Annotated in this window: 48 protein-coding genes and 2 pseudogenes (2 of these 50 cut by a window edge); 7 read left to right on the forward strand and 43 right to left on the reverse strand. The window is 45.4% G+C overall.

Annotation, left to right across the window (positions count from 1 at the left end; genetic code table 11):
• The 15 genes from FCN78_RS08480 to rfbB (FCN78_RS08550) all read right to left on the reverse strand — a co-directional run.
• A protein-coding gene (locus FCN78_RS08480) for a glycosyltransferase (RefSeq protein ID WP_077659462.1) crosses the window boundary here: on the reverse strand, positions 1 to 2,656 show its 5' portion. It extends 2,417 nt beyond the left edge of the window; 2,656 of the gene's 5,073 nt are visible here — the first part of the coding sequence; it begins with the start codon at positions 2,654 to 2,656; its stop codon lies off the left edge, out of view.
• 68 nt (positions 2,657 to 2,724) lie between these two features.
• Positions 2,725 to 4,059, reverse strand: a complete 1,335-nt coding sequence (gene wecC / locus FCN78_RS08485; protein WP_077659461.1) for a UDP-N-acetyl-D-mannosamine dehydrogenase — start codon at positions 4,057 to 4,059, stop codon at positions 2,725 to 2,727.
• Between the two features lie 15 nt (positions 4,060 to 4,074).
• Positions 4,075 to 5,157: a non-hydrolyzing UDP-N-acetylglucosamine 2-epimerase gene (wecB, locus tag FCN78_RS08490; protein ID WP_235607584.1), complete on the reverse strand. Its 1,083-nt coding sequence runs from the start codon at positions 5,155 to 5,157 to the stop codon at positions 4,075 to 4,077.
• 120 nt (positions 5,158 to 5,277) lie between these two features.
• A complete protein-coding gene (locus FCN78_RS08495; protein ID WP_077659459.1) occupies positions 5,278 to 6,933 on the reverse strand; it encodes a coiled-coil domain-containing protein in 1,656 nt (551 codons plus the stop codon).
• Positions 6,934 to 6,975: 42 nt separating this feature from the next.
• Positions 6,976 to 8,205, reverse strand: coding sequence for a glycosyltransferase family 4 protein (locus tag FCN78_RS08500; protein WP_077659458.1), 1,230 nt, complete (start codon positions 8,203 to 8,205; stop codon positions 6,976 to 6,978).
• On the reverse strand, positions 8,202 to 10,004 hold the full coding sequence (locus FCN78_RS08505) for a capsular polysaccharide export protein, LipB/KpsS family (protein ID WP_077659457.1): 1,803 nt from the start codon (positions 10,002 to 10,004) through the stop codon (positions 8,202 to 8,204). The genes FCN78_RS08500 and FCN78_RS08505 overlap by 4 nt, the downstream gene beginning before the upstream one ends.
• Positions 10,005 to 10,013: 9 nt before the next feature.
• Positions 10,014 to 11,099, reverse strand: a complete 1,086-nt coding sequence (locus FCN78_RS08510) for a KpsE/RkpR family capsule polysaccharide export protein (RefSeq protein ID WP_077659456.1) — start codon at positions 11,097 to 11,099, stop codon at positions 10,014 to 10,016.
• Positions 11,096 to 11,758, reverse strand: coding sequence for an ABC transporter ATP-binding protein (locus FCN78_RS08515; protein ID WP_077659455.1), 663 nt, complete (start codon positions 11,756 to 11,758; stop codon positions 11,096 to 11,098). The genes FCN78_RS08510 and FCN78_RS08515 overlap by 4 nt, the downstream gene beginning before the upstream one ends.
• Positions 11,755 to 12,546: an ABC transporter permease gene (locus FCN78_RS08520; protein ID WP_077659454.1), complete on the reverse strand. Its 792-nt coding sequence runs from the start codon at positions 12,544 to 12,546 to the stop codon at positions 11,755 to 11,757. Before FCN78_RS08520 ends, FCN78_RS08515 begins: the two co-directional genes overlap by 4 nt.
• The gene (locus FCN78_RS08525) at positions 12,546 to 14,159 is read right to left on the reverse strand and encodes a polysaccharide biosynthesis/export family protein (protein ID WP_205912063.1); all 1,614 of its coding nucleotides are present in this window, start codon (positions 14,157 to 14,159) and stop codon (positions 12,546 to 12,548) included. The genes FCN78_RS08520 and FCN78_RS08525 overlap by 1 nt, the downstream gene beginning before the upstream one ends.
• Before the next feature lie 155 nt (positions 14,160 to 14,314).
• A complete protein-coding gene (locus FCN78_RS08530; RefSeq protein WP_131825569.1) occupies positions 14,315 to 14,680 on the reverse strand; it encodes a hypothetical protein in 366 nt (121 codons plus the stop codon).
• A gap of 881 nt (positions 14,681 to 15,561) precedes the next feature.
• The gene (gene rfbC, locus FCN78_RS08535; RefSeq protein WP_077659452.1) at positions 15,562 to 16,119 is read right to left on the reverse strand and encodes a dTDP-4-dehydrorhamnose 3,5-epimerase; all 558 of its coding nucleotides are present in this window, start codon (positions 16,117 to 16,119) and stop codon (positions 15,562 to 15,564) included.
• A gap of 4 nt (positions 16,120 to 16,123) precedes the next feature.
• Positions 16,124 to 17,005 carry a dTDP-4-dehydrorhamnose reductase gene (gene rfbD, locus FCN78_RS08540; RefSeq protein WP_077659451.1) on the reverse strand — a complete coding sequence of 294 codons (882 nt, stop codon included), beginning with the start codon at positions 17,003 to 17,005 and terminating at the stop codon, positions 16,124 to 16,126.
• Complete coding sequence (rfbA, locus tag FCN78_RS08545; RefSeq protein WP_077659450.1) at positions 16,983 to 17,891, reverse strand: glucose-1-phosphate thymidylyltransferase RfbA; 909 nt, start codon at positions 17,889 to 17,891, stop codon at positions 16,983 to 16,985. Before rfbA (FCN78_RS08545) ends, rfbD (FCN78_RS08540) begins: the two co-directional genes overlap by 23 nt.
• A gap of 77 nt (positions 17,892 to 17,968) precedes the next feature.
• On the reverse strand, positions 17,969 to 19,039 hold the full coding sequence (gene rfbB, locus FCN78_RS08550) for a dTDP-glucose 4,6-dehydratase (RefSeq protein WP_077659449.1): 1,071 nt from the start codon (positions 19,037 to 19,039) through the stop codon (positions 17,969 to 17,971).
• A 406-nt stretch (positions 19,040 to 19,445) separates the two neighbouring features.
• On the opposite strand from rfbB (FCN78_RS08550), the gene galE reads away from it, so the two are divergent.
• From galE to wecA, 6 genes are all read left to right on the forward strand, one after another.
• Positions 19,446 to 20,459, forward strand: a complete 1,014-nt coding sequence (galE, locus tag FCN78_RS08555) for a UDP-glucose 4-epimerase GalE (protein WP_077659448.1) — start codon at positions 19,446 to 19,448, stop codon at positions 20,457 to 20,459.
• Between the two features lie 386 nt (positions 20,460 to 20,845).
• Positions 20,846 to 21,160 (forward strand): hypothetical protein, encoded by a 315-nt coding sequence (locus FCN78_RS15865; RefSeq protein WP_077659447.1) that lies wholly within the window; start codon positions 20,846 to 20,848, stop codon positions 21,158 to 21,160.
• Positions 21,161 to 21,237: 77 nt separating this feature from the next.
• Positions 21,238 to 21,927: a YjbF family lipoprotein gene (locus FCN78_RS08565; RefSeq protein WP_077659446.1), complete on the forward strand. Its 690-nt coding sequence runs from the start codon at positions 21,238 to 21,240 to the stop codon at positions 21,925 to 21,927.
• On the forward strand, positions 21,920 to 22,663 hold the full coding sequence (locus FCN78_RS08570; protein ID WP_077659445.1) for a capsule biosynthesis GfcC family protein: 744 nt from the start codon (positions 21,920 to 21,922) through the stop codon (positions 22,661 to 22,663). Before FCN78_RS08565 ends, FCN78_RS08570 begins: the two co-directional genes overlap by 8 nt.
• Positions 22,663 to 24,846 (forward strand): YjbH domain-containing protein, encoded by a 2,184-nt coding sequence (locus FCN78_RS08575; RefSeq protein WP_077659444.1) that lies wholly within the window; start codon positions 22,663 to 22,665, stop codon positions 24,844 to 24,846. Before FCN78_RS08570 ends, FCN78_RS08575 begins: the two co-directional genes overlap by 1 nt.
• A 56-nt stretch (positions 24,847 to 24,902) precedes the next feature.
• Positions 24,903 to 25,997: a UDP-N-acetylglucosamine--undecaprenyl-phosphate N-acetylglucosaminephosphotransferase gene (gene wecA, locus FCN78_RS08580; protein WP_077659443.1), complete on the forward strand. Its 1,095-nt coding sequence runs from the start codon at positions 24,903 to 24,905 to the stop codon at positions 25,995 to 25,997.
• 194 nt (positions 25,998 to 26,191) lie between these two features.
• Here the strand turns inward: wecA and FCN78_RS08585 are convergent, their stop codons facing one another.
• Positions 26,192 to 27,319 carry an ISAs1 family transposase gene (locus FCN78_RS08585; RefSeq protein WP_077659442.1) on the reverse strand — a complete coding sequence of 376 codons (1,128 nt, stop codon included), beginning with the start codon at positions 27,317 to 27,319 and terminating at the stop codon, positions 26,192 to 26,194.
• Positions 27,320 to 27,503: 184 nt separating this feature from the next.
• Here FCN78_RS08585 and FCN78_RS08590 point away from each other — a divergent pair.
• A pseudogene (locus FCN78_RS08590) lies at positions 27,504 to 27,764 on the forward strand (transposase domain-containing protein); the annotation flags it as partial.
• A gap of 74 nt (positions 27,765 to 27,838) precedes the next feature.
• Here FCN78_RS08590 and FCN78_RS08595 read toward each other — a convergent pair.
• From FCN78_RS08595 to FCN78_RS08725, 27 genes and pseudogenes are all read right to left on the reverse strand, one after another.
• Positions 27,839 to 28,843, reverse strand: a complete 1,005-nt coding sequence (locus tag FCN78_RS08595; RefSeq protein WP_077659441.1) for an NAD-dependent epimerase — start codon at positions 28,841 to 28,843, stop codon at positions 27,839 to 27,841.
• 79 nt (positions 28,844 to 28,922) lie between these two features.
• Positions 28,923 to 29,666, reverse strand: a complete 744-nt coding sequence (locus FCN78_RS08600; protein WP_077659440.1) for a glycosyltransferase family 2 protein — start codon at positions 29,664 to 29,666, stop codon at positions 28,923 to 28,925.
• 32 nt (positions 29,667 to 29,698) lie between these two features.
• Positions 29,699 to 30,982 carry a hypothetical protein gene (locus FCN78_RS08605; RefSeq protein WP_077659439.1) on the reverse strand — a complete coding sequence of 428 codons (1,284 nt, stop codon included), beginning with the start codon at positions 30,980 to 30,982 and terminating at the stop codon, positions 29,699 to 29,701.
• A 49-nt stretch (positions 30,983 to 31,031) separates the two neighbouring features.
• Complete coding sequence (locus FCN78_RS08610; RefSeq protein ID WP_412458344.1) at positions 31,032 to 31,856, reverse strand: glycosyltransferase; 825 nt, start codon at positions 31,854 to 31,856, stop codon at positions 31,032 to 31,034.
• Positions 31,857 to 32,296: 440 nt separating this feature from the next.
• The gene (locus FCN78_RS08615) at positions 32,297 to 33,178 is read right to left on the reverse strand and encodes a glycosyltransferase family 2 protein (RefSeq protein WP_077659437.1); all 882 of its coding nucleotides are present in this window, start codon (positions 33,176 to 33,178) and stop codon (positions 32,297 to 32,299) included.
• Between the two features lie 94 nt (positions 33,179 to 33,272).
• A pseudogene (locus FCN78_RS08620) lies at positions 33,273 to 33,494 on the reverse strand (transposase); the annotation flags it as partial.
• Positions 33,495 to 33,518: 24 nt separating this feature from the next.
• Positions 33,519 to 34,472 carry a glycosyltransferase gene (locus FCN78_RS08625; protein ID WP_077659478.1) on the reverse strand — a complete coding sequence of 318 codons (954 nt, stop codon included), beginning with the start codon at positions 34,470 to 34,472 and terminating at the stop codon, positions 33,519 to 33,521.
• A 26-nt stretch (positions 34,473 to 34,498) separates the two neighbouring features.
• Positions 34,499 to 35,641: a glycosyltransferase family 4 protein gene (locus FCN78_RS08630; protein WP_077659436.1), complete on the reverse strand. Its 1,143-nt coding sequence runs from the start codon at positions 35,639 to 35,641 to the stop codon at positions 34,499 to 34,501.
• A 418-nt stretch (positions 35,642 to 36,059) separates the two neighbouring features.
• Entirely contained in the window at positions 36,060 to 36,626 is a 567-nt protein-coding gene (gene rfbC, locus FCN78_RS08635; RefSeq protein ID WP_077659434.1) for a dTDP-4-dehydrorhamnose 3,5-epimerase, read from the reverse strand.
• 4 nt (positions 36,627 to 36,630) lie between these two features.
• Positions 36,631 to 37,512, reverse strand: coding sequence for a dTDP-4-dehydrorhamnose reductase (rfbD, locus tag FCN78_RS08640; RefSeq protein ID WP_077659433.1), 882 nt, complete (start codon positions 37,510 to 37,512; stop codon positions 36,631 to 36,633).
• Positions 37,490 to 38,401 (reverse strand): glucose-1-phosphate thymidylyltransferase RfbA, encoded by a 912-nt coding sequence (gene rfbA / locus FCN78_RS08645; RefSeq protein WP_077659432.1) that lies wholly within the window; start codon positions 38,399 to 38,401, stop codon positions 37,490 to 37,492. The genes rfbD (FCN78_RS08640) and rfbA (FCN78_RS08645) overlap by 23 nt, the downstream gene beginning before the upstream one ends.
• Before the next feature lie 77 nt (positions 38,402 to 38,478).
• Complete coding sequence (rfbB, locus tag FCN78_RS08650) at positions 38,479 to 39,549, reverse strand: dTDP-glucose 4,6-dehydratase (RefSeq protein WP_077659431.1); 1,071 nt, start codon at positions 39,547 to 39,549, stop codon at positions 38,479 to 38,481.
• 231 nt (positions 39,550 to 39,780) lie between these two features.
• A complete protein-coding gene (locus tag FCN78_RS08655; protein ID WP_077659430.1) occupies positions 39,781 to 40,497 on the reverse strand; it encodes a glycosyltransferase domain-containing protein in 717 nt (238 codons plus the stop codon).
• The gene (locus FCN78_RS08660) at positions 40,494 to 41,366 is read right to left on the reverse strand and encodes a hypothetical protein (protein WP_077659429.1); all 873 of its coding nucleotides are present in this window, start codon (positions 41,364 to 41,366) and stop codon (positions 40,494 to 40,496) included. Before FCN78_RS08660 ends, FCN78_RS08655 begins: the two co-directional genes overlap by 4 nt.
• A 232-nt stretch (positions 41,367 to 41,598) precedes the next feature.
• Positions 41,599 to 42,390 (reverse strand): polysaccharide deacetylase family protein, encoded by a 792-nt coding sequence (locus FCN78_RS08665; protein ID WP_077659428.1) that lies wholly within the window; start codon positions 42,388 to 42,390, stop codon positions 41,599 to 41,601.
• A gap of 89 nt (positions 42,391 to 42,479) precedes the next feature.
• Positions 42,480 to 43,295 (reverse strand): sulfotransferase family protein, encoded by an 816-nt coding sequence (locus FCN78_RS08670; protein ID WP_077659427.1) that lies wholly within the window; start codon positions 43,293 to 43,295, stop codon positions 42,480 to 42,482.
• Positions 43,296 to 43,303: 8 nt separating this feature from the next.
• The gene (locus FCN78_RS08675) at positions 43,304 to 44,623 is read right to left on the reverse strand and encodes a lipopolysaccharide biosynthesis protein (protein WP_162274073.1); all 1,320 of its coding nucleotides are present in this window, start codon (positions 44,621 to 44,623) and stop codon (positions 43,304 to 43,306) included.
• Between the two features lie 71 nt (positions 44,624 to 44,694).
• The gene (cysN, locus tag FCN78_RS08680) at positions 44,695 to 46,107 is read right to left on the reverse strand and encodes a sulfate adenylyltransferase subunit CysN (protein ID WP_077659425.1); all 1,413 of its coding nucleotides are present in this window, start codon (positions 46,105 to 46,107) and stop codon (positions 44,695 to 44,697) included.
• 3 nt (positions 46,108 to 46,110) lie between these two features.
• Positions 46,111 to 47,079, reverse strand: a complete 969-nt coding sequence (locus FCN78_RS08685; RefSeq protein WP_077659424.1) for an acetyltransferase — start codon at positions 47,077 to 47,079, stop codon at positions 46,111 to 46,113.
• Between the two features lie 3 nt (positions 47,080 to 47,082).
• On the reverse strand, positions 47,083 to 47,715 hold the full coding sequence (gene cysC, locus FCN78_RS08690; protein ID WP_077659423.1) for an adenylyl-sulfate kinase: 633 nt from the start codon (positions 47,713 to 47,715) through the stop codon (positions 47,083 to 47,085).
• A gap of 5 nt (positions 47,716 to 47,720) precedes the next feature.
• A complete protein-coding gene (locus tag FCN78_RS08695) occupies positions 47,721 to 49,442 on the reverse strand; it encodes an SLC13 family permease (protein WP_077659422.1) in 1,722 nt (573 codons plus the stop codon).
• A gap of 12 nt (positions 49,443 to 49,454) precedes the next feature.
• Positions 49,455 to 50,369, reverse strand: a complete 915-nt coding sequence (gene cysD, locus FCN78_RS08700; protein WP_077659421.1) for a sulfate adenylyltransferase subunit CysD — start codon at positions 50,367 to 50,369, stop codon at positions 49,455 to 49,457.
• Positions 50,370 to 50,419: 50 nt separating this feature from the next.
• A complete protein-coding gene (locus FCN78_RS08705; RefSeq protein ID WP_077659420.1) occupies positions 50,420 to 51,400 on the reverse strand; it encodes a Wzz/FepE/Etk N-terminal domain-containing protein in 981 nt (326 codons plus the stop codon).
• A gap of 128 nt (positions 51,401 to 51,528) precedes the next feature.
• The gene (locus FCN78_RS08710; RefSeq protein ID WP_077659419.1) at positions 51,529 to 51,927 is read right to left on the reverse strand and encodes a four helix bundle protein; all 399 of its coding nucleotides are present in this window, start codon (positions 51,925 to 51,927) and stop codon (positions 51,529 to 51,531) included.
• Between the two features lie 72 nt (positions 51,928 to 51,999).
• Positions 52,000 to 54,774, reverse strand: coding sequence for an SLBB domain-containing protein (locus FCN78_RS08715; protein WP_235607581.1), 2,775 nt, complete (start codon positions 54,772 to 54,774; stop codon positions 52,000 to 52,002).
• A 40-nt stretch (positions 54,775 to 54,814) separates the two neighbouring features.
• Positions 54,815 to 56,155, reverse strand: a complete 1,341-nt coding sequence (locus FCN78_RS08720) for a capsule assembly Wzi family protein (RefSeq protein WP_158014703.1) — start codon at positions 56,153 to 56,155, stop codon at positions 54,815 to 54,817.
• Positions 56,156 to 56,848: 693 nt separating this feature from the next.
• Positions 56,849 to 57,671 carry the 3' portion of an MBL fold metallo-hydrolase RNA specificity domain-containing protein gene (locus FCN78_RS08725; RefSeq protein ID WP_077659417.1) on the reverse strand. The gene runs 515 nt beyond the window's last position, so only the last 823 of its 1,338 coding nucleotides appear in the window; its start codon lies beyond the right edge, outside the window; the stop codon is at positions 56,849 to 56,851.

The following is a 57,671-nucleotide window of genomic DNA, read 5'->3' on the forward strand; positions in this document are numbered from 1 at the left end:
AACTTTCTTTATCACCTGATTTGAAAGTCAAACATCGCTCATCACCTCCTGAAAGTCGTTTTAAAGCCTTACAATCAGAAAGCAGCAAAGGGACTTTTTTGGCAAAGCAATCAAAAGGTTTTAAAGGTTCAACACTATGGCAGACTTCATAAGGCAGCCTAGGCACAACAAAAAGATTTATCTTCTCATAGTAAGGAAGTATATCTTTCTTAAACTCTTCGTGCTGCACAAAGTCATAATTATCTAAATTGAGAACATGCTTGTGTCTTATTGAATTTTTTCCGATAAGCAAAACTTTGACATTGACCCCCTCCTTGATCAATTCAGCGACTGAATCAAGCATAAACTTAATACCTTCATAATATGTGATAGAACCAAAGTATCCTATTATGAAAGGCTCTCCAGACTTTTTATTATAGGGTTTTACGTTAACTACGTCACTCGTTAGGTCGTTGACTTTGTAACCATTCCCAACAATTTCACTATTTATTTCTTTATTCGTAACTCTTTCTTCCACATACTCCTTCATTTCTTTGCAGATAAATAACACTTTATCTGCCCTTTGAATAATATCTAGCTCCCCATTTAACCCTTTTTTATAGTTCTTATCTTTTTTTATCGCATACGTTTTGTCAACCTCCATCATTTTTGCCGCATACGTCTCATGCCAGAGCCCCCTCATTTCATAGACAAACTCGTATCCAACACTATCTCTAAGATCAAGGATAGGCTTAGCGTTTTCATGATTAGAAGCTGCTATGACAGTTCTGGGACTTAGCCATGCAAGTATACGCTCTAAGATTTTCATGTCTTTTGGTATAAAAGCAACCTTGTCCTTGTATTTAAAAGTACTAGAATGATAAGAGATTAGAGGGAGTTTTACACCAATCTCATCAAAAGCTTCTTTTAAATGTAAAGAACGGCGATGATAGCCAGCTTCTGTATTACTACCCGTTGTAAAAACGAAATACAATATATTCGACGTTGAGCACTCACGAAAAAGGTGGGAAATAGATTCACAGAACCCCCTGAAATTTTTCCAGTTCAGTTCATGGACAGACTTAACGGGCAGAGATTTGGGAGCAACAATATTGACATCATAACTTGTGCGCTTAGCTCTTTTTTTGCTAGTCTCGAATAAAACTGTTTCAAATAGAAAACTGTCGTTCAAAAAGGTCTCGTCAAAATTTTCCCCATACACGACAAGCTTAACACGACTCAAATCTCTGATGTTTTTTAAGTAGATTCCAATTAGTGCTCTCAATTCTTCTTGCGAGACAGAGGTAGAGTCAAAGAACAATTTTAGTATTGGGGATTCTCTGTTTATTCCTTCATTAAAAGCTTTATGCCTATGCACTGAATTTTCCAAGTCCATAACAATCGCTTCTGGCACCATCTCCTTATGGTCCATTATACGCGCCTCGTCCTTCAGCGCGCGCACCATCGGTTGGATGTGCGTGGAGAAAAGCAGATCGACACTCGACTGAGGAGTAGGCAGCTTCAATGACGCCTGCAGGCTGGATACCAAGCTTTCGATATTACCTGCTTTAAAGCTGATTACACTTTCATACTTGTCTGCGTATTCGGCGAGTGGCGCGACATCTGATACAACCAGCCGCTTACCGTAGGCTAAGGCTTCGGTCGCTTTCATAGGTGGTACTAGCTGGCTTACAGGTAGGGGCTTACGTGGGATCACCACCGCATCCAATAATGCGTAATAGTCTGGAACCGTATCATGCGGCACGCGGCCCATTTGAATCAGCCAAGACTTCTCATTATGTGATTTGTCAGCCGTTGTACTCGGCGTTACGGCTTGCTCATCCCCGACCAAAAGCAGCTTAATGTTTTCGCCTTGATCGACAAGTTGCTGACATGCGCCAATTAATGTCTCTAATCCCTCATAAGCCCCCATACTGCCGATATAACCAATAACTCTATCATGCGTTTTAATCCCCAAGGCTGCTTTAAGGGCAGCACTTGGTTCGCGAAGAGTTGGAAGTGTATTAACCCCATTGGGCACAATCGAGAGGTTTTCCGCTGTAACACCACGAGCAATTAGCTCATCGACCATAGGTTGATTAAGGGTGAACACTTTGGCGGCTTGCTTCGCAACAAACGTATTTCGTTCACCCTCTTTTTTGCCTTGTTCACTGCTGGCATAACCGGGCTCGCGCGCATCTTTTGACAGTTCCCAAAAGCCACGAACTTCATTGTAAAACGGTAAGCCGAGTTGCATGGCGGCTACCCATGCGGGCAAGCCAATGCGGTAGTCACTAGCGGCCAATACTGATGCGGGACGATAAATTTGAAAAAGCTCGACAAAACGCTCCACACTCGCTTTAAGGTGTGCTTGCTCATTGTCAGGAGCTGTATTTAGCCAAGGGCTATGGAAATAGCGTACACCGTCTACTGTCACTTGGTAATCACAATCAACGCTATCGTTTAATTCCCAAGGACGACCAGGGCGGACAAAACAAAATGTATCGATTCCATTTTGGTTTAGTGTTTCTGCCATGGTCTGTGTCCGAATGGCGTAGCCATTGCTAGCATAGCTTTGCCCGTGGCTTACCATATAGGCTAGGCGCTGTTTAATCGGATAATAAGGCGTTTTTTTTTGGCTCGCCAGTTCAATAGCGCGCTGAATCAAGTTATCCATTTTTTTCTCTTTTATCACAAAAAAGGCAGACGCTGGTCTGCCTTGATAAAATGGGTTTGCTGTTTATCTTAAGCGGTGGCAACAGGCTCTGCACTGGCCTGCACTTGCAGTGTGGCGGTTGGTAACGCATTGGTTAGTCCAACGGCATCAATCACTCGCGGCTGCCCGAGCAAGAATTCTGCTTGAGCCATGAACGGGTGATGCTTAACTAACACTGCATGGATATCGGCTTTTTCGGCATGATCTAGGCCAACCAGCTCAACATTGTCGAGCTGTAGCGATTTAGGCAATGAAATGATATTCGGCTCAATCACTTGCACTTTACAACCAAGCTGCGCCACCTGTTGGGCAATGCCCATGGCAGGACTTTCACGCAGATCGTCAATATCTGGCTTAAACGCAATCCCCATGCAAGCAACCACAAAGTCAGAACGGCTTTTTTCTGGGTGCTGCTGATGGAGTTCATCAAGCTGTGCCTTAATTTTACTAAGCACCCAGTCCGGTTTACCATCATTGACGTGGCGAGCGGTACCGATAAGCTTTGCCTCTTCTGGGCACGAGTCCACAATAAACCAAGGATCAACGGCAATGCAGTGGCCGCCTACGCCTGCGCCGGGTTGCAGAATATTCACGCGAGGATGGCGGTTCGCTAATTGAATTAATTCCCAAACGTTAATATCGAGTTTATCGCTAATGATCGACAGTTCATTGGCAAACGCAATGTTCACATCGCGGAAGGCATTCTCAGTTAATTTCGCCATTTCGGCGGTGCGTGCAGTCGTCGTCACACACTCACCTTCGACAATAATGTTATACAAGTTAACCGCCGCTTCAGAGCACTTAGCCGTCATGCCGCCAATGACGCGGTCATTTTCTACCAACTCACGAACTACTTGGCCAGGAAGTACACGTTCTGGGCAATGGGCAATACGGATATCTGACGCTTCACCGTGTGTTTGCGGGAACGAAAGATCAGGGCGTGCCTCAGAAAGCCACTGCGCCATTTTCTCAGTCGCGCCCGCTGGGCTCGTTGACTCCAACACCACCAGGTTACCTTTTTCTAAAACCGGCGCAATTGCTTTACTCGCGGCTTCGATATAACTGAGATCGGCTTGGTGCGAGCCATGAATAGGATCGGATAAAAATGGCGTTGGAACAGCAATTAAAAAGGCATCAGCCGACTTTGGTGTGGTCGTTGCCTGCAGATAACCCGCTTTCACTGCGCCTTGGATCACCACATCCAGTTCTGGTTCCACAATGTGAATTTCACCGCGATTAATGGTGTCTACGGCATGTTGGTTGACATCCACACCGATAACGTTTGTTTTGCGCGAAGCAAAAACACCGGCAGTGGGTAAACCAATGTAACCTAGCCCGATTACTGAAATTGTTTCAAAGTTCATTTTTTAACCTTATTATTAATGGTTGTTCCAAGCATTTAAAAAGTCGGCAATGCGCGCGCATGCCTGTCCGTCGCCGTATGGATTATGCGCCCGACTCATTTCGCGATAAGCACTTTCATTACTTAGCAAACGCGACAGTTGTTCGGTAATAACGTTAACGTCTGTGCCCACGAGTTTGACGGTGCCTGCAGCAACCGCTTCTGGTCGCTCTGTGGTATCGCGCATGACTAACACTGGCTTACCGAGAGATGGCGCCTCTTCTTGGATGCCCCCAGAGTCGGTAAGGATGATATCCGCTTGATTCATCAAATAAACAAACGGCAAGTACTCTTGCGGATCAATCAAGTGAATATTGTCGTGGTGCGCTAGTAAGCGTTTTACTGGCTCTTGTACATTTGGATTTAAATGTACCGGATAAACAATTTGCACTTCTGGATGCGCTTCCGCTGTTTGCGATAATGCTTGACAAATCCGCTCAAACCCGCCGCCGAAACTTTCACGTCGATGCCCGGTTACCAGGATCATTTTTTTCATTGGGTCGAAAAAAGCAAACTGCTGTGCTAACTGGGCCGATAACTCTGGCTCTTTCTCAAATTTATTCACCACTTGCAATAGCGCATCAATCACAGTATTGCCGGTAACTGTAATTTGATTATCTGCGATACCTTCATTTAATAAATTATCTTGTGAGCTATTGGTTGGTGCGAAGTGAAGATTAGCGATTGCTCCGGTAAGCTTTCTATTCCCTTCTTCTGGCCAAGGGGAATAAATATTTCCAGTACGCAGACCGGCTTCTACGTGTCCAACCGGGATTTGTTGATAATAAGCGGCCAGCGACGCGGAAAAGGTGGTAGCGGTATCTCCATGCACCAAAACAATATCCGGCTTAAATTCACTAAGTATCGGCTTTAATCCAGAAAGGATCCCGCTGGTAACATCGGTAAGGTCCTGACCTGGCTTCATTAAGTTCAAATCATAATCTGGTTTTAGCTGGAACAAGTCTAACACTTGATCTAACATTTCTCTGTGTTGAGCCGTTACACACACCCTCGCATCGAAACGTTCGTCATCATTTAATCCAAGGGCTAAAGGGGCCATCTTTATTGCTTCAGGCCGCGTACCAAATACCGTTAATACTTTCACTCTTATTCCTTATTTATTAATCATTAATTTTTACACTAAACATCCTTGCCAAATTGGCAGCCTAACCATGGCTTATCATGGTTGATACTCTAATAATTGTGCCGACGGTTGACGTCCTTCTACCTGGCCGTTTTCAATAAAGTGAACCAATGGATTCACACCACTTTCTGCGACATCGGGATACGTCTTTAAATACCATTCAGTATTAAATTGAGGGCTGGGGTTTCGTCCCTCCTGCGCACCAAACCGCAAGTAATGTTCGATCGGATCTAAGTCAGATTGTGATGCAACATCAGGGTTCTGTTGCAAATACCATTCTTTATCAAATAAATCTGTTAATTCAATAAGACGTGCTTGCTCAGCCAATGCCTCGGCCCGTTTTCTTTTGGGGCTATGACGTAAATTGCGTACCGGCTCCGTCACTTTCCACAACGGCGATGAGTGATAACGATTAATTTGTTTTTCTAATGATTGCTTTTCGGCAACCGCTTTGGCCAAATCCAGCTTCAATAAGCGATGGCGCTTGGTGATATTGGTGACTTTTACGTTATGCGCCTTGACCTGTTGCTGAAGCTTTTGCTCTTGGTCAAATGCATTTTCCAAACGCGCTTGCACCTTACTTAACTCGCACGCAAGATTATCCATCTCTACGGCTTGAGCGTCTTTTTCTGCGTTAACTTTTGCGATCGTTTGCTCATAGTTGCTTTTCTGCTGTTTAGCATCCTGCAGCGCTTGAGTGAGCTGTTTTATCTGTTGTTGTGACGCCGCCAGTTGGTTTTCTAAATCCGTTTTCTCTGCTAAGACCGTCTGTTGTGCTTTTGTCTCGGTCAGTAGCGCCTTCCTTTGTTGCTGCTCATCTTGATAAACGTGTTCAAGGCTTGCTTGGACTCTCTGCAACTCATTCTCTAATTGAAGCGTCGCAGCCTCTTTCTCTTCTAGCTTCCGCGACCATGCCTGATCGGAAGCTTTATTTGCTTTTTCAGCCTCGGCGAGTTGTTTTTGTAACGATTCAAGTTGTCCAGTTAACTTAGTCTGTTTTGTATTGCTCTCTTCAAGGGCATACTGCAACTGCGAAGCATCTTGTTCGCGCTTTTCCATTTGCTTATTCGCATACCGCAATTGCTCGACGGCTTGCTGACTTTGCTGGGCCAAGCTCGTCATATCGAACGGCAGAGTGGGATAGCTGTCACCCATCGGCAAAGTAACACTAAATAAGAGTTGTTCCAGTTGAGCAAACTCAGGGGACTGGATGATGTAATAAGCCGCGAATATATCGTATTCATCTTGTTGTGTGCGCGGCGCCATACTCATTGCTTCGGGCCATTCGATGCCAAGAGACGTTAGCCAGCCTTGCCAGGCCTCAACATAGAACGTGGCATGGGTATGGCTAATGAGGTTCACCTTGTGCTGATGATTCGGCAACCATGCAAGTAGCGCTTTCGTGAAGCGCCTCCATTCTGCCAGTGTTTCCTCAATTGCCTTATCGTCTGCGCCATTACGCAGCGCATCGGCCAGGGTCGACTTTGCATCCCAAACATGCAGGATCACCTCATCAAACGACACTAGGTCCTGTTCGATATCCGCTAATGTACATGGGTTGGCAATGATCAGCGCCTCGCTGTCGCGAGGGTGAGCACTGGTGCCACTTTGTACAATTGGAAACGGACTCGTTTGCTGACTGAGCCACGCCTGCCATTGGGCACTCTTTATGGTGCTAGCAATGACTTTCATTTTTCTCTCCATTTCACCTAACCACTGGTTCAAAATTACGATTTATTCATCGATATGTTCAGCGCTTGCTTCTTTGACCGCTTCGTTAACACGCTTGGTCTTTAGCATGTTCTGCGTAGCGCTAGATAATGGGGCCGTATGCAAGCCAATCAGACGCATGATGTTTTTATTAATTTTTTTAACATCGTAGCGGTGTAGCGCCAATTGGTGACCCATGGCACCATGCTGGATAATCCATTCGGGATGGTCGATATACGCTTTCATCGCATTAAATAACGCGTGTGGGTCGTGCGGCGGAATTAATAAGCCACTTTTATGGTGCACAACCGTTTCTTTACACCCTGGGCTACAGGTAGTGATCACTGCCCGCCCCATTGCCATTGCCTCTTGGGTGCTTCTAGGCACGCCTTCTCGATAATAAGACGGTAAAACAAAAACGGATGATTTTTTTAGTGGAATACGCACATCGTCTACTTTACCGGTATAGTGAATAACACCGTCATGGACTTTTTGCTTTAACAGCGCAGCCGATACGGCATCACGGCCTTGATCGGGCGCACCAACCACCCAACACTCGGCACGATAGCCTGCTTCTTTTAATGCTTGCGCGGCTTGCAGGTAGTACCAAATGCCTTTTTCGTTAAGCAAACGGCCAATAAATACAAAACGCACCGGTGCGGTGACCGACGGTTGAAATTGGTAATGATGTAGGTTTAAACCAATACCGTTGATCAAATGCACTTGGCCGGTTTTAATATTGTTTTTATCAATTAGATCGCGCTTGTCGTCTGGGTTCAGCAGAAAAAGATGATGGCTAAATCGCAGTGCACAGCGATAGAGAAACACTTGCACTTTCTGCAGTAGTTTTTGCTTTTTACTGAACCCCGAGGGAGGTGGCGTAAAGGGCCGACCTAACCCTTCAATCTTGGTAACCCGTAGCGGGACTCCGGCTAATTTTGCCGCGACGGTGCCGTAAATAACCGGTTTGGCGAAATAGCAAAACGAGACGTCAATATGATTTTGCTTAAACAGTTTATACAGTTGATAAACTGTTTTAATGTCTTGGTAAGGATTAATGCCCAAACGACTTAGCGAGTAGCGAATTGGCGTCGCGCCCAGCTCTAGAATACGTAGCTGCTGGGTAAAGGTTATCTCACTCACAAAGGCATATACAGTATGGCCCGCCGCCACCATGTCTTTGATTAGTTCGCCACGAAACCCGACTAAACTCTCCGCCAGTGTTCCGACAATAGCAATGGTCTTGTGTTTCATTTGACCCCTGCGAGTTGGCGAACCGTTTTTGCTACCAACGCGGTTATTTTTTGGTGAAAGCGTTGACCTGATTGTTTTTGGTTTGCCAATACATTAACGGCATCGAAAGCGGTGGTGTAATACCCAGAATGTGGATTTATGTATAAGGGATACCAAATGTACGCCGCATAAATCAGTTCATCGATCGTGCGTTGCACGCCACGGCGCGCCACCGAACACTGATCGTCTGTTAAGCCCCAGCCCGCATAAAAGGGGATGCCGTGACAAACCACTCGCTTGTCTCGAATAAGTGCTTCAAATCCCGCTAAGGAGCACATCACATGCACGGCATCCACATGCGGATAAAGGTGCTCAATGCCCACATACGCCTCGATTTGATCACACCACTGTTGCGCCTGTTTTTCGTTTTCACCCGCTTTGCGCGCGCCGGCAATCACATCCGGATGCGGCTTGTAAATAATGTAGGCATCGGGATGTTGCTGGCGAACCTTCTTTAGCAACGCGATATTAGTGCACACATGGGGCGAACCATGTTGTAGTGACGCATCCGATTCCACCTGGCCCACCACCAAGCAAATGGGTTTGTCGGTCACAGGTCGACACCATGTTGTTTGACCGGTGTTATATTTAGTGAGCGATTGCGCCACTAATTGCTGCTTGAGGGCGTGCCCTTGTTGACGCTCCTGTTCGGTGAACGTGTGCGTCGTAAGGTAATGCTCGAGATCGGAGGGCTGCGTGGCATCAAAGTAGATGCCTTTTTTATCGACAATCCATGATATGGGTTTAGCAAATAACGCCCCCAGCCCTACCGAGCGAATAAAGCCATCTTCAACACGCAGCATCGGGCGCTCTGTATCAAAGTGCTCACGGCTCCCCCAAATCAGCTGGGTTTCATGGCGTTCTATATCAGACGTTACCGTATCATGGTGCAGAAAACGCAACCGGCTACCTTGAAAAAATGCCCGGAAACAAGGACGCCAGTAAGGGTTCACATCGAAGGCAACCAAGTGTCTTGGCGTTCGCTGTCGGCCCTTCATTTGTGACACCAACCAAGAAACCGCGGCCAATGGTGTGATGATTTGCCCAGTTTCAGGGTGATAGATCTCGGTTTCTGGATGCAGCCACGTCGCCAATAATAACGGCTGTATTTGCGCGGCTGACCAATGTTTCACATACCTGTGTGTGCTTGCCGGATGATTCAGGGTTGCAAGCAATGTTTGCGCACTTCCTGCCAAAGCAACAAAAGGCACACCATACATGGCACTTTCAACCATTAGTTCACCCCGAGCACTCAGTACGCATTTCGCGTTGGCTACCCAGTGAATGGGGCGATTCTCAGTATCCAGTTGCTGCCACAAAAACTGGGGGTGGGTTTGCCGTGCTTTCGCAAAACTTTGGGCTATATACCTCGGTAGGCGGCGCTGTATACGCAATTGCTGATCAACCAATACATACCAAACATAGGCATTGTGTTGGCGGGCATATTGTGCCGCTTTATCAACCGCGTCTTGATTAACATCTTGTGCGGTAATCACCATCAGCACATAGGCGCGCGGATCGCTTTTAGGTTGATCCGCGTAGGCATGATCCAGCCCTAACACACTCAGCTGATGTTGCTTGATACCCTCCAACCACTGTTGATGGGCAGGCGTCCATTCCTGATCCTGCACCGCACTGATGTTGTTGAGCGCGAGACGAAACAGTGAATGCGAAGCCCCAGCCTTATTGTGACCGAATCGAGGCTTAAATGGCGCAGCGGGAAGCGGCCAGTTTAATTGCTCCTTATCAACACTCTCCATGATCGGCCATTAGTCTCGGTGATCACGGATAATGCTGCGACCAAGATGGACAGCCGCAAAAAAGAACACGCTCATCAAACTCCACACCACCCAGTTGTGAAAACGACGAGGCTCAGTGGAATATTCTGGCAAACTCGGGTATTGCAGCACGGACACTTGCTTGAGTTTACGCGCCGTTTCAACACGTGTGGTCTCAAGTGCGGTGAGTGCATTCGAATACAATTCAAGCGCAAATTTGGCTTGCATTTCTAAGGTTTTGTATTCCGCCGTTACACGGTTAAGGGCATTATCCTTGTTTTGCGTCAACAACCGCTTTTCTTGCTTAACTTGTGACTCTAGCGCATTGATCTCACTTTTTAACCGTTGCATTTCTGGGGAGCGCGCGGTTTGGAAACTACTCAGCGCTTGCCGCTTTGATTGTGTGACGGCCAATTGCCCCTTTAACTCTGCAATGATTTTTAAGGTTTCTTCGACCGTTGCTTTTGGGGAAATCAGGTTGTGCTGGTTTTGATAAGCGAGTAACTTTTCACGTGCTTGATGTAAACGATCCGACATGGTGTTTACTTGTTTTTCAATAAAGTTTAGCTGCTCTTGCGCGAGGCGACGCCCCATCGCATTCATATGCTTTTCACCTTCATTCAATAAGGTTTCGGCAATTTGCTGCGCCATCTCGGGGGTGTACGCTTCGACACGAATACGCAATACTTTGGTGTAGTCATCAAACTCAATCTTTATACGTTTGCGCAAGTATTGATGAAAAAGCTCTAGCGGCACATCGGCGTTAGATAAACGGGCAATAAAGTCGATGTCTTCTTGTGCGTAGTGATGACGAAGATCAAGATCTTTTTGCAACTTAGTCGTCATATCGACCGACTCTAGATGCTCTTTCAACAACAACAAATCACCTGCGCCAGATGTGCCCGAAAGCAGTGATGACACGCTCAGTCCTGTGGGAATGATTTCAGGACTTTTTAAAACCACATTGGCTTGCGAAACATAGCGATCAGTGGCTAAAACACCGTAATAAATACCTGCAGCAAGAATAATGCCTAAGCACAAAAACCACTGTAAATGCTTACGAAGAACTACTTTCATTTTTTAATACTCTTATGATAATCGTGTATCGCATCTTCTAGGTCGTCATACCAAATTGCTTTACCCTTGTGTATCCATAGTCCTGCTTGGCAAAGATCTCTTAAGATACCTTCGCTATGCGATACCATAATAATACTGGCCTGCCCAATGCGGTCTTTAAAAGCTTTGGTGGCTTTGTCACGAAAGCTTTTATCACCCACCGCAGTTGCTTCATCTGACAAATAGACATCAAACTCAAACGCAAGCGATAAGCCAAAAGACAAGCGGCTTTTCATACCGCTGGAATAGGTGCGAATGGGCTTATCAAATGCAGCGCCAATTTCGGAAAAGTCTTGAACAAATTGAATAATGCGCGCAATTTTGCTTTCATCACCGTGAATACGCGCGACAAACTTCACATTCTGCCGCCCGGTCATATTGCGTTGAAAGCCGCCACTCAAACCAATCGGCCATGAGACGCTGCACTTTCGTTCGATAGTGCCATGGTCGGGCATATCCATGCCGGAAAGTAATCGCAACAAGGTGGATTTACCCGCCCCGTTTTTACCTACCACACCCACGCTGACGCCTTGGGGAATAGTAAAGTTCACATCTTTTAATACCCAGTTACTACCAAACGGCCCGTGGTAGCGCTTGGACATATTTTTTACTTCTATCATGCTGACATTAATCTTGATTTAAACCGCACATGCAGCATTAGTCCCAACAGGCTCGCCACTAGTGCGCATTGCACGGGGTAGAGCAAGCTGACGCCACTGAGCATGTAGTAGCCATGAAAATAGGCGTGGCGCAGTAATTCCAATACATGCACAATCGGGTTATACATCAGTACATCACGTAGTGAATATGGCAAAGCTTTGAGAGGAAAAATGGCGCCAGACAGCATATATAGCGGAAACATTAGCAACTTTACGATTTTTTCAATTTCTTCGGTAATGGTGGCCACCACAGACAGCACTAGGCCAAAACTCAATCCTAGCCACCACGCTAATATCCACATCGCTATCACGAGCAGAGGTTCATCAGGGCCACGATAGCCGCCAAAAAACATCAACGACACAATAATTAGCGTTAAAACGACGCTGCGAATAGTGAATTCAAGAAAGGCACGCACGATCACAGGGTCAATCGGATGCACTTGACGATAGGCAAATAGCGAACTGTTGGCGCGTATCGCCCCCATGGCGCGCATCATGGCATCGCGAAAAATCATAAAGCTGATAATGCCGATGATTAGCCAAGGGATAAATTCAGCACCTTGAATATATTTCACTCGCCCCATCAACTGTCTCACGCCGATAAATATGATGAGGTGCAGGATGGGCTCGAGAAGAATCCAGCTCCATCCAAACCGATCGGCGCTCATGCGTGCCATGGCTTCGCGCATAAAAAGGGCATGCCAAACGTGTTTACAGACTTTTAATGGGTGCCGTGGTTGATAGCTCATTACAAGTCCATGATCACTTTGGCGGATACTGCAACTTGATAAAGGATTTGAGTCAGTGTCGATGCCAACTGTAAGTTTTTGGTGCCTGCTTTTGGTAAGACCAGAATTTGATCGCCCGCTTTAACGGGGGCGTCTTTGGCTGAGATAACCTCACCATTTTGACGCACGATTAAAATGTTGTCGTCGTTAGCATGCTGACTAAAGCCGCCTGACGCTTCAATGTAGTCAAGCGCCGTTTTACCCGGTGTGAAAACGATAGATTGAGGTACAAACACTTCACCGGTGATCAGCACGGTGCTGCTGCGCTCTGGTAAGTGAATCACATCCCCGTCTTGTAAACGAATATCGGTCAATTTGCCTTGGTTGGTCACCACCATGGTGCCTTCGGGTTCGACTTGCGAGGCTTTTTGCACAAACTGACTAATTAGTTCGGCCTCTCGCACACGGATTGCCGATTCCTCTGCGGTTGAAGACGATGCACCTAAGTAAGTAGCTTCAAGACGTCTTAGACTTTCATCAAGGGCTTTTTTCTGACGCTCGGCAACACTGACGCGCGTCAGTGAAATCTGTTGGTAGTTGGTCTCTTGAGGGTCAACAGGCACACTGGTCAAGAGTTCGGCGAGTGTCGTGTTTTTAGGCAACACAAAATTTGACTGCCCCGTAAACGCGCCTTCCAGTTTGACGACAATTTGTTGGTCTTTACTATCGCCAACAAACACGAGTTCATCGCCGTCTGCAATTTCTGCCGTTGTAAAATCTTGCAAAGAAAGATAGTGCGCAATCCATTCTTTGTTGCGCGTGCCGCGCTGTAGTACGTGAGTGACAGCGGGATCCAATTGTGTTAGCGCCAGGATCTCTTCACCCTGCGTCTTTGCACCTTTCAGTTCAAAACGGAACGTGCGGCCAATGTCGCCTTTCACGACGACAGTCGGCTTTCGCTTTGTAACTAATAATGTATCGCCTTGCTGCAATTGTGGGTGAGCCAACTCCCCTTTTAGCATGTACTGGTACAGATCTAATTGGCTGATTACCTTGCCATCGCGTAATAGTGAAACTTCACGATAGCTACCAAGCTGATCATCAATGCCACCCGCTTGATCAAGGAACATTAGCGCTGAGTCGCTAGGTACCCCTGCATAACGCCCTGGGTTTTCGACAAAACCCGCCACAAAAACCGAAATAGGCTGTACGCCTTGTAGGTTGGTGTAAACCCGTACTTTATCGGAGTAGGTTTTGCGAATCGCTCCCGACACAACGGCGTTCAAGCGGCTATTTGGCGTGCCTTTTACATTTACAGGGCCAATAGAGGGGATAAAAATATTGCCTTGTGCATCCACCGGTAAGGTGCGCTCCATTTCAAACGCGCCCCAAGTTTTAATGGTAACTTGGTCGCCCGGCAAAATGCGGTAGTTAGGGTTGAGCCCATCAGACCGCAAACCACGAAATCCACCTTGGAAGAGCGAGTACCCAAAGGGCTGTATGTCGTCGTCTTTTTGAGTCGTTTGTTGGTTTTGCACCGGACCATAGTTGGATGACTGCCAATTGGCTTTTACCGTGTCGTCAGCCGAACTGGTTGATACAGAGGTGCTTTGTGCTTGCTTTGCAGCGGCCATTAACTCACTGCGTGATGCGCTTTGCGCTACTGTACTCACTGATAAAGTAAGTAGAAGAGTAATTATAAGTCTTTTCATTCGTGTTAGATCTCTGAAAGTGGGAGCGGAGCCATGGCCTAACAGGCCTTAACGTCATTGCGATTTTAACGACGGCGCTAATTGCGAAAAGCTCGAACGACTCCCCATCCTTTTGGATACTCACAGAGGTTGTATTGAGGAGGTTGCGTTGACTGGGTCGACGAAGAGACGCTGAGTAATGCAAAGCATGTCGTTCCCGTGGCTGAGAAATAACGCTGTTGCACAACCACTGTTTGCTCGCCTGCTTCAAGTGGTAACGTCAAGGTCTCTCCGCTACTCGTGTGGCTGCCAACGTCGATCTCTTTGTCTTGAATATACTGAATAGCGTGATTAGGTTGACCCGGAATAACACTGTGGCGGTTAGCCTCAGACACTGGGTAAGAAGAGCAACCCGCGAGTAAAAAGAGCCCACAAGGTAAAATATGTTTTAACAGAACATTCATAGCTAAAACCTTTCTTATCAATACCCTATAATGTATTGACATTCCTTATTATTTGTATTCGTGTTGCGATTAAAGCACTGAGGTCAAAAGTTAGTCTGCTTTTCCCAACAACCCTTAAAATTGCATAATAATGCAACTTGGAATAAGTAAAATAGACACGCTACCGCCCGTTGATGTTAGCGCTTGATCACACTGCGCAGACAAAAACCAGCTTATTCACAAGGTTAAACGCACAACATTTACACAACAATCTTGCAACTTTATCGTTGTGGTCTACTTTATCGGTGCTAATGTTTAATTTTGCAGGCTGGTATACTACGCAAACTGAATAGATCATCAATATTGATTCAAGGATTTTGTCGTCATAACTCAGTCGATTGCTGTTTTTTTGGACAAAGCATGAGTTTTGCATGAAAAATACTTAAACGATGCAAAAAAGTAAGACAACGGAAAAACAGACAGATACGAAATTACTGTGATATAAGTAGAAAAATTGGTTACAGAATGGTGTGTTGATTATTTGGGAGGGAGATCCTAGGGCCTAGGGTCCTAGGGTTCTAGGTTCTAGGGAAGATAATGGGGAATACGGAATACGGAATACGGAATACGGAATACGGAATACGGAATACGGAATACGGAAAAGCGTATCGTGCCTGGCTCTGTCGATAAAGGTCCTAGGTTCGAGGCCCTAGGTTCTAGGAACTGCTTTCTGCTCTTCTCCGTATTCTGTAAGCGCAGCGCTCCGTATTCAAGATTTCTAATACGGATTACGGAAAAGCGTATCGTGCCTGGCTCTGTCGATAAAGTTCCTAGGTCCTAGGTCCTAGGTCCTGCTCCCTGCTCTTCTGCGGATTCCCATTCACGAATACAGATGACTAAAACTAAAAGAGAAGGCCCAGGTTACGCAGTTCGGCGAGGCTTTTCCCTACTTTATCTTTCTCTGATAGGAGAGGATCGGCTTTCAACGGCCACTGAATACCGAGCTCGGAGTCATCCCACTGTAAGGTCACTTCACCAGTTGGGTTGTAAAAATCCGTGCACTTATAGACAAACTCGGCTTCTTCACTCGTTACATAAAACCCATGTGCAAAGCCTTCTGGGATCCACAGTTGGCGTTTGTTTTCAGCGGATAAGTAAATACCTTCCCACTGCCCGAAAGTGGGAGAGCCTTGGCGCAGATCAACCGCCACGTCAAACACCTCACCACTGACTACGCGAACAAGCTTTCCCTGTGTATTTTGGGTTTGATAATGCAAGCCGCGCAAAATCCCCTGCGCTGATTTAGAATGATTATCTTGCACAAACGTTGTGGGCTTGCCAGCAACCTGTTCATCAAAACGTTGCTGATGCCAGGTTTCCATAAAGAAGCCCCGCTCATCGCCAAAGACTGACGGCTCGATAATTTTGATGTCGGGGATGGTCGTTTCAATTACTTGCATTCGGTTAATCCTGGTAACAAATAAGGTTGCTAAGTGCGCGTTGCCAATCACTCGCTGGAATAGAAAAATGCGCCATGATTTTGCTGGTATTTAAGCGCGAATTCGCGGGGCGTTTGGCAGGCGTTGGGTACTCAGCCGTTGAAATAGGTGTCACCGCGGGTACGGCTTCTAATATGCCTTGCTCGTAAGCACAGGTAAAAATCGTCGACGCAAATTCACACCAACTCACATGCGGCTCACCAGCAAAATGATAGACGCCATAGGCCACGTCATTTCCTGCATCAATACACTGGGCGATATGGATCAACGCCTGGGCGATATCGCCCGCATACGTAGGGCCGCCTACCTGATCATCAACAATGCTTAAGCTATCTCGCTGAGACGCTAGGCGAAGCATGGTTTTAACAAAGTTACCGCCATGCTCACCAAACACCCATGCCGTGCGGATAATAATGTGCTTTGAACACGCGGTTTGTATCGCCTGCTCACCAGCCAGTTTACTCGCTCCATAAACACTTTGTGGCTCGGGGCAGTCTTGTTCGTGATAGGCGTCTTTTTTATCGCCCGCAAAGACATAATCGGTTGAAATATGTAACAGCGCCGCGCCTTGCTGTTCAGCCGCTTCTGCTAGGTGTTGTGCGCCTTTTTGGTTAACGGCATAGGCACGGTCACGATCGCTCTCTGCTTTATCCACTGCTGTGTACGCCGCAGCATTAATAATCACCGTCGGCTTAAATTCACTGACCTGACTCATCACCGCGGAGCGATCGGTAATATCTAATTGATGCCTGTCGCAAGCCAACATAGTGACTTGCTCATTATCCATCAATTGCTCGACCAGACAGTGACCGACTTGCCCTTGACTACCGGTTATTAGAACGCGCATCAGACTGCCCTTTTGCTGTTGACTCACTGACCAATTTTGCTAAATATTGGCCGTAATCGTTTTTCATCATCGGCTCGGCCAACGCCAGTAATTGCTCGTCACTTAGCCAGCCCTGTCGCCACGCAATCTCTTCTAAACAGGCGACTTTTAGCCCTTGCACATTTTCAATGGTTTGCACAAAAGACGATGCCTCGTGCAAACTTTCATGGGTACCGGTGTCCAGCCAAGCAAAACCACGGCCCAATAGCTCGACATTAAGCGCGTCATCATGTAAGTACATTTCATTAATCGCTGTAATCTCAAGCTCACCACGGGCTGACGGTTTGACTCGCTTTGCCATCTCAACCACACGGTTATCATAAAAATACAACCCTGTGACCGCGTACTGGGATTTTGGCGCTGACGGTTTTTCTTCAATCGATATGGCCTTCATTGTCTCGTCAAACTCAACCACACCAAAACGCTCAGGATCTTTGACTTGATAACCAAAAACGGTAGCGCCAGATTCTCGCGCTGCAGCACGTTTAAGTGTATTTGAAAAAGACTGACCGTAAAAAATGTTATCGCCCAGCACTAAGCAGACATTATCATCACCGATGAAGTCTTCACCAATGATAAACGCCTGAGCCAATCCGTCCGGGCTTGGCTGAACGGCATACTCCAGATGGATACCAAAATCAGACCCATCCCCCAAAAGACGCTTAAACGCGGCGTTATCTTCAGGCGTAGTAATGATCAAAATGTCGCGAATGCCTGCCAACATCAAGGTTGACAGCGGATAAAACACCATCGGCTTGTCATAAATCGGCAACAGCTGTTTGGAGACGCCGCGCGTGAGTGGATACAAACGCGATCCTGACCCGCCAGCAAGGATAATTCCTTTCATAAAAAACAGTCCTAGATCCAAGCTCCCAGACCCAAACGCCCGCGAGCAAAAAGCAAAGATTTGAAAAAGTGTGGAAGCTAGTTCGCGCCTAGCCGCTCGCGTGTGTAAGAGCCATCAAGGACTCTCTGCCACCATTCACGGTTGGTCAGATACCATTCCACCGTTTTGCGGATCCCGGATTCAAAGGTTTCTTGTGGCGTCCAACCAAGCTCGCGTTCAATTTTGCCAGCATCAATCGCATAGCGAACATCGTGGCCAGGGCGATCTTGAACATATGTAATCAGCGATGCATGTTGTGTCCCTTCCAGATAGCCCCGTTTATGCATGGGAACAAGCTCATCCATAATGGCACAAATCGTTTTCACGACCTCGATGTTCTGCTTCTCATTGTGGCCGCCGATATTATAGGTTTCGCCTACTGCGCCTTTCGTCACCACTTGATACAGCGCACGAGCATGATCATCAACAAACAGCCAATCACGCACCTGTAAGCCATTACCATAAACAGGTAACGATTTACCCTCCAAGGCATTAAGAATCATAAGCGGGATCAGTTTTTCTGGAAAATGATACGGGCCATAATTGTTGGAGCAGTTCGTCACTATTGTTGGCAAGCCGTAAGTACGTTGCCAAGCACGTACTAAATGGTCACTCGATGCTTTCGACGCTGAATAAGGACTTGATGGCGCATAAGGAGTCGTCTCAGTGAACAGCTCATCGGTGCCGTGCAAATCGCCATACACTTCATCGGTGGAGATATGATGAAAGCGAAATGCCGCTTGACGTTTATCATCCAGCCCATTCCAATATTGGCGGCACACCTCGAGCAAGGTATAGGTACCGATAATATTGGTCTCCACAAATGCTGCCGGCCCATCAATGGAACGATCAACATGTGACTCAGCCGCTAAATGCATTACCGCGTCCGGCTGATGGGTTGTAAATACTCGTTCAAGCGCCTCACGATCGCAAATATCAACCTGCTCAAACGCATATCTCGGGTTATCTTCCCATCCGGTGAGGGATTCCAAATTGCCGGCGTAGGTTAGCTTATCAACATTGACGACCGAGTTTGTCGTGTGGTCGATAATATGCCGAATTACCGCCGAGCCAATAAACCCGGCGCCCCCCGTTACCAAAATCTTCATGATTGTCCTTTGTTTTTGCAGTCGTGCTAGCAAACCGCACCACCCAAATTGTTTCGGAATTATCTTACAAAGTATTAGGTTAGAGCAAGGAGCAGGACAAAATCCCAGAAGTTTGAAAACAGATGAAGGGGGACGGATTACCGAAGTCTATCGTACTGCAGACAAAGTTCCTAGGACCTAGGATCCTAGGTCCTAGGAACAGCTTTCCGCTCTTTCCCGTACTCCGTAAGCTAAGCGCTCCGTATTCCCATTCACGAATACCGATGACTGAATACAGAGTACAGAAAAAGCACGAGCCCCAATACGAGCACCCGCGTGTTCTTTCCCGGCTCTTCCCATCTCCCCCAGCATTCCGTATTCTGTCGTCCTTATTTACCAATTTTGATAACAAATTAGGCAGCACATCATGAAGGTACTCGTCACCGGTGGCACGGGGTATATTGGCAGCCACACTTGCATTCAACTGATTGAACAAGGCCATACGCCTATCGTTATCGATAACCTGTGCAATAGTAAAGAAATGGTGCTCGATCGCATTGAGCAAGTCACTGGCGCGCGACCGGCTTTTATGCAAGGTGATATTCGCGACAGTGCGTTCTTAAAACATGTGTTTACTGAATACAGCATTGATAGCGTGATCCACTTTGCCGGACTCAAAGCGGTCGGCGAGTCGGTTGAAAAGCCACTGAAATATTACGATAACAATGTCTCCGGGACCTTAAACTTGGTGCGTGAGATGCACGCGGCTAATGTCACATCACTGATTTTTAGCTCATCCGCCACGGTTTATGGCGATCCTACGTCGGTGCCAATTAAAGAAGACTTCCCCACCGCCGCCACTAACCCTTACGGACGCAGCAAGTTAATAGTGGAAGAGTGCTTACAGGACTTTCAACATGCCAATCCGGATTGGAGCATTACTCTGCTGCGTTACTTTAATCCGGTTGGTGCGCATGAGTCGGGATTACTAGGCGAAGATCCGCAAGGCACACCAAATAACTTGCTGCCTTTTGTGGCACAAGTGGCAGTGGGCCGACGCGAGAAGCTGGGCGTGTTTGGCAATGATTATTCTACCCCCGACGGCACCGGCGTGCGTGATTATATTCACGTAGTGGATCTGGCCGATGGACATTTAGCCGCGCTAGATAAGATGGCCTCTCAACCTGGCACTCATATCTTTAACCTCGGTACCGGCCAAGGCAACAGTGTATTAGAAATGGTGCATGCGTTTGAAGCCGCGGCTAAGCGCTCAATTCCCTACGAAATCAAACCTCGCCGCGCCGGCGACATTGCTGAGTGCTACGCTGATCCCACTTATGCCAAAACAATATTAGGCTGGACCGCCACTCGCGATCTGCAAACTATGGTCGAAGACACCTGGCGCTGGCAGTCGAATAACCCGGATGGGTATGGGGATTAGAGACTAGAAAGATCCTAGGGTCCTAGGATACGGAATACGGAAAAGCGTATCGTGCCTAACTCTCTCGATAAAGTTCCTAGGACCTAGGATCCTAGGACCTGCTTTCTGCTCTTCCCCGTATTCTGTAAGCGCAGCGCTCCGTATTCAAACACCCGAATACCGATGACTGAATACAGAGTACAGAAAGAGCAAGACCACCAATGCAAGCACATCGCTGCTCTTTCCCCTAGGACCTAGGACCTTTTTACGCTTTCCCGCACATTTAAGATGAAATATCTGTGATGCGCGCGGTATTTATTTTACTTCTCACCGCATAGCTATTAGAGTTTAATGGTGTCTGCGTTTGCAGACGTTTTTGTATTGATGCAAAAATCATGGAGAGACGAATGAAAAAAATTGCAACAGGCTTGATTGCTATGCTGTTCGCAGCGAGCACAATGGCCGCGACAGAAGCCGCGCCTGGCGCTGCGAGTGGTAGTAGTGCTGGTGCCGGTGCTGGAGCAAGTGCTGGGGCGGGTGCTAGCGCAGGTGCAGGTGCTGCCGGTGCAGGTGCTGCCGGTGCGGCTGCGACAGGTGGTATCGCTGCTGGTACCGTTGCTGCTGGTGTTGCCGCGGCGGCAGCCGTTGGTGCAGCGGTTGCTGCTGCTGACAGCAGCGACAGTGGAGCGTCGAACTCGACTTCAGTAAGCGCCGAGCAGTAAGTCTGCGTATCACGCAATGGCCACAAGTCCGCTTGTGGCTATTTTTCTATTACAGGAACGCCCGCCCTCGACCACCTATGATTAAAACCAATCAAGCGATTTTGACAATATGTATCGCGCTTGTGTCTGTCGGATGCACGCAGCGAGTAAAAGATCTGAATGACTCGTTTAAATTCGCCTATCATGGTTTCCCAGATGCAAAGAAGAGCTGGGAGGAAATTAACGCACTCCCTTATGCCAGTCTTTATGCACAACTCGATAGCGGCCCACAAGGCTTTATGGTGCTTGCATTTGTGGAGCCAAGCCAACATCCAAGTCCAAATTTAAAGTGGTTGTCAGGCGAGAATGAAATGATCGTCACCCGCAACAGTCGAATTGTTAAAACCGTCAACTTTGCAGAGGGTAATCTAACGGCCACCCAAGTGGATACACCTGACCCATTAAGTGTTGGGCTATCCACTATTAAGATGCCACACAGGTGGTCACGTACCATTGATTGGCAACCAGGTAACCATAGTGGTTATCGCGCTGAATCTATTTTTAAGCGTGGTAAAATGCAAGCTATCTCGATTAACGGCACGCAGGTAGAAACAATTAAGTACCATGAATTCGTCACTTTTCCCACGCTTGATACCCAGTTTACCAACCATTACTGGGTGACGGTAGAAACAGGCAAAGTGATTAAGTCTTACCAACATCTTGCCCCTGATTTACCTGCAGTGACGCTTACTCACCTAAAGTCCTTCCAGGGAGGCTCGCATGATTAACCGACATTTATTATGGCGCAGTCTTTGGGCTGTAACCGTCATGGTGACCACACCAGGCCTTGCGAATACTCTCACAGCAAACGCTGATATTGCCCTTTCTTTTCCTCAGCCACCTCGCCTATCTGACGCGGTATTGACCATCACTCAAACGCAGCAGCGGTCATTAGACGATATCTATTGGCCTGCAGCTGGCCTGTACCGCTTGGAAACGAAGAGAGCAAAAGGGATTCGAGATTTACAGCCCATCCGTGAGCAAATAAGCGGTAATACCGGTGAACAACGTCAGCGATGGCAAGCCCTCTACCATTCGCTCAACAAAATGGCTGTTGGCGAGCGTGTATCCGTCCCAGTAGACCCAGACATCACACGTATCACCCCAAATAAAAACCCGAAATTAAATGGTAATTGGCACTTACAACTGCCTAAGCGTCCACAGCACGTTATGGTACTCGGTAATGTCAGTCAACCGGGCTCTTACCCTTGGCATGAAAGGCTCTCGGCAAAAAGCTATCTACAGCAAGCAGAGCCGGGTTCATGGCACGACTCCACGGTGTGGGTGGTGAGTCCGTCGGGCGAGAGAGCGCAATACCCTATCGCCTATTGGAATGGGCAGCATCGCGATATCTTGCCGGGCTCAGTGATCTACCGTCCTCTAAATTATAAACCCACAAAAGATCAAATCATCGATCCTAACCAACACGTGCTGACTTATCTGCAAAATAGGTTTATTGAATAATGCGGTTTTTTTCTTCTCCCTCTCATCGCTTTTGGTTCTGCACCGTCGCATTGGCAGTGAGCAGTGCAGTATCAGCCGACAACTTCGATCACCCAGAACTAGTGCATTCACAAACCGACTTTGGCGGTGTGGGCTTGATGCAAATGCCTACCGCACGCACCGCACCAGAAGGTGAGTTTACTTTAGGCAGCACGTATAACGAAGATTATATCCATTTCAATACGTCGCTACAGTTGTTTCCTTGGTTAGAAACGACGGTTCGCTATACCCAAGTTCATGATCTGCTTTATAGCGATGATCCCGGCTTTAGCGGCGATACTAAATATACCGACAAAAGTTTGGATGCCAAACTACGCCTGTGGAAAGAAAGTTTCTGGCTCCCCGAACTGGCTGTCGGTGTGCGTGACATTGGCGGTACCGGATTGTTTGATGGTGAGTATATTGTCGGTTCAAAACGCGCTGGGCCGTTTGATTTTTCGCTTGGCATTGGCTGGGGCTATATGGGGAACCGCGCCAACCTCAAAGGGGATAAAAATCAATCATTCGATTGCGGACGCGACACAAGTTTTTCCGGTAGAGGTGGCAATGTTGACATTGATCGTATGTTTACCGGTTGTACCGCTTTATTCGGTGGCCTGGAGTATCAAACTCCTTACGCGCCGCTGAGTCTAAAACTTGAATATGACGGAAACGACTATCAAGGCGACTTTGTTAGTACAGAAACAGGCATCCCTATGGAAGTGAACAGCCCTTGGAATATAGGTGCCGTGTATCGATTAGGGGATTGGGGGGCAGCACGCTTAGCTTATGAACGTGGTGCAGCCATTACAGCAGGTATAAGCCTGAACACCAATTTTAACCAAGTCAGTTCCTTCTGGTTAGACGATAAAGCGCCAAGTTATAATCCGGCAGCCAAGCGCGACGACTTAAGTGAAGAGCAGTGGCAAACCCTGAGCGCCTCGCTCGCCAGTGTTGCCGGGTATAAAGATAACGAAGTACACTTTGATGGTGACACAGTCACTGTCATTGGCGAGCAAAGAAAGTACCGCAACCAAGATCATGCACAAACGCGCGCGGCCACTCTGATTGCCAATACAGGTATTGACGCCAAACAATACCGGATTATTGACCAGGCTGAGCGCCAACCCATCACTGAAACCGTGATTGATGCCAACACCTATGCCACCGTCGCCACGAACAGCTATGTGGGCGCAAACCCTGACGATGCACGCACCCGCAGGCAACCTCAACCCACACGGGGCTCCCTGAAAGCCATGGACCGCAAAAGGTTTGAAGCCGGCCTCGCGCCTGTATTTGTACAATCGTTTGGGGGGTCAGAAAATTTTTACATGTATTCACTGGGCGTGGCTGGCAACGCCGCCGCCCGGTTGGGCGATCATTTTATGGCCTCGTCCAGCGTGTATGTCAATATTGCCGACACTTATGACAAATTTAAATACACAGTCCCGCCCGATGGCACCGACCTTAAGCGGGTGCGCACGCTTAACCGCCAATATCTCGAAGACACGGTTAGAGTAACAAATATGCAACTAACCTATCTCGATCACTGGGGCAACAACTGGTATATCCAAACCTACGGCGGCTACTTAGAGACCATGTTTGCCGGTGCGGGCGGCGAAGTACTTTATCGCCCAATGGATAGCCAATTTGCGGTAGGACTTGATGCCAATTACGTGAAACAACGCGAACCGGGTTCAGCGTTTGGACTATTTAAAAACGAGTACCAACCCGCAGAAAATGGTAATCGTGCCTTCCGTGTGCAAACCGGTTCGACCACGGGCCACGCGACCCTTTACTGGCAAAACCCGCTTGGCTTATTTCACGGAACCCTGGCGAAAATCAGCGCCGGTCGCTATCTCACCGAAGATGTGGGGGTCACCGTGGATGTGGCTAAGCAATTTGATAGTGGGATCACCGTGGGTGCCTATGCCAGCAAAACCGATTTATCCGCTGATGAATACGGCGAAGGCAGCTTTACCAAAGGCTTTTATGTCTCTATTCCGTTTGATTTGCTCTCAGTGAAACCAACCACGTCACGTGGCAGGCTATCATGGCAGCCACTTCAGCGTGATGGCGGACAAAAACTTAACCGCAAATATTCGCTTTATGAGTTAACGGATGATCGCGCCCCCTGGTTTGCGCGTCCGGCAACTACCGACTAGAGTTTGAGTGCTGTATAGAACAAAAATTCCTGTCAGCTTAAAACAAGGAAGAGATTGTGATTAACTCATTCGTCGACTTGGCTTTGCTTCTATTTTTCTCGACCAGCTCATTGTTTGTGCTCAGAAAACTTGCTAGGCGTATTGATCTTGTGGATAAACCGGATATGCGTAAACACCATGCTGGCGCTGTTCCACTCGTGGGTGGGTTGGCTGTGTGTTTGTCGCTGGTCTACTTTATATTTAATAACCCTGACGTCATCCCCCATAGTGGCTTATATGCCACCTGTATGTTGGTCCTTGTCACAATCGGGGTATTAGATGATAAATTTGATATCGACTTTAAACTGCGGATCGGCGTGCAAGCTGCTCTCGCAGTGGTCATGATGGTGATGGGGGATATCGAACTTAGCCGTTTAGGTAATATTTTTGCCACTGGACGTATTCAACTCGAGACCTTGGGTTATGGACTCACAGTGCTTGCGGTAATTGGCGCTATCAATGCATTTAACATGGTAGATGGTATTGATGGGCTACTAGGCGGACTCGCCACTGTGACTTTTGTTAGCTTGGGGTTACTGCTGTTCTTGAACGGTCATCAATCAATGGCCTATTTATGTCTTGTCCTCACCGTGATTATGGCGCCGTATCTGCTATTTAATCTGGGGGTATTAGGTCGTGAGCGAAAAGTTTTTATGGGCGATGCCGGCAGCATGCTGATTGGCTTTACCGTCATTTGGTTTTTACTGCTTGCCAGCCAACACCCAACTAATGCCGCGATACGCCCTGTAACCGGACTATGGCTTATTGCCCTGCCCTTGATGGATATGACCGCGATTATGTTCCGGCGCGTTAAGCGCGGCGACTCGCCTTTTAAGCCGGACCGAGAGCATTTACACCACATTTTTCAACGCATGGGTTTATCTCCGCGCCAAACACTGGGCGCTATTTGCTTGCTCGCAACAGCATTAGCCAGCATCGGCATGATTGGTGAGTTATTCAATATTCATGAAACCATCATGTTCATCGGTTTTTTAGTCTGTTTCGTCCTTTATTGCATGATGCTCCGACACATCTGGCGAGTAACCTCTTTTATCCGCGCAAAGTTGGGAAAAAATGAATTTGGTGAAAAGGTTGGAGAGGTTAGAAGCTAGAGGCTAGAGGCTAGAGGCTAGAAAGACCCTAGGGTCCTAGGTCCTAGGTCCTAGGTCCTAGGAAAAGATAACGGAATACTGAATACGGAAAAAGCGTATCGTGCCTGGCCTTGCTCTTCTCCGTATTCTGTAAGCGAAGCGCTCCGTATTCAAGATCCCGAATACCGATCACGGAAAACGCATGAACATCCGCGTCACGAAAGGCTTCCCAGCACGGTCGCCAGGTACTCTTGGTCCATCGCGCACATCATTCGCTTGCGTTGAATCCCGGCTTTAAAACTCTTCTCTTGCTTTAATAAATTCAGAACCATTTGCCTTATTCGTGCAAAGACTTCCGCTCGGTCATCCACCCTAATTCGGCAGGTATCTTCTTTTAACCCAACATCCAGTTGCCAGTGCATTGATTCAATTAACCAATGCGAGCGAGTGGCATCATGAAGCTCTTTCGCTGTCAGCGCTTTTGAGCTTATATAATAGCGCACGGAGATATCTGATTCTTCGGCGTGCTTTCCTTCTTGTCGAACACTCACCATGATGCCCATCGTTTTTAATTCTGGCCAATCATAAGCCAAATCACCTAATACACTTAAATCGGTATTAATCAGTGCACATCGTGTTTCCAAACGCCCATGCGATTTCTCTTGTGATGAATAGCTATCGCCATCAAAATGTTGAAGCATTGAGGGGCGGTAATAATTATCAAACGCTTCATCTAACCTGCCTTGATTTCCTTTAACAGCAAGCAAATAATCAGCATTTTTATCGATGATTTTCTGTGCAATTTTTCGCTGACAACCCATGGCATCAATGGTAATCAAACAACCTGAAATATCTAGCAATTCTAGTAGTTTAGGGATGGCAGTGATCTCGTTCGTCTTACTGTCTACTTTTGACTGTCCGAGGCATACACCATTTGCGGTTGCGAACGCATTAACCATATGAATAGCAGCTTGGTCTGTTGCTCTGTTATACGATCCTTTCAGTGTTTTTCCATCAATGGCAACCACTTCGCCATCCGTTAATTCATGACACGATTTCATCCATTCTATAAAGGCTTTTTGTAATGCCTTTGGACTGATGGTTCCCATCACTCTTGCGATCGTATCTGCCGACGGTGACGTTTTACCTGAAAAGCCAAAACGTAATAAGAAATCGCGCTGCTTACGGCCATAATCACTAATGCCTTTCCAGGTATCATGACCAGAAAGAACCGCACAGATCGTTATCAAAATAATATCTGATAACGTATGTTCAACTTTTCCTTCTTGGCGAATATCTTTGATGGAAACGAAATGCATAAATGGACTTTTTTCTTCTGTCATTTTTAATCTCCTAAACGTTAGGAGACCATTAAATCGCACTGAAAATGATCAACAAATTGATCCTTTATTTTCACTAGTTTTAATTAATAAAGATGGTACAACGCACGGTTTTCATCCCCAAGTGACAATTTAGTCATTAAGTTGCTAGCCCAGGCGTGGCGCGGATCTTCATGCGTTTTCCCTGGGCCGCATTAGCATCGACAACAATGTGACAGAGCGAGACATCCGCCCGTTCGCCACGGGTCGAAAGAACTGGATGTTCTCGACATCTGTCGGTGGAGCAAAAGCGAGTGCCAATCTGTATAGCTTGGTGATGACATGTCGTGCCAATGACATCAATCCCTACTATTACTTCCGACACCTGTTCGATGAATTACCCAAGCGCTCGCCATCGGACGATATGTCAGATCTAATGCCATGGTGTGTGGATCTCAGTGATGAGTAGCCACTCACCGGTTTATTAACCGCTTACAGAGCGCCGATGCGAGCACGGGGCTGCTCTTATCCGTATTCAAGCTTTTATATTTGGTAGAAGTCTTTATACCACGCTACAAACTGCGCGACGCCTTCTTTCACACTCACTTTCGGCTGATAAGCCGTGGCGGCGAACAAATCTTGGGTATCAGCATAAGTTTGATACACATCACCCGGCTGCATACCACGAAAGTTTTTCTTTGCTTCTATCCCCAACTCAGATTCAATGGCCTGGATGAAGTCCATTAAGTTAATCGGACTACCATGACCAATGTTATAAAGTGCATAAGGCGCTGAACTACTGTTTGGGTGGCCTTGCTCGACTGTCCATGTACTATCACGCTGAGGTATCACATCAGCAACACGCACTACGCCTTCGACGATGTCATCGATATAGGTGAAGTCACGCCACATATCACCGTGATTATTAATGTCGATGGTATCGCCATCGAGAATCTTTTTAGTGAAGATAAACGGTGCCATATCAGGCCGTCCCCACGGGCCATAAACCGTAAAAAAACGCAAACCAGTGGTAGGAATATCGTAGAGATGCGAATAGCTGTGTGCCATCAGCTCGTTCGACTTTTTGGTGGCTGCGTAGAGCGAAACCGGATGATCCACTGAATCACAGCTACTAAACGGTACTTTGCTGTTTAGCCCGTACACTGAGCTCGATGAGGCATACACTAAGTGATCAACCTTAACGCTCCGACACCCCTCTAGAATATTCAAGTGCCCAACAAGATTTGAATCCGCGTAGGCATGCGGATTTTCCAACGAATAGCGCACTCCCGCTTGCGCCGCGAGATGGATAACGCGGTCAAACTTTTCTTGCTCAAACAGCTCTGCAACCGCGGTGCGATCGGCAATATCAAGCGACAAAAATCTAAAACTGGCTTGAGGGATACTATTCAACCTTGCCTGCTTAAGTGATACATCATAATAATCGTTGAGGTTATCTATCCCGACTACCTGATGCCCCTGCGTTAGCAGCTTTTGTGCTACCGCACTACCTATAAAGCCGGCCACGCCGGTGACAAGGTATTTCATTACATTTCCTCGGGTTGCGCTATCAAGTACTAACCTACGTGACGCTATAACAGTTAAATCTACTCAGCTTATTATATATTTATCTTATAATACGTAATACGCCATTTATTGCATAATGGGAAAAATAATAAAGTGCTTGAAATAGATTAAGATTTTCCACTTCACGATACAACTTCCAATTATAAAGTGCCGCTTTTAATTTATTTGATGAAATCGAGTCCTTTCTTACCCGGTATTTTGCTAAAGGTTGAGCGATACCATAAGCGATGCCGCATTTTTTTAGAATGCGAAGCCATAAGCCGAAATCTTGCCTTTTTCTAATGAGAGGCATATAGACTTTACCTATTTTCTTCGTATCATACATAGCGGTTAAGCAGCCAATGACACAACATTTGAGTAACTCATGATAGCTAACATTCTCTGGTACAGAGACCGTACCGATATCAACACCTTCCTCATCAATTTTATGATAGGCAGAAAATGAAAATGCGATATCGTCCTGCTGCATAAAAACCAACTGTTTTTCTAATTTATCCGGCAACCACAAATCGTCGCTATCCAAAAACGCAATATAACGCCCTTGAGCAGCCTCAATACCGGCATTACGCGCTACCGCTGCGCCTGAGTTTTCTTTTAACTGTATTAGCTTAATTCGTGAATCTTTTTCTGTATAGGATTTAATGACTGAAACCGAATTATCACTAGAGCAATCATCAACAATTATCATTTCCCAATCAGTTAACGTTTGATAACGTATAGAGTCAATTGTGTCAGAAATATAATGGATAGAGTTGTAAGAGGGGGTTATAATTGAAACCTTCATCAGAGAAAAGCCTTTCACCAATACAAAAAACACTACCTAAAACTTAAATAGTTTGCACAACGGTAAGTTTTCGAAATGTAATAATATTTCACAAAGAAACCTAAAAAGCCATAATAAAAGGGGATAAATATAATTTGATCAGTGATGACAGATGAAAGTGAAGTTATAGGTAATACAATCAAAAAAACATTCATTGCCATTGACAAACTAAACATGTGCCAGTCGTATAAAGAAAGTGCCGCCTTAGCTACTCTGAGTGTCATTATTAAAAAAAATATCCCAAGAAAAACATATAGCATCACACCTATCGCTCCATATCTATAAACATAAAGCGCATAAAAAGACTCTAGTAAGGGCACATAACCTTTACCTATACCACTACCAATGATATTCGCTGTGCTTGAATTATTAACGACCCAAATAAACTGGCTCACTCTAATATTTGCCGATCCTTGTTCAGATCCCAAGTCAATACCATTACTTAATAGGTGTTTAATTCCAATGTAGGCATAAGAAAGCTGGTCTTCTATTAGACTAGGAAACATCAAAACAACAATCATAGACGATAAAATAATCGTCAGACCTGAAAAAAAAACTCTCCTTCTGTAAGGAAAACCTACATAAAAAATATAAACAAAGGAAACAAAAAAAACCGCTACTGCCAGAGACAAAATCAATGTTCGACTCTGTGACAAAAGGAGCGCCAAAATAGTGGTAAAAAATGCAAGGGAATACCATTTTGATACAGACAATGCCAGAAAAAGAAATAACAAACAGCCTAGCAACATAAATGTAGCAAAAAAGTATGTAATACCAAATGGACTCAACGCTTTCCCTTCTAATACGGGTCTCGGTGCTGTATACAAAACATGAGTAATAACGTCAAGCCCAGCAGTCGCTTCTAGTACACCAATCGATGCTACAATAAGCAATAGTATAATAAAGGGTTTTACAAGGTATATTTTAAAGTCTCTCAATGAATCAAACCATACATAACCGCTCGTAAATGCTAACAATCCCAATACTGGCTTAATTAACTCAATAAAGTCACGCATTACAATACGACCGGAATCAACTATCAATGATAGGAAAGTCAACCCTATAAAAAAAATAAAATAAGAAAATGCTAATTTCGTTGCAAAGCGAGGTAATAACTTTTTTTTAAGGCAAATAAAAATAAAAAAACAAGTGCTAATAATCAATGGAATAAAAGTTCCTAAATATACGCCAGATTTTGTATATGTAGGAAAGGTCGGAAAAAGAACAAATAAAAAAATAAACAGAGGGTATAGAGATTTATGTTTTATTACATCCATCTATAGTCCTTAACAACCTTACGGATGCAGTAGTACATTGTTAATGCCATTACAAAAATCGCCTTCCATAGTTTTTAATCATAAAAAAACTAGGGATACAATCTCTAATAATTTTAAATCTAAACGCAGCTAGATACTTAAAACAAGAACGGGGTTGTTTTTTGTATAGCCGAATAAGTAAAGGAATGATAGATATACGATACTTACCTTCTCCATGCTTGCCCAACTCTTCATTATATCTAATAACAACGCCCAACCTGTCTAGCAACCTAGGTATGCTATCTTCAACGGTCAAGCCTGAGTTATGCTCCTTGACAGAGTAAAATGTTCGCTCACTTACAAAAATATCTTTAGCATGAATTCCTGTTTTAAGAGAGAACATAACATCATTTGATGCTGAGACCTCATCAAATGAGAGGCAGTTTTGCTTTATAAACTTTCTCCGGTAGATTTTTGACCAAGGCACATGAAATTTATATCTAATCGCATCACATCCATCGCTGATGTACGATTTTACTAGTCTTGAATAACGAACACTTCTTGAACCCTCACTACCATCTACCTTGTGGCTTTGTGGTGAGAAGAAGTAAATATCATACGATGAACTCATACTTTCTATTTCATGTAGAAATGTACGTAAGATTTTTTCATCAACTTCATCATCTGCATCAACAAACGTCACATAATCCCTTGAAGCCAAGTCTAGACCTATATTTCTAGCCGCTCCAGCACCACGATTAGACTCAAAGCGTTTAACTAATAAATTACTTTGATTACTATCAACCGCATCATTAACGTTCTCTTTCCCGGAATCATCGATGATAATTACTTCATATAAGTCTTTATTTGAAAAGATGGGGATAAGGTTTTTCAAATTTTCGTTTGAGTTATAAGCTGGTATAATAATAGTTAGCATTTAACGTTCTCATAGTGAATATGATAGCTCATAAGCTCGAGCCATAAAGGTCGTTTTATCGACTTTATTGTTATTAAAACAATTCAAGTTTGAATCCCAGTAACTATCAATATTTCTACGAATGTACTCTTCGTAGTCCTGATTGTTTATGCCTCGAAAGCCTAAAGAAGAAAACGTCTTATATGTAAGGTAGTTTGAACGCCGAGACATTGTAATATACACTATATACTTATCTTCACAAGAAAGTAAATCTAAAGAGTCTTGTGAGGTATTCTAATTGGTGTTTTAGGATGGGAATAGGAGCCATTGCGCACTCAGGAAAAATCTTTCTTCACTCTCTTTGACTAACATCCTAACCATTACATACTCGCAATGCATTATAATGCATTTCTAGCATTTTATTTCTTAAAAATCCCATAAACAATACCTACCATACTGACAATTCTTAACAACCAACCAAAAACAAACACCCTATATTTATCATAAGCTGAAAGCTTTATGTTTCTCATTTTAGATTGGCGTAACAAAAAAAATGGATTTGGAGGGAGAAAAAATAATAACAATCGTTTTGTTAAGTTAGACATCAAAACTCCATTAACTTTCCAAATATTAAACCAGCCAGCTGCAACCCGAAATTGTTTTTTAAGAAGGTTTTTAGTATCACGTGAGGCTTTCCTTACTTTCCAGTCTGATAGAAAAACAATATTAAAACCCAGAGAAGTTGCTCTAGACGTCCATAAAATATCGCCACCACTTCTAACGCCTTCTTTAAAAAGACCAACGTTATTTACTGTCTCTTTACTTACTGCTAGACAGGCTGTTGTAGCCACACCTGAATGCTCAATTTTTTTTTGGTTATTAATGTTTACAATTGAGTCATAAATATCCCCTATCGTACGTTTTCCTTTATGATAAAATTCTATGTTAGCAGCATAAATATTATTATTTTTAAACTCATTAATTGATCGTAACCATTCAGAAGCTGGAAAACATGTCGCATCAAGGAATATATACCAGTCAGAATCAGATGATTCTAGCCCTCGATTTCGAGCCGAATAAGGGCTATTAATATTTTCGGTTTCGTTAATCATACTAAGCTCAAACGAATATTTTTTTATTGGTACAAATTCCTTACCTGCATTATTTACACAAACTACATTGAGAGATACATTAGCCGATGTGAAGCATGATTTATATGACTCATCTATCGCATCCAAAACTTCGGATAGGTCATCATTGAAATATGGTATTATTATTGAATATTCTAATCTTTCTGACATAACTTCTCTTTATTTACGGAAAATGCATTAATTTGCGGAAAACACATAAAAATTCGCGTCACGAAAGGCTTCCCAGCACGGTCGCTAGGTACTCTTAGTCCATCGCGCACATCATTCGCTTTCGTTGAATGCCGGCTTTAAAACTCTTTTCTTGCTTTAATAAATTCAAAACCATTTGCCTTATTCGTACAAAAGCTTCCGCTCGGTCATCGACTCTTATTCGGCAAGCATCTTCTTGTAATCCAACATCAAGTTTCCAATGCATTGATTCAATTAAACAGTGCGAGCGCGTGGCATCATGAAGCTCTTTCGCTGTAGGTGTTGTTAAAAACAACTAAGCTTAACCAACGATATCTCGGCAAGCTGATTTAATTCCGTTGGCATTTTTATATCCTCCATCAACTAATAGCTTAATTATGGCTACTAGCCTCGCGAAAAATGATTTCTTCGCTATAGCTAGTCTCGCCGCCGATACTTTTACATTATTAGAGTAATTTGATTTAAGTTTAGTTAAAGATGTCTTGTGCTCATCAGGGGCTAATTCTATTGCCCTACTGAGCCCGGCGATAAAAATTTCTAACTGCTCTAACTGCTGACTTCGAGCTACGATTGTATCTTGCCGAAATAGTCTTTTCCATGTTTCGATTCTAACCTGATTACGCGTCACTTTAGTCGTACGGTTAGCAATAAACTGTGACTCATTCGTTTCATGGCGACGATAATACTGCAAAGGCGTCGTATCTATCACTTTAGCATTTAAGCCATCGGCAAACTGAATCAGCCAGTTGTCATGCCCTTTAAATCCTGAAGGGATTGGCATACAAAGTTCTAACAAATCTCTCCGCACGGCACAACAGCTGCCCATCACAAACCTATTCATGCTAAAACCTGCAGAGCGTATTTGTCCTATCTTGGTTAAACCAACTTCATTTAGCTTTCCGTCGGTAAGTTTGGCATCGTTCATTAGCGCTAATGCGTGGGGATTACGCTTGGCGATTTCGAATATGTATGCAATTTTGTTAGGGAACCAAACATCATCTTGATCACTAAGGAAAACCAAATCCCCTGTTGTTTTCGCTAGCGCAGCGTTAAAATTACCACAATAACCCAGATTTTTTTTATTACGATGAAATTCAACAGAGAACGGAGCCTTTTTAGCAAAATCGCTTACAATAAATTCGGTTTGATCTGTTGAACAGTCATCTGTAATAATCAATTCATCTGGTTGCATCGTCTGGTCAAGAAAGCTTTGCAGTTGTTCTTCTATATATTCGGCACCGTTATAGGTTGCCATAGCTATGGAGATTCTCTTGAGACGTCTCATTTTTCCAAAACCTTCGATATTACTCCTTCACAACCTTCTATGTATTTTTGAACAGAAAACTCGGACATGACACGATCTTTTGCATTTTTTCTAAGCTGGTTACTAAATGCTTCATCATCGATTAAAAGCTCGATAGCTTTACAAAGTTCTAAAAAATCACCAGGCATAACTAATAATCCAGTCTTTTTATGCAAGATAAACTCTTTATTTCCATCTATATTGGTTGCAATAATACTGGCTTCTAGACAAGCAGCCTCTAGATTAACTCGCGCAAAGGGCTCTATACGTGACGTCATACAAAAGACATCCATTGCTTTAAAAGCGGGTCTAGGGTCATTTTGAAATGGAAAATGTAGTATTTGTTTCCCTAAGTATGGTTGGACTCTTGTCTGTTCTGCATACCCTTCAAATTCGTTCACATCACCACCCACCACAATAAAAACCAAGTCGTTTCTTTTATCAATTAGATGTTTGGCTGAAAGTAAAAAAACATCCAACCCCTTTCGCTCATTGATATTTCCTAAATAACCAACAATCTTTTTTCCTGTGCCATTTTTAAACCTAAGATCAGAGATTGGTTTATTACAAAATGCATCACAATCAATTCCGTTATACACTTTCTCAACGTTGGCAGAAGGTGATTGTAAGCGTTCTAGCACTAACTGTCGGATACTTTCAGAAACGCAAATAAAGTGATCTGCATTATCAAAAACCGATCGTGTAATCTTTTCCCTTTTTCCCGAACCAGGGAAGATGTAATTCTTACCCTCCCTAACATGTACTATATTTTTTATTCCAAAGAATCGTGACAAGATAACTGGCCAACTATTTGATATAGTATTTACATAAATCAAATCTGGTGCTTTTCTTTTGATCAAATAAGCCATTTTAATGAATTCAAAAAGACGCCCAATCTTTCTTAGCACCTTATAGAATAAAGAACAGTGCTTACATAAAAAATAGGGCTTCAACACAGTGATTTTCAAACCCTTATCTTGAGCAGCTGATACAAGATCACCTCGTCCAATTGTGACAATTTCAATGTCATATTTATCTTGAATTCCATCAGCCAATATTAATATACTCCGTGGAGCTCCGTACATTTTCGACTCATGTGAAAAGAAAATAATTTTTTTCATTTATACCTACTTTTTAAAGATGCTTACTCACGGAAAACGCATGATCATCCTCGTCATGAAGGGCTTCCCAGCACGTTCGCTAGGTACTATTGATTCAATGCATACGTCATTCGCTTTCGTTGATTACCCGCTTGGAAACTCTTCTTTTTCTTTAATAAATTCAAAGCTATTTATCTTATTCGAGCAAAAGATTCCGTTTTGTTATTTACTATTGTTCGACATATATCTTATTTAACCGGACATCAATTTTCCAGGATATCGGTTCAATTAACTAATACGAGCACCTGGCACCATGAAGCTTTTTCACTTTGAGTGCTTTTGAGCTTATATAATAGCACAGTAAAATATCTGACTATTCGGTACATCTTTTCCTTAGTAACTACTTATCATGATTCCCATCGTCTTTAATTCAAGTCAATTATAAGCTAAATTTTAAGCTACCATTTCTATTAAGCTCGGATAACGTAGAACCGTTCTTATCCTTATGAGAAAGTTGTGGTTTGGTTGCTATTGGCCACTGAATACCTAGCTCAGGATCGTCCCACTGCAAGGTCACTTCACCAGTTGGATTATAAAAATCCGTGCATTTATAGACAAATTCCGCTTCTTCGCTAGTCACATAAAACCCATGCGCAAAGCCTTCGGGTACCCACAACTGGCGTTTATTCTCAGCGGATAAATAAATCCCCTCCCACTGCCCAAAGGTCGGGGAGCCTTGGCGTAGGTCAACGGCCACATCAAACACTTCGCCACTCACCACGCGAACAAGCTTTCCTTGTGTGTTTTGGGTTTGGTAATGCAACCCGCGCAAAATACCCTGCGCTGATTTAGAATGATTATCTTGCACAAACGACGTGGGTTTGCCTGCGACTTGTTCATCAAAACGTTGCTGGTGCCAAGTTTCCATGAAAAACCCCCGCTCATCACCAAAGACTGACGGCTCAATGATTTTCACATCGGGGATAGTCGTTTCAATTACTTGCATTCGGTTAATCCTGATAACGAATAAGGTTGCCGAGCGCGTGTTGCCAATCACTCGCTGGAATTGAAAAGTGAGTCATAATTTTGCTGGTGTTTAAACGTGAATTCGCGGGCCGTGTCGCAGGAGTTGGGTACTCAGCCGTTGAAATAGGTGTCACCGTGGGTGTTGTTTTTAACACACCTTGCTCATGAGCACGGGTAAAAATCGTCGACGCAAACTCACACCAACTCACATGCGGCTCGCCGGCAAAATGATAGACGCCATAGGCCACGTCGTTTCCTGCATCAATACACTGGGCGATATAGATCAACGCCTTGGCGAGATCGCCCGCATACGTCGGGCCACATACCTGATCATCAACAATGCTCAAAGCATCGCGCTGAGACGCCAAGCGCAGCATGGTTTTAACAAAATTACCGCCATGCTCACCAAACACCCATGCCGTGCGGATAATAATGTGCTTTGAACACGCGGTTTGTATCGCCTGCTCTCCGGCCAGTTTACTCGCGCCATAAACACTTTGTGACTCGGGGCAGTCTTGCTCGTGGTAAGCGCCTTCTTTATCGCCGGCAAAGACATAATCGGTCGAAATATGTAACAGCGCCGCCCCTTGCTGTTCCGCCGCGTCTGCTAAATATTTTGCGCCCTTTTGGTTAATGGCATAGGCAAGGTCACGATCGCTTTCTGCTCCATCAACGGCGGTATACGCCGCGGCATTGATAATCACCGTCGGCTTAAATTCACTGACCTTGTTTAACACTGCCGTACGATCGGTAATATCTAATTGATGCCTGTCGCAAGCCAATATAGTGACTTGCTCATTCCCCCTCAATTGCTCAACCAGGCAGTGACCGACTTGCCCTTGACTACCGGTTATTAGAATGCGCATCAGGCTGCCCTTTTTTTGCTCCGGATTCACTGATCAGTTTTGCTAAATACTGGCCGTAATCATTTTTCATCATCGGCTCGGCCATCGCCAGTAGTTGCTCGTCACTTAGCCAGCCCTGTCGCCAGGCGATCTCTTCTAAACAGGCGACTTTTAACCCTTGCACATTTTCAATGGTTTGCACAAACGACGATGCCTCATGCAAACTCTCATGGGTACCAGTATCAAGCCACGCAAAACCACGGCCTAAGAGTTCAACGTTGAGTGCATCATCATGTAAGTACATTTCATTAATCGCCGTGATCTCTAACTCACCACGGGCCGAAGGCGTCACCCGTTTCGCCATGTCGACCACTCGGTTATCATAAAAATACAACCCGGTGACCGCGTACTGGGATTTTGGCGCTGACGGTTTTTCTTCAATCGATATGGCCTTCATTGTCTCGTCAAATTCAACCACACCAAAACGCTCAGGATCTTTGACTTGATAGCCAAAAACGGTCGCACCTGATTCACGTGCGGCGGCACGCTTAAGTGTCTTGGAAAAAGACTGACCGTAAAAAATGTTATCGCCCAGCACTAAGCAGACATTGTCATCGCCGATAAATTGTTCACCAATGATAAACGCCTGCGCTAATCCGTCAGGACTTGGCTGTACCGCATACTCCAGATGAAGTCCAAAATCAGACCCATCCCCCAAAAGACGCTTAAACGCGGCATTGTCTTCTGGCGTCGTAATAATCAAAATGTCGCGAATGCCAGCCAACATCAAGGTGGATAGTGGATAAAACACCATCGGCTTGTCATAAATGGGCAAAAGCTGTTTCGATACACCGCGTGTTAGCGGATACAAACGCGAACCTGACCCGCCAGCAAGGATAATTCCTTTCATAAAAAACAGTCCTAGATCCAAGCTCCCAGGCCCACACGCCCGCGAGCAAAAAGCAAAGATTTGAAAAAGTGTGGAAGCTAGTTCGCGCCTAGCCGCTCGCGTGTGTAAGAGCCATCAAGCACGCGCTGCCACCATTCACGGTTGACCAAGTACCATTCCACCGTTTTGCGAATACCCGATTCGAAGGTTTCTTGTGGCGTCCAACCCAGCTCGCGTTCAATTTTAGTCGCATCGATCGCATAACGAACATCGTGACCAGGGCGATCGGAAACACACGTAATCAATGAGGCATGTCGCGTATTGCGTGGATAGCCCCGTTCATGCATGGGTACAAGCTCGTCCATAATGGCACAAATCGTTTTCACGACTTCGATATTCTGCTTCTCGTTATGGCCGCCGATGTTATAGGTTTCACCCACTGTGCCTTTCGTCACCACCTGATACAGCGCCCGAGCATGATCATCAACAAACAGCCAATCACGTACCTGTAAGCCATTGCCGTAAACAGGTAACGGTTTACCTTCCAAGGCATTAAGAATCATGAGTGGGATCAGTTTTTCCGGGAAATGATAAGGGCCATAATTGTTAGAGCAGTTCGTCACTATTGTTGGCAAGCCGTATGTTGTTTGCCAGGCTCGCACTAAATGGTCACTTGATGCTTTGGATGCAGAGTAAGGGCTCGATGGCGCATAGGGAGTGGCTTCAGTGAACAAATCATCGGTGCCGTGTAAATCACCGTACACTTCATCGGTGGAAATATGATGAAAGCGAAACGCCGCTTGGCGTTCAGCATCGAGGCTATTCCAGTAGCACCGAGCGGCTTCTAACAAGGTATAGGTACCGACAATGTTGGTCTCGATAAATGCCGCTGGCCCATCAATGGAACGATCCACATGGGACTCAGCTGCTAAATGCATTACCGCGTCCGGCTGATGGGTTGTAAAGACTCGTTCAAGCGCTTCACGATCGCCAATATCAACCTGCTCGAACGCATACCTCGGGTTATCTTCCCAACCGGCGAGGGATTCCAAATTACCGGCGTAGGTTAGCTTATCAACATTGACGACCGAGTCTGTCGTGTGCCCGATAATATATCGAATCACCGCAGAGCCAATAAATCCAGCCCCACCTGTCATGAGTATAACCATAAATAATATTACTTATGTTAAAAACATTGTGGTACGTATTTGATACGTGTGCTACCTGTAATAGAGAACGTAAACTTTTACGTTAAGAGTATGGGTACCATTTGAAAGTCTCTATCGTCATCTGACAACCTATAAAATAATTACAATTAATACGTTTTTATATCAATTTCAACGACTTTAAAAAACGAAGAAAAAGACCATATCCTTTAGACAGAATCCTATACTCTGGATTTATTGTGCCTTTTGCATAAAAGTATGTACCCAGATCAATAACCCAATTGTTTTTTTATGAGGATAAACTTTAAAGTGGTGGTTCTCAACTCTAGTATTGAACGGATACACATATTCGTTTAAAGTACACTTTTCTCTAACGTAAGGCAAGGATATCTGATCTCTGCCTGCAGACATTTCGAAACAATCCCACCATAAGTTCATAGCTTCAATGACGTCCTTCTGATGATGCTTCCGAATAATGACATTGTTTTCAGTAAGACCTGCACTGTCTTTAAAACCCGCTTCTAAATACCGTTCATACTCTTGAAGCAGTTTATCTTTACTTCTTACTTTACCCAACATTATACATGCATCAATTTCTTCGTAAACACTATTCCTTAATGGATGTTTTAGTAACCCAACATCCTTGCCAGATGCCAAAAAATCTTCAAAAAGATCTTTAATACGTTTCATGACTCTAATATTACTATCCACATATATGGAAACATCATAATCTTGCAAATATTTGTGGGGGAGCATCTTGATATGCCTATTGGCCTTAATAGGCTCAAATGTATTTATAATGGAGCAGTCAATTTCTCTTGTAACCCACCCCTTAACTTTAAAGTCTTTTCTATTTGTGAAAACTATGTAATCAATATCACCTTCAATTTCTGCTGGAGGGAAAATAAAATCATAGTCACCCATTAAAACTGTGTAAACGACTTTATTCACTTAACAAACCCGCCAGCAATCTTCTTTACAATAGAGAATAAAACAAACCGGAACCAAATTGAAAACTTAACTGGACTGAAAAACTGTGCTTGCCACGGCCCTTGCCAACGTTTATCAATCTCCACTCTCAATGCATTTTTATCCATTGGTTCAAACTCAGATAATAGGTTGAGAAATACTTTATGATCCTTAGATTCGAAACGGCTTTCTTTTTTACTTTTTATTGCAGCCTCTAGCCCAAACATCACTGCGAGACGAACCAGATCGTTTTGCAAACAAAGCTGACGATATACTTGATACATGAGATCGTACTGGAATATTGCTCTGGAAACACAAGGAATTCTTCTATCTCTTTGAACGATTTTCATACCACGATGATACCCAAACTGGATAGCCTGAAGAATCGAGGGATTAGGAGAGTGCACCGCTACCGGTGCCGGTTTATCCCACACAATTCTCGATCTTCCAGGGTAGACCGGACTTGGATCTACAAAAAGGTTATCATTTAAGTCTGGCCACCTACAGCGATTGCTAAAGACGTGCATACCGATAATCGCTTTTTGAGAGCACCAATCAAGCACCGAAAACGCCACATGATCTAGTTCTAAATCGTCCTCAAAGATCTGGATCATTTCACTAAGGGTTTTAGTTGAATTAATAACCATATCCCCATCAACTTTAACAAAATATTGATAGTTATCGGAATTATCTTCTATTGTTTTGTAGAGCCGAATATGGGCCTTCTTATTAGGCAAGTTTTTAATATGGACAACGTCAAAATCTACATTAACCTGATTATCTATCGCATGCTGTACATCTTCTAGCTCATTTTCTCCCGCAGACATTATTATCACTAAAACTTTAGTCATAAACTTAGTTACCTTAAATAACGCACCCAGATTAAATAAAAACCATATAAAAATTATCTAATAAAAGTTTTATATGCAGAAAGTCTCTAGTTTATTGAAACAATCAGTTATCAACTCTACACTTTTTATAAGTTCATTTTCTAAAAACGCAACACACACAACTCGAAAATCTGCTCCAATAGAACACTAACTTACGTGAAAGATGTCCAGTTGTAAGCAATAATGAATCAGATTATCCTATTTCTTTTCTTCCAATGTTGAATGTTGTTGGATTTTTGCTTAGAGTTCCATATGCCTCTTTGTAGCCTGCAAGTTTTGCTAGTATTCTTGTCTTCAAATTATTACCACCATAAGGATATGATAGTTTCTCTATACTGCAACCGAGTTTTTTTTCCAAGATAATCTTTGACACTCTTAATTCGTTGTAAACAACCCAAGAACTCTTATTTGGCAAAAATATATGAGAGACACAATGGGAGCCTATCTCAACTAAAGGATGCTGTGCAATTTCTTTTAGTTCTTGCCAATCAAGAAAAACATTTTTTTGAAATTCCTCCCGATTAACTTTGTTCTCTTCAAAGAAATGCTCTACAAAGTTATCTCTTTCATCAAGTGATAGAAGCTTTAGCCTCCTATGTAAGACCTCAAAGAACGACTCTTTCTCTGAGCTGCTTTTTAATGACAAGTCAGCACCTTCATAGCTAAAGCAATCATATTCCTCTAAAAAATTACTTAGTTCTACCTCATAAGGGTAAACGCTCCTATCTGTGAACCCCGTTGTTATAAATAAAAGAAGCTCCACTCGGTACTTTTCAACCAACGGCAAGAGGTTTTTTATACTTTTGTAACCATCATCGGCAGACAGCAATACATTATTATTTTCGCACAAATATTTTTCTACATCATTTGCAGTATCGATGTTCTTCCTATTTGCTGCAACCTGTCCTTTGATGACAAACGGGGTATCATGTAGATATATGATATTACTAGGGTATCTGTCCGGTTTCACTAACGCTTTACTCATTAAGTTAATTTCTAGGTTTATCTATTGATTATGTCAGACTTTTTATAAGTGTTGACTTTTCACCCAAAAAAGTTTTTTACCCTTAAAAATTAATATTTATTCATCCAGCCACTTAAGTTTCTCCCGGTGATCTTCTCAAGTTCTTTTATATCTTCAATGTAAACGTCAATGATTTCATTTTTTATGGTTGTCGGTATATCCTCAAGTGTCTCTTTGTATGCTTTTTTCGATATTTTACCTTTCACTCTCACTGCGAGGTTTAGCAGCCTATTTTTTTCCTCCAGCTTCTTTTGAAATCTTGATTTGTAAGGGCGTGCGACATTTACTTTCTTGTCTAAAATAGATGGTGAAAATGAACTATCAACGCCAATAAATTCACATGTTTGTTGATAAAAATTCTTTGGATCATCATTAAGATCATCGAAGAATAATATTTTAATGTTTTTTTCAGAAAAAAACTCTAAGTATCTTTTGTAGTGGTGAGCATAGAAACCAGGTTCAATCCAGTTAGTAAAGAGATCGTAATTCTCAAAGATTTCTTCAAACTTGAAATTGAAACGATCTTTTTTCTTTTCATGCCAGTAGTGGGAAAATGCCCGCTCTAAAGGGTTTCTTGCCGTAAAGATAATTTTCGTGTCCGGGTTATAGTTAAATATCCGCTCAGGAGCTTTTGAGTCTCTCAAATAACTTGGGGTTGGTTCAAAAATCTTCAATTCAGACTCTTCTAGATCATCTGTACCAAAGTGTCCATCAAACCATGCTTGCCCGCGGTGAAAAAACATATTCATGTAGTGAATAGAATCTTTGGGAGACGTTACGATTTGCGGGTGTTCTTTGAGCGCTCTATAAAGCCATGTAGTTCCACTCTTTTGTGGCCCAATATGAAAAACATTTGCTCTTTTCATGTTACCTCTTACCTTACAATAACTACAAATACAGATATGTTTACCAAGACTAAGATTAGGTAGTAAAAAATACTATTGAATCTTTCATCGGTTTTAATAAAAACACAATACTGGATAATGATATTTATAAATAATAATGATATCGATGTTCCAATAGCAGCACCTATCGCCCCATAAATAGGAATCAAAACATAGTTAGAACCTACAAGCAACAACAGGGAGCCTAAAGTAGTATAAAGCGATATATTTGCATGTCCTGCCATCATTAATAGTCGTCCATTAGGGCCAAATGCTATCGCATTAATAAAAGATAAAGATAAGACTATAAGTACAGGGTAACTTTCTTGGTATGCTCCAAATGTGGAAAGTAATTTTTCTCCAAAAATAATATATATAGAAAAAATCAAGCTTGCAACTGAAACTGAAAAGTACTTATTGAAACAATACTCTTTTATAAGTCCTTTCTTATCATTTAACGACAATGCATATTTTAAGCGTGGAGAGATTAGAGGTGACACTAGCTCATTACCAAGCCGTACTAATAGAGCAAGTTTAGCAGCCACGGCGTATTCTGCAGTTTGGTCCGTCGAGAGAAAAAAACCAATCATTAATAGATCGATTTTCTCTACACCTTGATGTACTAGTTTAGTGAGCATCAACTTGCACGAGTAAACGTAGTCAGATTTAACAACGGGTATTGATATTTCTCTTGTAGGAAATTTTATTCTCTCAGTAACAAGAAGCCCTACACTGATTAAGGTAGGTAGAGTCAAATAAACGATAAAAAACATCATAGACTCTACTCTAAAAATCACTAACCCGAATAGTATTAACGCTTTCACTAATGTACTTGTTAATGATATCTTTAGCGCTACTTCCGGACATTTGTTTGCTTGGAAAAATGATGTGTAAAGCGTTAGAGATAAAGAAAATAAAGCATTAATGGATAGCAAACAAATCCAAAACCATTCGTTAGAGAAGCCACTTTTGCTGAAAATAGCCCAACCAATAATAAAGACGCACTCAATCAAAAGAAGTGCAACAATACTTATCGAATGAAAACGATCTAGCAGCGTGCCACCTAATAATACGGTTCTGGGTTGAGTAAAATTCGCCACTTTATAGATGATAGTTTTATCAAAGCCAAGCGTTACGAGTATCAAGATATAAAAGAATATAGCTTGAAAAAAAACCATCTCACCGTAGACACTTTTACTGAAAACTTGATTTATTAAATATACACTAAAAAAACCTATTCCCATCGAAGCTATTTTATTAGCTAGACCCCAGCTAATAACACTTTTATACTTATGTAACATTGCAGTCATATTTTTTATCATGACGATATTACATTCCATCTATGTAATAATTCAATTGAAGTAGCAAATACTTATTTAAATTAGGAAACACTCAAACAACCCCACTCGGGATAGTACTGACGGATATACGCATTCAAGGCTTTTTCTGCCTCGGTGTAAGTGCGTGTGGTTTGTTCACTATTTTCATTGAGGCTCTTTACCATGCCGGCGCCGACGGTAAGATTGCTATAGCGGTCAATCAACACAAAGGCACCGGTTTTGGGTAAAAACTGATAGCTGTCTAGTGGCGTGCTCTCGGTAAGTGTAAAGTCGGCAAGGCCAATTTCGTTCAACGCGAGACTTTCGCTATTTGGCGCATGGGTTTCGAGTGTATTGACATCAATTTTGTGCTGAATGTCGGTGATCTTGCCTGTCGCCATATGGGTGGCGAATTTCACCCATAAGTCTTTATGTGTGCGCAGAGGCGCTTCATCCATCCACACTACATGGGCGCTAAACTGGTTAGTCACGCTAGGTTCGTGACCGGTGTGCACCAACATATCGCCGCGTGAGATATCTATCTCATCTTCAAGTGTTAAGGTAATGGCGTTGTCGGGGTAAGCGCAGTCTAATTCACCATCGTAGGTATAGATAGAGGCAACCACCGATTGTTTGCCGGATGGCAACACGGTGACATTATCGCCGACTCGCACTGTGCCAGAAGTTAAGGTGCCGCAGTAACCACGGAAGTTAAGGTTAGGGCGGTTAACATATTGCACCGGAAAGCGCATATGCTCGGTATCTTTGTCTTGTGCGACCTTGACCGTCTCGAGCAGCTTCATCAAGGTGGCGCCGGGGTACCAGTCCATTTGCTCACTAGGGGTCACCACATTGTCGCCTTTCAGCGCCGAAATAGGCACAAAGCGAATGTCATCAATCGCAAAGTGCTTCGCCATGTCACGGTAATCGGCTTTAATTTGCTGATACACGGCTTGGTCGTAATCTACCAAGTCCATTTTATTCACCGCGACAATGATGTGCTTGATACCCAGCAAACTACAAATATAACTGTGGCGTCGGGTCTGGGTTTGAATGCCATGACGGGCATCTACCATGACAATCGCCAGTTCACATGTCGACGCGCCAGTGACCATGTTACGGGTATATTGTTCGTGCCCTGGCGTATCAGCAATGATGAACTTACGTTTGTCCGTTGAAAAATAGCGATAGGCAACATCAATGGTAATGCCCTGCTCGCGCTCGGATTGCAAGCCATCAACCAGCAAGGCCAAGTCAAACGCTTCATCGGTGGTGTTGAACTTTTGCGAGTCTTTTTCAATCGCCGCCATCTGATCTTCATAAATCAGCTTGCTGTCATACAGCAACCGACCAATCAGCGTAGATTTACCATCATCGACGCTGCCGCAGGTTAAAAAGCGCAGTAAATCCTTGTTTTCATGCACCTGCAAATAGGCTTCAATATCTTTGGCGATTAAATCTGAAGAGTGTGACATGGGTTATTGCTTCCTATAATACTGGTTCAGCGTGTCGATGAAAGAGGTTAACTCTGATTTGGGTAACTGATTAATCCCGGCCGCGGCTTTGCGACCACCACCGGTGGGGAATTGCCCACAAACTTCATCGGCACCATGGCGCTGACTGAGCGGGGCGCGCACGCTGACGGTGTAATCTTGCTCGTTCGGGTTAAGTGTTAATACCGCATGCGCTTTATCGGGTGCTTGATTGGCTAACTGGTTGCCAAGCACACCACTGATGCGTCTCGCCCACGCCGCATTCGGTAAACAGTAAATGGTGCTTTCTATGGACGTATGCTCGGGGGCCAATGCCTGCGCCTTGGCCATATCATCGGCATACCCGCCTTGTAGTTGATAATACGGTGACGTGCGATCGGTTTGTAAGGCAAACGGCGAGTCGTAGGCCATTAACGCGTGATACAACTCCGCAGGCGCAAAGTGTAAATCATCGACGCTGGCGCCGTACCCATTATAATTAATCAATACCCCCAGCTCGTTTAAAAACGCTTGTTGGTCGGTCGCGATACCGTGTTTCTCACAGAGCGCATCGGCTGCAGCAACCATGTTATCGCCATACGCCGCTGCTATTGCCCAAGCCACATAGCGCTCTCCAAGGTGCTGATTAATCAGCAAGCTGGTGCAGGTGTTGGCATCGGTATTAATAAGTGCAGTTAAGTTATCAGCGACCGGCACTTCCCCGGTACGATGGTGATCGCAATAAAAAACTGGGATGTCACGCTTAATTAGCGCTTCAAGGGCGGTTTTGTTCTTATCCATCGAGATATCGAGCACAGTGACACTTGAGACATCAGTTTGTTGCGCGACTTGATCAAGCAGTTGAATATCACGTTTAACGCCCGTGACGGGCGTACTAGCCTGGGGCGCCGCTTTTCGCAACTGCAACAACGCGAGAATGCCGTCGGCATCACCATTAAATACATCGTAATGCATGACTTAGTTGGCTCCCTTTGGTGCTCGAATAAACCCGTGAGTGTCGAGATAGCTCACCACCTGCTGGGCACAGGTTTCAATATCTGCTTGGTTGGTATGCAAATGTATATCAGGCGCGGCGGGTGGTTCATAAGCCGAATCAATACCGGTAAAGTCAGGAATATCGCCTGCACGCGCTTTTTTGTATAAACCTTTCGGATCGCGGGCCTCACACACGGCAAGCGGCGTATCGACAAACACTTCAATAAAAGCGGCATCGCCAACACGAGCGCGCACTTTTTCCCTATCGGCCCGAAACGGAGAGATAAAGGCAGTGAGCACAATCATGCCGGCATCAACAAATAAGTTAGCCACTTCGCCTATGCGACGGATGTTTTCTTCTCGGTCTGCAGCGCTAAAACCTAAGTCCTGGTTGAGGCCATGGCGCATATTGTCGCCATCCAGCAGATAGCTGTGTGCACCAGCGGCCAATAATTGATGCTCAACGGCATTGGCAATAGTGGATTTGCCCGAGCCGCTGAGCCCAGTAAACCATAGCACCATAGGGGTTTGGTGTTTTTGTTTCGCCCGCGCTTGTACGCTCACACTACTGTTATGCCAGGTTATATTGGTAGCTGGCGTCGAGGTTTTTGTCATAGCACTCACACAGAATCAAAAGGAAATACAATCGGAATTAATACGGTCACGATCGCGATATACACTAACGTGACCGGCCAGCCCACACGGATAAAGTCGGCGGGGCGATACTCTCCCGCGCTCATTACCATTAAGTTGGTTTGATAGCCAAAGGGGCTGATAAAACACGCACTCGCGCCATACGCAACCGCCATCACCCAAGGCATGGCATCCAGTTGCAGCCCATCGGCAACGCTGAGTGCAATGGGCACCATCAAGGCGGCCGCGGCGGTGTTGGTCATGGTCTCGGTGAGCAGTACCGTTAACAGTATTAAGCTCAGTAACACAGCGACCGTCGGCACACCGTTAATATGAGACAAAAAAGATTTTGTCACAGACTGTGCCAAGCCGCTGCTTTGTACCGCAGAGGCGAGCGATAAGGCACAAACTAAAATCGTTAATAACTCGAACGGAAAGCGTCGACGTAACTGACTGCTATCGGCAACCTTGCTCCCTACCATCAGCACCAGGTATAACGTCAGGCTTTCTATTAGGCTCATTATGCCCAACGCACCTGCCGCTATCGCCGCGAGAAAGCCCGCGATGGCCGCTGTGTTTTGCACCACAGAAAGCGGCTGAAAGGTTTTGTAGTCTGATAACAAAAAGAAGTTGCGGCTGATGTTCTGTCGCCGCTCAAAGTCGGGCCCGACCGCCAGCATCAGCTTGTCGCCACTTTGAATCGGGTTATTACCCAACTTACCACTGACGGTTTTCCCTTCTCGTGATAAACCAATCACCGCCGCATCAAACCGAGCACGAAACCCCACTTGCTTAAGCGTTTTGCCGATCAAGATTGATTCTGGACTGACCAAGACTTCCCGCAAATTCGTCGCGGGGAGGTCACCCTTGTTAAAGGTGTGTAACCCCGGTAACGCAGTAATTTGATGTACGCGCCGTACATCGCCACTGAATAGCAATTTATCGTTGGCTTGGATGACATCGTCGGGTTTAACCGGGGAAATTAAGCTATCCCCTCTCACGATTTCAGCGAGAAACAAACCATCAAGTGCACGTAACCCGTTTTTGATGACCGTTTTACCAACCAACGGGCTGCTGGGCGCCACAGCGGCCTCAATAAAATATTGGCTCTCGAGTGACTCGTCAGTGGTTTGTTGTGGCAACCAACGGCTTACTATCATTACAACAGCGCCACAGCCCGCGACAAGTGCCGCGCCAATCGGTAAAAAGTCAAATATCGCGATGTTAGGGCCACCTTGTGCGGTGACTAAGCCACTGACCACCAAGTTAGTACTGGTACCGACCAATGTTAGCGTCCCACCTAAAATGGAAAAATACGATAGCGGGATCAATAAACGCTGGGGCGCATGCAGTTGCGACTTCATTACCGCCCGCATCATGGTCGCGACTACCGCGGTGTTATTTAGGACAGACGAGGCAATAGTACTTAATGCGCCCATTTTTATTAAGCTCGGCAGATACTGGCTATGAGCAATATGTTTTGCCAAAAAACGCAGCAACACGGTGCGCTCTAACACAATTGCAGCGAGTAACAATAAAACTAGAGTAACGATACCCGAGTTTGTGACGTGGTTCAGTACCGTTTGAGTATTGATCTCGCCACCGACTAGCAATACCGCAGTTGCGGCGACAAACATATGGCTTACGCGTTGCTTGGTGGCCACCAGCGCCGTAATCAACCCCACCAACACGGTGGCTGTGAGTAACATTGACCGAACTCTCTAGAAGTATCCTTCGCGTTTCTTTTTCTCCATCGAGCCGGCGCTGTCATGGTCAATCGTCCGTCCTTGGCGCTCAGACGTGGTCGTCAGCAGCATTTCTTGAATCACTTCGGTCAAGGTGGTCGCTTCTGATTCCACGGCACCGGTCAATGGATAGCAACCGAGCGTTCTAAACCGTACCATTTTGTGCTCAGGCACTTCACCCTCTCCAAGTGGCATCCGTTCATCATCGACCATAATCAACGTGCCGTCTCGTTCTACGACAGGGCGTGGCTTGGACAAATACAAACCTGGGATCTCGATGTTTTCCAGGTAGATATATTGCCAGATATCAAGCTCCGTCCAATTTGATAGCGGGAAGACTCGAATACTCTCGCCCTTTTTCACTTTGCCGTTATAAATATTCCAAAGCTCGGGTCGCTGATTTTTTGGGTCCCAGCGGTGATGCTCATCACGGAAGGAATACACACGCTCTTTGGCTCGTGACTTTTCTTCATCACGGCGAGCGCCACCAAACGCCGCATCGAAGCCATGCTGGTCAAGCGCCTGCTTTAACCCTTGGGTTTTCATAATATCGGTGTGCACTGAGCTGCCATGCGTGAACGGGCTGATGCTCATCGCCAGTCCTTCTGGGTTTTGGTGCACGATCAACTTCATGCCCGCTTGCTCTGCCATTCTATCGCGAAACTGATACATCTCTTGAAATTTCCATGTAGTATCTACATGCATTAAAGGAAACGGGGGCACCCCTGGCGCAAAGGCTTTTTTCGCCAAATGCAGCATCACGGAAGAATCTTTGCCCACGGAATACAGCATCACTGGGTTATCAAACTCCGCCGCCACTTCACGCATGATATGAATAGCCTCGGCTTCAAGCTGTTTAAGATGCGTCATTTTTTCTGGTGATACAGACATGGTGTTTCCTTGAATACTTAAAATTTTTTTAGAGGCTAAGGTCCTAGGTCCTAGGACTCTAGACTTTCATCTTCATCCTTCCTAAACGCAAATCTTACCAGCACAATCGCGACCCCAAGCATACCGCCAAGCAGCGTTGCCAGCACACAGATCAATGCGCGTTTAGGGCCGGCTTTTTCTTCAGGGACAATGGCCGGGTCGACGGTTTTGAACACAAATTCGTCTTGCACTTCCGCAAGCATCAAGCTTTTGGTTTGCTCTTCAATCAGCTGGTAGAACACATTCTGCATTTGAGTGAGGTTGGTGTTTTCTAGCTGTTGGCGTAAGTAGCCAATGTTGGTTTTGGTTTCGGCCAGTTTCTCTTTTTTCACATGGGCGTTGATGTCATTCACTAACAGCTCCACCACTTGCTCCGCAAACACCGGCGACTGTGACTCAAAGCTGATAGTGATTAAGCCGTTGTCTTTTTGTTTATTGGTTTCTAGCTTGGATGAAAACGCTTTATATAATTGCCAATCTGTCGGCATGGCTGGTTGATCTGCTGGCGCATCGTCCGGCTTTAGCCAAGTTTTTGTCTCTGGGTTGTAACGGTCTGCGTTAATTAGCCATTGATTGGTTTCTGCATCCCACCCTTCAGTGGCCGCCAACGGCACAGCCAACTGGTGCTTATGTACAAACTCACTAATAAACTGTCGTGATTGCAACGTCGCCAGCGCAATTTGCGTTTCACTGCCGCCACCACTGCCAAGGTTAACCCCGGCTAGCGAGGCCAAACCGCCCAATTGCCCGGCCATGCTGGCTAAACCATTACCGCCAGATTCATTGGCAGGCGCCAGTAAAGCCTCGGATTTGTAGGTATTGGGAAGATAAAGTGAGTACCCCACTCCACTCACGGCAAACACAAAGGTAATCGCAATGATCAACCACTTGCCTTGCCATAATGCGGCAAAGAGCTCGCGGAGGTCGATTTCGTCATCGGCCGCCATTGGGGGGATGGGGGGAGATTGGTAGTGTTGTGGTGTATTTTCCATTCGTTAAAAGGTCCTAGGATCCTAGGTCCTAGATCCTAGGAATAGCACCTAGGTCTAGGTTGTAGGATTATCTTCAAAATATTAAAAAATTTTTAAGAAAACGCGCTGCTTTTCTGCTGGGATGGCTATCAATCGCTCACTGCTTGATAGTTATATCCACCCGCTTCCTCACGTACCATCCCTTTACGGCGTTTAATGAGCGCGGCTAGCATAGCAGCAATTTCTTTCGCTTCTTGGACGAAGTCCATCCCTGTTTGCTTGTCTATAAACCCAGCTTCGATACCGATATATATTTGGGTGATAAGCTCACCAGCAGACCCTTTGGCAATATAAAAAAATCTTGCTGATTCCGCGGGCGTTTCACGTTCTTCACCTTCTGCAATATTAGAGGCAACGGATAATGCACTTCGCATTATTTGGTCTTTGTAACCGTAATTTTTGCATGCGTCGAACGTTTTATATATCGATGAAGAAAGTCGACAGCTACGCTTCCAAACTTCAAGCCTTTCAAAATCAAGTTGGCGCATCTAATCCTATTTCATTACCTATGCTTTATCACCCTAGAACCTAGGACCTAGGCCCTAGGATCCTCTGCCGCTTTAATCCTTAACCGCTTTCCAAGCTACACCCATTTGATAGAGGATTTGGGTGGCGGTGGAGGCGGTGCTGAGGCCATCTAGGTAGTCGGTATCGATTGGGACGATGATGGTGTCGCCGGGTTCAAGTTGTTTTTGACTACGGCTAAACCAGTAGCTGTTGTTGGGCATCATCACTGAGCCGTCGGCGCGGACGACGTAGATGCGATCGGTGTCGGCTTGTTGCTTGGTGCCACCGGCGGATTCGATGTAATCGCTGACGGTCATGCCCGGTTCAAAAAGCTGATTTGAGGTGAATTGCACTTCGCCCATAATGCTGACCACAGGGTTTTTCGGCGGTACGTAGAGCTTATCGCCGTTTTCGATCATAATGTTGGCAACATCGTCACCTTCAAGTGCGCGAGGCAGTGAAATCACCATGCGACCGACGGCTTCAGCGTTTTGTAGCTCTTCGGCGAGGGACAATGCCTCTGACGGACTTGTGGTGTACTGAGCGCTACTAGTTTGACGGCGCAGGGCTAAACTACTGATTTCTCGTTGCAATTGACGGTTGAGCATTTTTAAGCGCTCTTCTTCTTGGCGCTTGAGTCGCTCACGGCTAAATACCGCGCCTTTAGGGTAGGCGAATTCGGTCAGGCCACCGGCGCGTTCAATCACATCTTGAATGGTCTCGCCACGTTCAAAGGCATACACACCAGGGAAACGCACTTCGCCTTGTAGTTCAACAGTATTGTCTTTGTGCCAGTTGGGCTTGGTTTTTATATTAATTCTGTCTTGACGGTGAATGGCAAAGCGCGGGCCTTCGCCTTTCAATGCTTCTTTTAAGTCAATAGGGTAATGCCTCACAGTCAGCCGATCATCCACCACTTGGCGGCGAGTGATTTCGGCTTGGCGCAAGTAAGCGGCTTCTGTCAATCCGCCTGCGGCGTCAAGCAGCTGCTCAAACGACGCATTGGCCGGCAGTGGATATACCCCCGGATATTTTACCGCACCACTCACTTCGACGATGGCAGCGTTGGATTCTATATTAGCTTGATCCTTTAAACGCTCAATGATGGGCTCGAGCTCTTGCTCTCGGAGTGAAGTTTGGCCTTCTTCGTCACGCTCTGCGAGTGTTTTAGCCAGTTTAGCTTGGTTTTGCTTGTTCTGCGTTTGGATTTCAGCGCCGGTTGCCTGATCGATATAGACATCGTCTTGTCGCGTTTCATCAAACTGTGATGGGTTAGTATTACTGTGCCTTTTGCTCAACGTATCTTGGCTCTGGACTTCTCGAGTATCTTGAGCAAGTTCGATGTATTGCGTTTTATCCCAGAATTTACTGTCGATACCGTTATTAAACACAAACACCTGATCATCTTGTTGCAGGCGCAGGTTATCGGAAGACTCTGGTTGGTCAATGGCTCTACCCAATTTAAACTGCAACACCTCAGTGTTGCGCTCCGCGTCGATTTCGCGGACCACTAGCGCATAATTAAGATCGGCGGTGGGTTTTAAATCGCGTTGCGCATTGCTAACCAGGTCGGCGATGGTCATCCCCGGCTCGAAATTGTATGCCCCTTGGCGAACGACCTCGCCACGAAGCACCACGGCGTTGTCGAGCGCGTCGTTACTTTTGGCGATTTTAATGTCATCGCCGTTTTTTACGATAAAGGATTGCCCTTTGGCGGTGCTCATATCGAGGCTAAATTGCTGAATACCCGATTCGGTCACGCGTTTAACGCTAACGCTCGACAAATATCCTTCTGGTAGTGCACCGCCTGCCATATTGATTGCTTTCGAGAGCGTGGTCGAGCCGTTTAGCTCATACAACGCGGGGCGTAATACTTCCCCCTCAATGGCGACTTGAGCACCACGCGCGGGCACAAACAAGGTGTCGCCTTTGAGTAGACGCACATCATTGCTGCTATCCCCAGAGAGAAGTAAGTCGTATAAATCTAAGGTTTCAATCACTTTGCCATTGCGCTTTAACTGAATATCACGCAATGAGCCACTGGTTTTAATCCCGCCACTGGCCAACAAGGCTTGGGTCACCGTGGTTAAGCCATTGACGGTGTAAGCACCGGGTTGTTTCACATCGCCCGCAAGATACACCTGCATGGTGCGCATGGCACCGATATCGACGGTAACATTCACCCCAATGACTCGCTGCTCGAACATGGCCTTGATTTGTTCGCGCACCTCACCGAAAGTCTCGCCAGCGACTTGCATCGGGCCGTATTTCGGGAAGTGGATGTCGCCATCGCGCTTGACCGTTAGTTCATACTGCTGATTTTCCTTACCAAAGACTTGAATATCGAGGGTATCACCCGGGCCGATTTGGTAATCGTTTGGCAGTGGTAAATCAAAAATCGACGCCATGGAGGCGGGTTTGCCATCAAAAAAGGCATAACCGAACGGTTTGAGCGCGCCGTCTCTATCCGTGCGACTTTCTCGCTGTAACCTATCTTCCGCTACGGTATCCGTCCCTCCGATACGCTCGGGATATTGTGGCGCTTTCTTGGCGTTGCGTTGTCCGTTATCACTGCTGCTTGTCGATAGGCTATCAAGATCCAGCCCGTACTGGCGTGCAAGCTGCTCTTGTTGTGCACGAGGCAATTGTTTTAGCTGCTGCAGCTGACTGGCCGTAGGGGTCGCCGCGTCGGCACTCGGTGCGATGAGGATAGATGCAGCCATTAGTAGTGCTGATGTGGTAGACAATACTGCGGGCGCATAACGCGTGAGGGCGCGTATAACGGCAGCATCCAATGGCTGACCGATTGAAGATAAAAGCATTAACATAGTGAGCGAGATCCGTGCTTGTTATTATCCATGAAAGCAGCTAAAAACGTAGCTGGTATTTTAGCCAAAAGCGTGTATTGGCGTCTGCCACATTAGGCGCATCGTCATCGGTTTGGCTGGCACCTAACGTGACCATGGCCATTGCCACCGGCAGACGATAGCTGGCTTCAATCTCGTGCCAGTTGTGGGTGGTTTGTTCCCGATCGGCCAGCATGAGTTTAACCGCATGATCGTTACTAAACTGGGTATACACCGCCACCGACCGACTGTTATCTAATCCATATGTGGTGCTGTTGCCACCGAGCTGATCCGAGGACAGTTGTTGATCCACCGCAGGAGTATTGGCTAACGAGGACTCAAAACCGTCGTAGGTGGTTTGCTCCTCAAACACCAGACGCACGCTTTGTTGCGCGATCTCGGTTTGACCACTCCAGCCAACTAAGCTGGTTGCCAGCTCTTGGCCTTGGTAGTTGCTGGCCAGTTCGGTGTAGATTGCGTGGGAGATCGGCCAATCAAAAGCGGGTAAGGCGAGTTTGGTATCCCATGCCCATTGCTCGCTGATTCGCCGCTCGCCGTTTGGATCTTGCCATTTTTGATAGCTGATCCCGTGTTGAAACTGACGAATCGGCTTACTGACCAGACGAGCAGCCCAGTGGGTGTCGTAACCGGTTTTGTCCGGTAATTGGTATACAGTTTCGAGCGACCAGTATCCTAATACGGGAAGATGCTCGCCTAAGTAACTGACTGAGGCGCTGGGCGCGGAGGACGATTGATTGCCCCAAATGAGATTATGTTGCCAGCCTTGTCCCCACCAGCGATCGATTTGGCCAATTGTGAATAACCAACGACCATCGTTCAATGCTAAATAGGAGCCCTGCCAGGTGTACTCTTTATCGCCATTCGCCTCTCGGCGGTATTGGTTAGCGACTTTAAAGGCAAAGCGATTGCTCATGTATTGATACGCCGAGCCTATTAGCCATTCATGCCGAGGGGTGTCGCCGTAGTCTAATGCGTTGGCGGGATCATTGGCCCAATACAAGTCAAATTCAATCGGCGCACGGTTAAATTTCGCGGCATGCGCGCGGTAGCGGACGTGATTGCGGGCAGTAGTGAGCATATTATCACGCGCTGTCATCAATGCCGATTGGCCCGCGGTGTCGTGTTTACGCGGCTCGGTGTCATCGTAAAAACTTGACCAGCGTAACGGGTAGTGGTTAATCGGCCCCTTGAGCTCACCGGCATCGGATAAGGCGGTAAGATCAGCGCGCAGAAAAGGGTCATTGGCCTCAAGCCATGGCGACGCCACCACCGGTGTGCTCATCAGCAGTACCAGCATTGCCAAGGTTTGACCGTAACCAAGCTGAGACGATGCAAAGTTCATCCATTTTGAACATGTCATAGATTATTTAACAACGCTGCAATATTAGCAAAAGGTAGATAAAAGAGAGGGTTAAAAAGAAACATATCAAAATTGTTTAATTAACACTTGTCATTTAGGTACGCTACCGCCCGGAGGTGTCGCTCCCCTGGGCGCGGTAACCATCTGTTTTAAGATACTTTTTACAAGTTGAGAGCCACTTTTCAGTAAAACACCATCATCTCTGTGATCTCTGTCGCTAAGAGTTGCGCTTGCCAAATCGATGAGTGCTTTCTGTACAAAACGTAGTTTTAACCTAGTACGTAGCGCAGTTTACACATTTTAGCGGTCAGATAAAGTTTCAGTTTTTGTAAAAACTGCTTTAAAGATAACGTGCTACGGGGCATCTGTGTTTGTTTGTAGTATGTTATCTCCTAAAAAGAAGGGGTAGATCACGGAATGGGGGAGAGACTAGAAAAGGTCCTAGGTCCTAGGTCCTAGACGAGAGATTACGGAATACGGAAAAAGCGTATCGTGCCAGCTCTGGTAGATAGAGTTCTTAGGATCTAGGATCCTAGGTTCTAGGAATTACTTCCCGCTCTTCCCGTACTCTGTAAGCGAAGCGCTCCGTATTCCAATTCCCGAATACCGATTACGGAATACAGAGTACAGAAAGAGCAAGAGCCTCGGTGCGCGCACGAGGCTGCTTGTTCCCACCTACTTGAGCCTCGCAAATAGTTCCCGCTGACTGTCTGGTTCGCCATGAATCAAGTGGATCTGCTTGGGGGGCGGTTGGATGCCTTGCACGAATTTGACCAAGTCGTTTTGATCGGCGTGGGCGGAGTAACCAGAGATTGTGTGGATTTGGGCGTTGACGGTGACTTGCGAGTTGTCTATCCACACTTGTTTGTTGCCTTGCTGGATACCGCGGCCGAGGGTGTGTTGGGCTTGGTAGCCGGCAAAAATCACATCGGTGCGTTTGTCTTCAAGTAATGCGGCAAGGTAGTTCATGATGCGTCCGCCTTGGCACATGCCGGAGGCGGCGACAACAATGGCCGGCTCACTGGTTTGTTTTAGGCGATTCACTAGTGCTATGTGCTGGCTGTGTTCATCAATGGTGATGCATTGTTCAAACGCTAACGGATGGCGGTGTTGGTTCAGTTTGGTTTTGGCCTCTTTGCTCCACAGCTTTTTGAACTGGCGATAGTGACGCGTCACCTTTTGCGCCATCGGCGAGTCGAGAATGATGGGGAGTGCCTTATCAAGCTGTTTTTGATGAATAAGCTGCTCAATATCAAACAACAACTCTTGGGTGCGGCCGACACTGAACGCGGGGATCAAAATTGCGCCACCGTCTTCTAATGACCGTTGAATAATCGCCTCGAGGCGCTGGGCACGGGTGGCGACGGACTCATGGGTTTTATCGCCGTAAGTGGACTCTAAAAACAAGATATCAGCACGGGTTGGCGGGGTTGGGTCCGGCAGCAAGGGAGTATCACTGGGCCCTAAATCTCCTGAGAACACCACCCGTTGTTGGTCC

This window comes from Salinivibrio kushneri (assembly GCF_005280275.1).
Lineage (GTDB): Bacteria > Pseudomonadota > Gammaproteobacteria > Enterobacterales > Vibrionaceae > Salinivibrio > Salinivibrio kushneri.

Excerpts from the sequence above, each read along its gene's own strand:
- FCN78_RS08685 (WP_077659424.1), bottom strand. The coding sequence starts at position 47,079 with ATGCATTACGATGTATTTAATGGTGATGCCGACGGCATTCTCGCGTTG.
- rfbB (WP_077659431.1), bottom strand. The coding sequence starts at position 39,549 with ATGGTTATACTCATGACAGGTGGGGCTGGATTTATTGGCTCTGCGGTG.
- FCN78_RS15865 (WP_077659447.1), top strand. The coding sequence starts at position 20,846 with ATGAAAAAAATTGCAACAGGCTTGATTGCTATGCTGTTCGCAGCGAGC.
- FCN78_RS08510 (WP_077659456.1), bottom strand. The coding sequence starts at position 11,099 with ATGAAAGTAGTTCTTCGTAAGCATTTACAGTGGTTTTTGTGCTTAGGC.
- FCN78_RS08665 (WP_077659428.1), bottom strand. The coding sequence starts at position 42,390 with ATGAGTAAAGCGTTAGTGAAACCGGACAGATACCCTAGTAATATCATA.
- FCN78_RS08660 (WP_077659429.1), bottom strand. The coding sequence starts at position 41,366 with ATGACTAAAGTTTTAGTGATAATAATGTCTGCGGGAGAAAATGAGCTA.
- FCN78_RS08695 (WP_077659422.1), bottom strand. The coding sequence starts at position 49,442 with ATGTTACTCACAGCCACCGTGTTGGTGGGGTTGATTACGGCGCTGGTG.
- FCN78_RS08625 (WP_077659478.1), bottom strand. The coding sequence starts at position 34,472 with ATGGCAACCTATAACGGTGCCGAATATATAGAAGAACAACTGCAAAGC.
- FCN78_RS08520 (WP_077659454.1), bottom strand. The coding sequence starts at position 12,546 with ATGAGCTATCAACCACGGCACCCATTAAAAGTCTGTAAACACGTTTGG.
- FCN78_RS08715 (WP_235607581.1), bottom strand. The coding sequence starts at position 54,774 with ATGTTAATGCTTTTATCTTCAATCGGTCAGCCATTGGATGCTGCCGTT.
- FCN78_RS08605 (WP_077659439.1), bottom strand. The coding sequence starts at position 30,982 with ATGGATGTAATAAAACATAAATCTCTATACCCTCTGTTTATTTTTTTA.
- FCN78_RS08515 (WP_077659455.1), bottom strand. The coding sequence starts at position 11,758 with ATGATAGAAGTAAAAAATATGTCCAAGCGCTACCACGGGCCGTTTGGT.
- FCN78_RS08570 (WP_077659445.1), top strand. The coding sequence starts at position 21,920 with ATGATTAACCGACATTTATTATGGCGCAGTCTTTGGGCTGTAACCGTC.
- galE (WP_077659448.1), top strand. The coding sequence starts at position 19,446 with ATGAAGGTACTCGTCACCGGTGGCACGGGGTATATTGGCAGCCACACT.
- cysN (WP_077659425.1), bottom strand. The coding sequence starts at position 46,107 with ATGTCACACTCTTCAGATTTAATCGCCAAAGATATTGAAGCCTATTTG.
- FCN78_RS08525 (WP_205912063.1), bottom strand. The coding sequence starts at position 14,159 with ATGGCCGCTGCAAAGCAAGCACAAAGCACCTCTGTATCAACCAGTTCG.
- FCN78_RS08585 (WP_077659442.1), bottom strand. The coding sequence starts at position 27,319 with ATGACAGAAGAAAAAAGTCCATTTATGCATTTCGTTTCCATCAAAGAT.
- cysD (WP_077659421.1), bottom strand. The coding sequence starts at position 50,369 with ATGTCTGTATCACCAGAAAAAATGACGCATCTTAAACAGCTTGAAGCC.
- rfbC (WP_077659452.1), bottom strand. The coding sequence starts at position 16,119 with ATGCAAGTAATTGAAACGACCATCCCCGACATCAAAATTATCGAGCCG.
- rfbD (WP_077659433.1), bottom strand. The coding sequence starts at position 37,512 with ATGCGCATTCTAATAACCGGTAGTCAAGGGCAAGTCGGTCACTGCCTG.
- rfbC (WP_077659434.1), bottom strand. The coding sequence starts at position 36,626 with ATGCAAGTAATTGAAACGACTATCCCCGATGTGAAAATCATTGAGCCG.
- FCN78_RS08565 (WP_077659446.1), top strand. The coding sequence starts at position 21,238 with ATGATTAAAACCAATCAAGCGATTTTGACAATATGTATCGCGCTTGTG.
- rfbA (WP_077659450.1), bottom strand. The coding sequence starts at position 17,891 with ATGAAAGGAATTATCCTTGCTGGCGGGTCAGGATCGCGTTTGTATCCA.
- rfbD (WP_077659451.1), bottom strand. The coding sequence starts at position 17,005 with ATGCGCGTTCTAATAACCGGTAGTCAAGGGCAAGTCGGTCACTGTCTG.
- FCN78_RS08600 (WP_077659440.1), bottom strand. The coding sequence starts at position 29,666 with ATGAAGGTTTCAATTATAACCCCCTCTTACAACTCTATCCATTATATT.
- FCN78_RS08500 (WP_077659458.1), bottom strand. The coding sequence starts at position 8,205 with ATGAAACACAAGACCATTGCTATTGTCGGAACACTGGCGGAGAGTTTA.
- wecC (WP_077659461.1), bottom strand. The coding sequence starts at position 4,059 with ATGAACTTTGAAACAATTTCAGTAATCGGGCTAGGTTACATTGGTTTA.
- FCN78_RS08495 (WP_077659459.1), bottom strand. The coding sequence starts at position 6,933 with ATGAAAGTCATTGCTAGCACCATAAAGAGTGCCCAATGGCAGGCGTGG.
- rfbB (WP_077659449.1), bottom strand. The coding sequence starts at position 19,039 with ATGAAGATTTTGGTAACGGGGGGCGCCGGGTTTATTGGCTCGGCGGTA.
- FCN78_RS08675 (WP_162274073.1), bottom strand. The coding sequence starts at position 44,623 with ATGACTGCAATGTTACATAAGTATAAAAGTGTTATTAGCTGGGGTCTA.
- FCN78_RS08530 (WP_131825569.1), bottom strand. The coding sequence starts at position 14,680 with ATGAATGTTCTGTTAAAACATATTTTACCTTGTGGGCTCTTTTTACTC.
- wecB (WP_235607584.1), bottom strand. The coding sequence starts at position 5,157 with ATGGCCCCTTTAGCCCTTGGATTAAATGATGACGAACGTTTCGATGCG.
- FCN78_RS08630 (WP_077659436.1), bottom strand. The coding sequence starts at position 35,641 with ATGAAAAAAATTATTTTCTTTTCACATGAGTCGAAAATGTACGGAGCT.
- rfbA (WP_077659432.1), bottom strand. The coding sequence starts at position 38,401 with ATGAAAGGAATTATCCTTGCTGGCGGGTCAGGTTCGCGTTTGTATCCG.
- FCN78_RS08720 (WP_158014703.1), bottom strand. The coding sequence starts at position 56,155 with ATGAACTTTGCATCGTCTCAGCTTGGTTACGGTCAAACCTTGGCAATG.
- FCN78_RS08710 (WP_077659419.1), bottom strand. The coding sequence starts at position 51,927 with ATGCGCCAACTTGATTTTGAAAGGCTTGAAGTTTGGAAGCGTAGCTGT.
- FCN78_RS08595 (WP_077659441.1), bottom strand. The coding sequence starts at position 28,843 with ATGAAATACCTTGTCACCGGCGTGGCCGGCTTTATAGGTAGTGCGGTA.
- FCN78_RS08705 (WP_077659420.1), bottom strand. The coding sequence starts at position 51,400 with ATGGAAAATACACCACAACACTACCAATCTCCCCCCATCCCCCCAATG.
- FCN78_RS08575 (WP_077659444.1), top strand. The coding sequence starts at position 22,663 with ATGCGGTTTTTTTCTTCTCCCTCTCATCGCTTTTGGTTCTGCACCGTC.
- FCN78_RS08505 (WP_077659457.1), bottom strand. The coding sequence starts at position 10,004 with ATGGAGAGTGTTGATAAGGAGCAATTAAACTGGCCGCTTCCCGCTGCG.
- FCN78_RS08615 (WP_077659437.1), bottom strand. The coding sequence starts at position 33,178 with ATGTCAGAAAGATTAGAATATTCAATAATAATACCATATTTCAATGAT.
- FCN78_RS08670 (WP_077659427.1), bottom strand. The coding sequence starts at position 43,295 with ATGAAAAGAGCAAATGTTTTTCATATTGGGCCACAAAAGAGTGGAACT.
- cysC (WP_077659423.1), bottom strand. The coding sequence starts at position 47,715 with ATGACAAAAACCTCGACGCCAGCTACCAATATAACCTGGCATAACAGT.